General features: G+C 63.6%; 48 protein-coding genes (1 of these 48 running past the window's edge). 12 read left to right on the plus strand and 36 right to left on the minus strand.

All coding sequences use genetic code 11. From position 1 onward, the window contains the following. Positions 1-160 (minus strand): transposase (locus M3I54_RS23710; RefSeq protein WP_254338201.1); only part of this gene is annotated, 160 nt, incomplete at its 3' end. 325 nt (positions 161-485) lie between these two features. Here M3I54_RS23710 and M3I54_RS23715 point away from each other — a divergent pair. Further along, positions 486-1,157, plus strand: coding sequence for a hypothetical protein (locus tag M3I54_RS23715; RefSeq protein ID WP_254340415.1), 672 nt, complete (start codon positions 486-488; stop codon positions 1,155-1,157). A gap of 400 nt (positions 1,158-1,557) precedes the next feature. Here the strand turns inward: M3I54_RS23715 and M3I54_RS23720 are convergent, their stop codons facing one another. From M3I54_RS23720 to M3I54_RS23730, 3 genes are all read right to left on the minus strand, one after another. Continuing rightward, on the minus strand, positions 1,558-2,904 hold the full coding sequence (locus tag M3I54_RS23720) for a hypothetical protein (RefSeq protein WP_254340416.1): 1,347 nt from the start codon (positions 2,902-2,904) through the stop codon (positions 1,558-1,560). A 75-nt stretch (positions 2,905-2,979) separates the two neighbouring features. Then, positions 2,980-3,606 carry a hypothetical protein gene (locus tag M3I54_RS23725; RefSeq protein ID WP_254340418.1) on the minus strand — a complete coding sequence of 209 codons (627 nt, stop codon included), beginning with the start codon at positions 3,604-3,606 and terminating at the stop codon, positions 2,980-2,982. A 134-nt stretch (positions 3,607-3,740) separates the two neighbouring features. Further along, a complete protein-coding gene (locus M3I54_RS23730) occupies positions 3,741-5,063 on the minus strand; it encodes a site-specific integrase (protein ID WP_254340420.1) in 1,323 nt (440 codons plus the stop codon). Between the two features lie 125 nt (positions 5,064-5,188). On the opposite strand from M3I54_RS23730, the gene M3I54_RS23735 reads away from it, so the two are divergent. Beyond that, the gene (locus M3I54_RS23735) at positions 5,189-5,695 is read left to right on the plus strand and encodes a metal-dependent hydrolase (protein ID WP_309249633.1); all 507 of its coding nucleotides are present in this window, start codon (positions 5,189-5,191) and stop codon (positions 5,693-5,695) included. Between the two features lie 244 nt (positions 5,696-5,939). Here M3I54_RS23735 and M3I54_RS23740 read toward each other — a convergent pair whose 3' ends face one another. Further along, positions 5,940-6,143, minus strand: coding sequence for a DUF6900 domain-containing protein (locus M3I54_RS23740; RefSeq protein ID WP_254340422.1), 204 nt, complete (start codon positions 6,141-6,143; stop codon positions 5,940-5,942). A 344-nt stretch (positions 6,144-6,487) separates the two neighbouring features. Here M3I54_RS23740 and M3I54_RS23745 point away from each other — a divergent pair, with 344 nt between their 5' ends. Beyond that, positions 6,488-7,150 (plus strand): helix-turn-helix domain-containing protein, encoded by a 663-nt coding sequence (locus M3I54_RS23745; RefSeq protein WP_254340424.1) that lies wholly within the window; start codon positions 6,488-6,490, stop codon positions 7,148-7,150. A 39-nt stretch (positions 7,151-7,189) separates the two neighbouring features. On the opposite strand, the gene pcaQ is transcribed toward M3I54_RS23745, so the two are convergent. Continuing rightward, positions 7,190-8,206, minus strand: coding sequence for a pca operon transcription factor PcaQ (gene pcaQ, locus M3I54_RS23750; RefSeq protein WP_254340426.1), 1,017 nt, complete (start codon positions 8,204-8,206; stop codon positions 7,190-7,192). A gap of 141 nt (positions 8,207-8,347) precedes the next feature. On the opposite strand from pcaQ, the gene pcaH reads away from it, so the two are divergent. Both pcaH and pcaG read left to right on the plus strand, forming a co-directional pair. Beyond that, a complete protein-coding gene (pcaH, locus tag M3I54_RS23755) occupies positions 8,348-9,052 on the plus strand; it encodes a protocatechuate 3,4-dioxygenase subunit beta (RefSeq protein ID WP_254340428.1) in 705 nt (234 codons plus the stop codon). A gap of 3 nt (positions 9,053-9,055) precedes the next feature. Continuing rightward, positions 9,056-9,643, plus strand: a complete 588-nt coding sequence (gene pcaG / locus M3I54_RS23760) for a protocatechuate 3,4-dioxygenase subunit alpha (RefSeq protein ID WP_254340430.1) — start codon at positions 9,056-9,058, stop codon at positions 9,641-9,643. 169 nt (positions 9,644-9,812) lie between these two features. On the opposite strand, the gene M3I54_RS23765 is transcribed toward pcaG, so the two are convergent. The 4 genes from M3I54_RS23765 to M3I54_RS23780 form a co-directional block, all read right to left on the minus strand. Further along, positions 9,813-10,391: an NnrU family protein gene (locus M3I54_RS23765; RefSeq protein WP_254340433.1), complete on the minus strand. Its 579-nt coding sequence runs from the start codon at positions 10,389-10,391 to the stop codon at positions 9,813-9,815. Between the two features lie 318 nt (positions 10,392-10,709). Continuing rightward, positions 10,710-10,940 carry an H-NS histone family protein gene (locus M3I54_RS23770; protein WP_254340435.1) on the minus strand — a complete coding sequence of 77 codons (231 nt, stop codon included), beginning with the start codon at positions 10,938-10,940 and terminating at the stop codon, positions 10,710-10,712. Between the two features lie 303 nt (positions 10,941-11,243). Continuing rightward, complete coding sequence (gene uvrA / locus M3I54_RS23775; protein WP_302059105.1) at positions 11,244-17,153, minus strand: excinuclease ABC subunit UvrA; 5,910 nt, start codon at positions 17,151-17,153, stop codon at positions 11,244-11,246. Between the two features lie 212 nt (positions 17,154-17,365). After that, positions 17,366-19,720 carry a tetratricopeptide repeat protein gene (locus M3I54_RS23780; RefSeq protein WP_254340439.1) on the minus strand — a complete coding sequence of 785 codons (2,355 nt, stop codon included), beginning with the start codon at positions 19,718-19,720 and terminating at the stop codon, positions 17,366-17,368. 227 nt (positions 19,721-19,947) lie between these two features. Here M3I54_RS23780 and adhP point away from each other — a divergent pair, with 227 nt between their 5' ends. Continuing rightward, positions 19,948-20,976 (plus strand): alcohol dehydrogenase AdhP, encoded by a 1,029-nt coding sequence (adhP, locus tag M3I54_RS23785; protein ID WP_254340441.1) that lies wholly within the window; start codon positions 19,948-19,950, stop codon positions 20,974-20,976. A gap of 102 nt (positions 20,977-21,078) precedes the next feature. Here adhP and M3I54_RS23790 read toward each other — a convergent pair whose 3' ends face one another. From M3I54_RS23790 to M3I54_RS23805, 4 genes are all read right to left on the minus strand, one after another. Beyond that, entirely contained in the window at positions 21,079-21,378 is a 300-nt protein-coding gene (locus M3I54_RS23790) for a putative quinol monooxygenase (RefSeq protein WP_254340443.1), read from the minus strand. A gap of 42 nt (positions 21,379-21,420) precedes the next feature. Continuing rightward, positions 21,421-22,518, minus strand: coding sequence for an NADH:flavin oxidoreductase/NADH oxidase (locus tag M3I54_RS23795; RefSeq protein WP_254340445.1), 1,098 nt, complete (start codon positions 22,516-22,518; stop codon positions 21,421-21,423). Positions 22,519-22,699: 181 nt separating this feature from the next. Next, positions 22,700-23,383, minus strand: coding sequence for a type 1 glutamine amidotransferase domain-containing protein (locus tag M3I54_RS23800; protein WP_254340447.1), 684 nt, complete (start codon positions 23,381-23,383; stop codon positions 22,700-22,702). Between the two features lie 143 nt (positions 23,384-23,526). Further along, a complete protein-coding gene (locus M3I54_RS23805) occupies positions 23,527-24,129 on the minus strand; it encodes a TetR/AcrR family transcriptional regulator (RefSeq protein WP_254340449.1) in 603 nt (200 codons plus the stop codon). 115 nt (positions 24,130-24,244) lie between these two features. On the opposite strand from M3I54_RS23805, the gene M3I54_RS23810 reads away from it, so the two are divergent. Then, positions 24,245-24,895 (plus strand): SGNH/GDSL hydrolase family protein, encoded by a 651-nt coding sequence (locus M3I54_RS23810; RefSeq protein ID WP_254340451.1) that lies wholly within the window; start codon positions 24,245-24,247, stop codon positions 24,893-24,895. 103 nt (positions 24,896-24,998) lie between these two features. On the opposite strand, the gene cyoD is transcribed toward M3I54_RS23810, so the two are convergent. The 5 genes from cyoD to M3I54_RS23835 form a co-directional block, all read right to left on the minus strand. Then, the gene (gene cyoD, locus M3I54_RS23815) at positions 24,999-25,328 is read right to left on the minus strand and encodes a cytochrome o ubiquinol oxidase subunit IV (protein ID WP_028204961.1); all 330 of its coding nucleotides are present in this window, start codon (positions 25,326-25,328) and stop codon (positions 24,999-25,001) included. Beyond that, entirely contained in the window at positions 25,329-25,940 is a 612-nt protein-coding gene (gene cyoC, locus M3I54_RS23820; RefSeq protein WP_028204960.1) for a cytochrome o ubiquinol oxidase subunit III, read from the minus strand. It abuts the gene before it with no gap. Continuing rightward, entirely contained in the window at positions 25,940-27,973 is a 2,034-nt protein-coding gene (gene cyoB / locus M3I54_RS23825) for a cytochrome o ubiquinol oxidase subunit I (RefSeq protein WP_254340454.1), read from the minus strand. The genes cyoC and cyoB overlap by 1 nt, the downstream gene beginning before the upstream one ends. 7 nt (positions 27,974-27,980) lie before the next feature. Continuing rightward, complete coding sequence (cyoA, locus tag M3I54_RS23830; protein ID WP_254340456.1) at positions 27,981-28,868, minus strand: ubiquinol oxidase subunit II; 888 nt, start codon at positions 28,866-28,868, stop codon at positions 27,981-27,983. Positions 28,869-29,207: 339 nt separating this feature from the next. After that, positions 29,208-30,752, minus strand: a complete 1,545-nt coding sequence (locus M3I54_RS23835; protein WP_254340457.1) for an NADH-quinone oxidoreductase subunit M — start codon at positions 30,750-30,752, stop codon at positions 29,208-29,210. A 749-nt stretch (positions 30,753-31,501) separates the two neighbouring features. Between M3I54_RS23835 and M3I54_RS23840 the strand changes: the two genes are divergently transcribed. Beyond that, complete coding sequence (locus M3I54_RS23840) at positions 31,502-31,981, plus strand: hypothetical protein (RefSeq protein WP_254340460.1); 480 nt, start codon at positions 31,502-31,504, stop codon at positions 31,979-31,981. A gap of 110 nt (positions 31,982-32,091) precedes the next feature. Further along, positions 32,092-33,594: an MFS transporter gene (locus M3I54_RS23845; RefSeq protein ID WP_254340462.1), complete on the plus strand. Its 1,503-nt coding sequence runs from the start codon at positions 32,092-32,094 to the stop codon at positions 33,592-33,594. 84 nt (positions 33,595-33,678) lie between these two features. Here the strand turns inward: M3I54_RS23845 and M3I54_RS23850 are convergent, their stop codons facing one another. From M3I54_RS23850 to M3I54_RS23890, 9 genes are all read right to left on the minus strand, one after another. Then, positions 33,679-35,079 (minus strand): sugar efflux transporter, encoded by a 1,401-nt coding sequence (locus M3I54_RS23850; protein ID WP_254340464.1) that lies wholly within the window; start codon positions 35,077-35,079, stop codon positions 33,679-33,681. A gap of 584 nt (positions 35,080-35,663) precedes the next feature. Continuing rightward, complete coding sequence (locus tag M3I54_RS23855) at positions 35,664-37,361, minus strand: acid phosphatase (protein ID WP_254340465.1); 1,698 nt, start codon at positions 37,359-37,361, stop codon at positions 35,664-35,666. A gap of 130 nt (positions 37,362-37,491) precedes the next feature. Next, positions 37,492-38,373 carry a proteasome-type protease gene (locus M3I54_RS23860; RefSeq protein ID WP_254340467.1) on the minus strand — a complete coding sequence of 294 codons (882 nt, stop codon included), beginning with the start codon at positions 38,371-38,373 and terminating at the stop codon, positions 37,492-37,494. A 53-nt stretch (positions 38,374-38,426) separates the two neighbouring features. Continuing rightward, positions 38,427-39,227 (minus strand): transglutaminase family protein, encoded by an 801-nt coding sequence (locus tag M3I54_RS23865; RefSeq protein ID WP_254340469.1) that lies wholly within the window; start codon positions 39,225-39,227, stop codon positions 38,427-38,429. A 52-nt stretch (positions 39,228-39,279) separates the two neighbouring features. After that, positions 39,280-40,233, minus strand: a complete 954-nt coding sequence (locus M3I54_RS23870) for an alpha-E domain-containing protein (protein WP_254340472.1) — start codon at positions 40,231-40,233, stop codon at positions 39,280-39,282. Positions 40,234-40,273: 40 nt separating this feature from the next. Continuing rightward, the gene (locus tag M3I54_RS23875) at positions 40,274-41,680 is read right to left on the minus strand and encodes a circularly permuted type 2 ATP-grasp protein (protein WP_254340473.1); all 1,407 of its coding nucleotides are present in this window, start codon (positions 41,678-41,680) and stop codon (positions 40,274-40,276) included. Positions 41,681-42,176: 496 nt separating this feature from the next. Continuing rightward, positions 42,177-43,643, minus strand: a complete 1,467-nt coding sequence (locus M3I54_RS23880; protein ID WP_254340474.1) for a glycosyltransferase — start codon at positions 43,641-43,643, stop codon at positions 42,177-42,179. A 20-nt stretch (positions 43,644-43,663) separates the two neighbouring features. Continuing rightward, positions 43,664-44,281 (minus strand): cytochrome b, encoded by a 618-nt coding sequence (locus tag M3I54_RS23885; protein WP_254340476.1) that lies wholly within the window; start codon positions 44,279-44,281, stop codon positions 43,664-43,666. Between the two features lie 276 nt (positions 44,282-44,557). Next, the gene (locus tag M3I54_RS23890; RefSeq protein ID WP_254340478.1) at positions 44,558-46,021 is read right to left on the minus strand and encodes a catalase; all 1,464 of its coding nucleotides are present in this window, start codon (positions 46,019-46,021) and stop codon (positions 44,558-44,560) included. A 446-nt stretch (positions 46,022-46,467) separates the two neighbouring features. Between M3I54_RS23890 and M3I54_RS23895 the strand changes: the two genes are divergently transcribed. Next, the gene (locus M3I54_RS23895) at positions 46,468-47,031 is read left to right on the plus strand and encodes a phasin family protein (protein WP_254340480.1); all 564 of its coding nucleotides are present in this window, start codon (positions 46,468-46,470) and stop codon (positions 47,029-47,031) included. A gap of 134 nt (positions 47,032-47,165) precedes the next feature. On the opposite strand, the gene M3I54_RS23900 is transcribed toward M3I54_RS23895, so the two are convergent. From M3I54_RS23900 to M3I54_RS23920, 5 genes are all read right to left on the minus strand, one after another. Continuing rightward, positions 47,166-48,206 (minus strand): alpha/beta hydrolase, encoded by a 1,041-nt coding sequence (locus tag M3I54_RS23900; protein WP_254340482.1) that lies wholly within the window; start codon positions 48,204-48,206, stop codon positions 47,166-47,168. 25 nt (positions 48,207-48,231) lie between these two features. Beyond that, positions 48,232-48,921 (minus strand): FadR/GntR family transcriptional regulator, encoded by a 690-nt coding sequence (locus M3I54_RS23905; RefSeq protein ID WP_254340484.1) that lies wholly within the window; start codon positions 48,919-48,921, stop codon positions 48,232-48,234. 177 nt (positions 48,922-49,098) lie between these two features. After that, on the minus strand, positions 49,099-49,884 hold the full coding sequence (locus M3I54_RS23910; RefSeq protein WP_254340486.1) for an aldose epimerase: 786 nt from the start codon (positions 49,882-49,884) through the stop codon (positions 49,099-49,101). A 25-nt stretch (positions 49,885-49,909) separates the two neighbouring features. Next, entirely contained in the window at positions 49,910-50,848 is a 939-nt protein-coding gene (locus M3I54_RS23915; RefSeq protein WP_302059110.1) for an SMP-30/gluconolactonase/LRE family protein, read from the minus strand. A 20-nt stretch (positions 50,849-50,868) separates the two neighbouring features. Then, the gene (locus tag M3I54_RS23920; protein ID WP_254340488.1) at positions 50,869-51,603 is read right to left on the minus strand and encodes a ribonuclease activity regulator RraA; all 735 of its coding nucleotides are present in this window, start codon (positions 51,601-51,603) and stop codon (positions 50,869-50,871) included. Positions 51,604-52,079: 476 nt separating this feature from the next. Between M3I54_RS23920 and M3I54_RS23925 the strand changes: the two genes are divergently transcribed. Together M3I54_RS23925 and M3I54_RS23930 are read left to right on the plus strand one after the other, a co-directional pair. Continuing rightward, positions 52,080-53,336, plus strand: a complete 1,257-nt coding sequence (locus tag M3I54_RS23925) for an MFS transporter (protein WP_254340543.1) — start codon at positions 52,080-52,082, stop codon at positions 53,334-53,336. A gap of 69 nt (positions 53,337-53,405) precedes the next feature. Further along, complete coding sequence (locus M3I54_RS23930; RefSeq protein ID WP_254340489.1) at positions 53,406-54,230, plus strand: NAD(P)-dependent oxidoreductase; 825 nt, start codon at positions 53,406-53,408, stop codon at positions 54,228-54,230. Positions 54,231-54,345: 115 nt separating this feature from the next. Here M3I54_RS23930 and M3I54_RS23935 read toward each other — a convergent pair whose 3' ends face one another. The 3 genes from M3I54_RS23935 to araD all read right to left on the minus strand — a co-directional run. Further along, complete coding sequence (locus M3I54_RS23935; protein ID WP_254340545.1) at positions 54,346-55,536, minus strand: amidohydrolase family protein; 1,191 nt, start codon at positions 55,534-55,536, stop codon at positions 54,346-54,348. Between the two features lie 169 nt (positions 55,537-55,705). After that, on the minus strand, positions 55,706-56,914 hold the full coding sequence (locus M3I54_RS23940) for a porin (protein WP_254340490.1): 1,209 nt from the start codon (positions 56,912-56,914) through the stop codon (positions 55,706-55,708). Between the two features lie 119 nt (positions 56,915-57,033). Next, on the minus strand, positions 57,034-57,671 hold the 3' end of the coding sequence (araD, locus tag M3I54_RS23945) for an L-arabinonate dehydratase (RefSeq protein WP_254340491.1). Its footprint extends 1,114 nt past the window's final position; 638 of the gene's 1,752 nt are visible here — the last part of the coding sequence; its start codon lies beyond the right edge, outside the window; its stop codon occupies positions 57,034-57,036.

Consider the following 57,671-nt stretch of genomic DNA (forward strand, 5'->3'; position numbering starts at 1 on the left):
TGCGCCACGCAAACACCTGGTTCGCATTCACCTGATGACGTCGGGCTACCCCGGAGACGGTGGCTCCGGGTTCGAAGGTCTCACGCACAATCGCCAGTTTCTCTTCAACTGAGCGGCGTCGGCGTTGCTCCGGCTGCGTCAGAACCTCAACGGGTTCCATGTTGTTAGTTGTAGGCTTAAACATAGGCGGAAGACTACCTCATAGTTTAAGCGTTACCCAGTGTCCGGTTTTCGCGGGGGCCGGCCCAGCCTTATACGAAGCCGAGAGATAGACCGTATCGACTAGTCAAGGTTCGATCCTAATGATGGTCGCAAGGTCATTACCTCCATTCTGTACATGAAAGAATTCTGTAAATTGAGTCAGGGGCCGGTTACCCAAATCTTGTAACGGTGTTACAGGAATCGGCCGCAAAGCCTTATACCTTCGTCGAATTCAAACCTGTAACCCCGTTACAACATCGTGTTTTAAGGAGTGCATATCAGTAGTGAAAACATACACTAGTCAGCATGAGATGGCCGTAGGTATCGCCATGCGACAACAGGCCGAGCTATACGAAGTAGAAGCCGCCAAGGTTGGAACCTCGTTAAAGGTGGTGACTGCGGTCTATACCGATGACGGTACAGCAAGCTATGCAACCGCGCTTGCTCAATTCTTGGTTGATAACCCCGAGCATGCGGAAGGTACGCGCGATGATATGGCCGGTATCGTTACCCGTCAGCTTGGCCTAACCAAGCCTTTCCCACCTAGCCGGATGAGCCGCGATCTTACCCGGAAGCAACGCGACCTTGTACGCAAGCTATTAGAGCCGCATGGCTACCCTACAGGAGCAATTGTGACCGCATTACATATTCGCGATGCTGTGCGCCTTGGCAAGGCCAGCATTAGCGCGGTAGCCGTTACGATGGAAACCAAGTTCGAAGTCCACCAAGTTACTATGAACGGCAAGACGTACCCTTACACGCTGGTCGATAGCGCTACGGCGTTGCCTTGGTATCGGCTAGGCATCCGCTACGCTGGCCGGAACATTGCTTTGCATGAAGTGTTGGCAATCCGAAGCATTGGAATCGGCCAATTTCGAAACATGGATGAGCAAGCGTACCGCGCAGCAGGGGCCGAAGCGTTGGCAACCCGCACCGCGCTAATGGTGCAGGCATGAGCGAGCACCCGTTAGAGCACAACACGGCAGAGCGTGCATGGTTTGAGAAGTCGGGCGGGCACGCACAAGCGGGCTATAGGCGTGGTATTCAAGCGGCTACCGGAGCGCTACCGAGTTGGGCAGTAGACAAACGCAGGAGCAAGGCGCGCAAAGAGGAATCGGTAGGTGTGCATCCTGTACAACATGCACATAATGTACAGCATGTACAGAACGCGTCTGAGCAGCCGCCGACGTTGGCCGAAATGCTGGCGAAGCTGCAGCGCCCGAGACAGACAGACGAGCAACCTACGCCAAGTGTTGATCCGCTGACGCTGCTATAGGCGTATACGTCCACAGCGCTTAAGTCGGGTAGGGATGTATTGGCTTCTGCTGAAGTGGCTATTGCCCCGCGAACGGGGCCCTACATCCCGGCCTTTTGGGTCGATATCCAGTCTAGAAATTTCATGAAGTTGTCTTCGGGCTTTTCAGTCTTCTTGTAGCTATCGAGTTGCAATGTGAATCGGGCTAGGAGATCACTCGCCAATAGTTCGATCTCATGCCGGTGCTGACGCTCGTTCAAGGCTGGTTTTCGATAGTTCAATGTTGACCACGTTCCATGTAGTACGCGAGATCGGGCCGTTACAACCGAGTCGATAAAACTTAAAACCGTTCGGGAATCGTTATCTCTCAGCGGTTGGTTTTTGGTCAATCCATAAATTACCTCAAACACCTTAAGCAATCCATTCTTGCATCCACTAGTACTTTGTGCGAATAGCAACACCTCAATAGATGTTTCCATTTTGGCAATTGCCACGGTGTCCAGCTTCTCTGATATCCCCTCATGAAACCAGTAAGCCGCGTCGCACCACGCTTGATCTAGCCTCACCAAAGTTGACTGGCCCTTAACAAAAGCGTCTACTCTGTTTCCTACGGATTCAAGTATCGCTTTGTTCTTCCCGAGAATCATATCGAAATACGGCCCGGAATAGCTCATACACGGGTCTGCGCGCGTGAACCCGGCCCTCAAATGATCGCCGACCTTTTTAAAAGTATTGATATTCTTAGGAATTGTTCGCGCCGTTGATCTCGCGACTTCCTTTGAGATCGAAGGTGGAATAAATAGTTGTAGGGCGACTAGAGCAATGTCAACTGCGCTGTCGGCGTGCTCAGCGGATCTCTCATTATCGTAACCTTCCGTTTCTACCTGTGCAATCCAGCGCGCGCCTTGACCCGCCGCATACTCCAATATTTGATTATATCCAAATTTTTCGACTTCATCCTTCGATTCAACCTGATGAGCGGCAGCAAAGCCGTTCACAAACTGAAAAGTCACCGGCCCTACATGGAACGACCGCGAATCATTCGGAGAGACAGCACAAGGAATGAAGTGTGTCTTAGGCGCTGCCTCTTCGGCAAACCAACTGGCAATCCCCGTTTTGAATATGTCATAGTCTTCGTGAGGGGTGCCAATCCGCACCGCCTTTATCAATTCATCCGCCACTTTAGATAGTAGGCGTTCGAAACTTGTTCCCCTTGCATATTCAGGATGCTCTTTAAGAAGAGATTCTGTCAAGGCAATTGCTGCGTCCACGCCAGCCCTCTTAAAACCCAGCGCGTTGCCTTCTGGCGTGAACATTCGCGGATATACAATCTCGTGTCTCGCGAACCATGCGTCAGTAGCATCAAATCCGACCAATATTTCCTCGGGGCGCTCCGTGAATACAAAATTGTTGGCTGTGGATTTTAAGTATTCGGTCTTGTTTTTCATATATTCCAAGATTCTCATGAAAATCAGAGGTATCTTTTCGCTAACTTACCATAAGCAAGCGCATTGACAGATTTACTAGGCGCGATCAGGAAATGCTATCTTGTGGTCAGCGCCAATGGCTGCGGCGATAAGCTCAAAATACCTGTCAACGATCACGAGAATTTCAGAATTGTTATTTTTTATCTGCCTCGACCATTTGAGTTGCGCTCGTCTGTATTCAAATTCCAGATCATCCCCGAGCTTATGGGCAGTGCGACGGAATAACGCCATTGCCGCCACCCAATCAAGCCCCTCATCTGAGTAACGACGGGCGTGAACATGGCTACCGCGCGTACGGATGATCGCTTCTAGTGGTCCGTAAACAACCGTTTTGATTTTTGCTGGAAGATCGGCAATCCCGTATAGTCGAGAGATTTTAGTCGCGTATGCAGTCAGACGTTGCTCCAGCATATATACCTCCTGCAAGTGCGAGCCAATCAGGAATTTTATATAATCGTCCTTTTCGATTTTCTTGGATCGGGGTGGCGAAAGTTCGACCAATGTCGCGACCAAATTTACAGCGTCGAGCGTTGCCGTGATTTCTGTATATCCGGAGAAGATCTCACGAAATACGCCATCCGTTTTTCGCTTTAATTCTTCGCCTGCTTGCTTTGCCTCAACGACTGGATCGAGATATTCGGAAGCAAAGTTTGCCATCATCATCTGAAATTTCTCGAAACCCGTTTTCCCAAAATTACCTTGCATAATGATTTTCGCCGTTGCTCAACTGTTGTTATTTACAGCCGCCGCCCTGCTAACTAATTCGAAGGAATACTCCACCCGCTCGCTAGCCTCCACTACATAGCCGGTAGCTTGTCTATTGCCGCGCGTAGCGGCTTAACAGGATAGAACTGCGCGCCGTACCCGCGCGATATCCGATTCCCGCCAGCATGCCCCGTTAGTGCGTCTGAGACTTCCTCAGTAACGCCTTGCTCGCGCAATTGATCTTTAAACAGGTGGCGAAACGAATGGAACGCTTTCCGCTTGTCGGTGATGCCGAGCGTACGGAGCCATTTATTCCACTTGCCCGAGAACGTACCCGTACACCGCCCGTGTGCGTTTGCCTTCATTGGCCAGATACGGTCGCCGGTCGCCTGCCTCGCTATCTCGACCAAGGGCAATAGCTCAGGATGCAACGGAATGCGGCGCACTGAGCCTGCCGTTTTCACATGCTGGCCGTCGCCTTCGTCCGTAACGTACACAAGCGCGCAGCCCTGCTCTACGCGGATATCACCGGGTGCAAGCTGACCGATTTCCTCTAGCCGCATTCCTGTATAGATCGCGATGCGCGGAGCCCAATACTTGAAGCCGGTAAAGCCCGCGCTGGCCTTCAAGACCGTCTGCACTTCGTCCACCGTGAAAGGCAACCGCGCTGCCCTTTGGTCAGATGCCGGGGGCGTAGCGATCTTGAGCGCCTGGTTCGAATCGATGTAGCCAGCGTCAACCGCAGCACTCAGCAACGCCTTAACGAACGTCACGTAATGGCGAACCGTCCCCGGTGCCATGCCGGACTCCGCCAGCTTACGAACGAACTGCGCGACGTGGGCGCGTGTGACCTCGACGGGCAATAGCCGCTTGCCGGATATCTCCCAAAACTTGGACAGGCTGCGATGCGCTTGCGCCACTGCTGCACCACCCGGCTTGCGCGTGGTTTTCCAGTGCACCAGAGCGTCCATAAAAGTATGATTATTCGCTTCTGCTGCCTTGGCGTTGCGCGGACGAGGAAGCGACGCGCGGGCGTTCTGCGTTGCTGCTGCGAATGCAATTGCGGCCGGATCATTTGGCCCCACAGGAGTTGGCTTATCGTCCAGCAGCGCCTCTATCCGGTCTGCTTCGGTGTACGGCTCTAGCTCGTGGTCGTCTTGCCCGTGCTCGTGATCTAGCATGGTGTCTAAGTCCACAGTCCCGCTCGTGCGCACCCTCTCTAGGCTCGCCGCCGCTTGCTCGAATAGCTCATCTACTTGCACGCCATACTTACGGGCTGCTTTCTCCGCTTCCCGCCTATCCTTCGTGTTCAGGCTCTTAGTTATTTCACGTTTGCCAATGATGTTACGAATTGCTTCAGGGACCACGCGGCGGTAGTGATAAGCCGCCCCGCGCCTGATAATATGTTGACCCATTTGTAGCACCCAAATGTAGCGCAAGCCCTTTACTGGCTTGGATTGTAGCCCACACAAGGCGCGGTGATTGGTTTTCGCAGTCCTGCGAAGATTGCGCCCCCTTCAACTTCGCAACACACCGCTTCATGGCATCAGGCACCGCACATCACGCCACGGGTTGGGCCGCTGGCGTCATCGCCGCCGCAATCGTCACGCATCAGGGCGCCGATAGCGCCTGGCATCTCTACGCCGCGCTCGCGTTCGCGGCGGGTGTCGCGGGCGGATCGGCGCCCGACTGGCTGGAGGTCGCATGGTGGCGCAAGAAGCGGCGCCTCTGGATCACGCATCGCACGCTCACGCACTGGGGCATCGGCTGGATCGCTTTGCTCGTGTGGTCGTATCACAAACTCGGGCACGTGCCGATCGCGGCGCCCGCGTTCGGCTTCGCTTGCGGAGGCATGGTCCACTTGTTCGCCGACTGGCCCAATCCGCTCGGTGTGCCGTGGATCTTTCAGCGGCACTCGCTGAACTGGTGGCGCAGCGGACGTTGCGACCTGATCGTCGTCGCCGCGTCATGGGTTGCCGCGTGGTTTTTCGCCGTGCATGGCGTGCCGCACGACTGGTCGCTCGCCCCGTTGCGTCGGCTCGTCTGACTGATCTGTGACGACGCGTCTTTCTCAAGGACGACCGGTAATTGAAAATAGGCGGGAAAGCTTTCGCCCGCGGCATGCCGGGCGTTCACCCAATCCGCGCAAAGCGTCGATTAACAATCGTCGGGACTGATCAGGCGCCACATCGCCATTAATCAGGGAAAACGTTTATTTTCATGTCAATCAAAATCGAAATAAAAACGGCGCCCTTTAAAGGGCGCCGCTCCTAAATCGCGTCATGCGAGATTCAGGCGTTCTGCTCGCACTCCGCGCGGCCCATGCGGTAGCCGACGATCAGCCCGGCGTCATACGCCGACTCCAGCGCGCGGCCAATATCCTCTGCGCTCACGAGATGCACGTCGGCGGTCGGCTTCCCGGTCAGTTCGAAGCTCTCGATCCCGAGCGTTCTTCGCGAGATTGCCAGCAATAATTCGAGTCGTTCGTCATGCATTTTGCTCTCTCCACTTGATCTACATCATCTGATTACAATGATAAATATCAAAATCCGTGTGGGCCGCGACGCATGGACGCATATTGAAGCGCTACTCTAATATCGAACTCGAGAAATCTTTAAATATTGTTAAATCAACAACCGATTAACCTTGAAAATCCTTGAATAGAGTCGTTTTAATCCGAGATTAAACAGGGCCTCAATGCATGATGGCTTGCCCCATGCGGCCGAGCCGACGTCGCGGCCAGGCGAGGCGAGGGTTTCGCGCGAGCAACCGTTTGATATGATCGGTAACACATTCGCGCGGCCCAACCAGGGCTTTTCGTCAGTCTTCGAACGTAGCCATGGACTCCACGCTCATCCCATCCGCCAGCACGGCGACCACCGACCTCGGACGCCGCGTGCGCGCCGCGCGCGTCGCCCAGGACCTGACGCTGGATACGGCCAGCCGCCTGTGCGGCGTCTCGCGCTCGACCCTGTCGAAAGTTGAAAACGGGCTCATGTCGCCAACCTTCGACGTGCTGCAAAAGATCGTCGGCGGGCTGAGAATCGACCTGGCCGAGCTGTTCGGCACCCCGCCCAAGCTCAATGCCGGCGGCCGCCGCGCGCTCACGCGCAACGGCGCGGGTCAGCGCCACGCCTATCGCGGCTATCAAATGGAGTTGCTCGCCACCGATCTCGCGCACAAGGCAATGCTGCCGTTTCGCATCCGCATCACCGCGCATTCGCTCGACGCGTTCGACGACTGGGGCCGCCACGAAGGCGAAGAGTTTCTCTACGTGATCAGCGGCAGCGTGTGCCTGTATTCGGAGCTTTACGCGCCCACCTGTCTGGAAACCGGCGACAGCCTCTACTTCGACAGCCGCACCGGCCACGCAGCCATTTCGACGAGCGAGGAAGACGCCGAAGTGCTGTGGATGGCCACGAGCGCGCGCCTGCCCGGCGTCGCGCCGGAAGCGCCGGCAACGTCGAAGTCGCGGGCCAAGGCGAAGCTCACGGCCGGCTGAATATAGCGCGCGGCTTTGGGTCTGCAGGACCGTGAAGCCTCAACCCTTGGCGCCGGGCGAACGCTTGCCAGCGGAAGTGTTTGCAGCACGCGCGCGCCGCGTCCGGGGCGCGGCGGAGCCATCCGGTCGCACTTCGCGCTCGCGCGCCGCACGCCTCACGGCCTCGATCAGCGCGCGACCGGCCAGCGTGGGCTGCGTATCGGTACGCTGAATCACCCCCACCGGCTCTTCGCCGCCCGCGGAAGGCAGTGGCAACCGCACTAGCGTCCCTCGCCGAAGGTCGTACTCAACGGCACCGGCGGGCACGAACCACACCGCGTCATTCTGGAGCGCCAGCGCGCGCCCCACCGAAACCGAGAGCAACTCGACGAACGCCGACAGCGGCGCTGCGCCCCAGGCGGCGAGCAGACTGTCCGCCGCCTGGCGGATCAACGTGCCGAACGGCGGCAGCACAAGCGGAAACGATGCGAGTTGCGCTGGCAGCCCCGCCCCCTGCGCGAGCGGATGCCCCGCGCGCACCACCACGGCAAGCGGCTCGTTGTACAACTGCTCGAAGCTCAGGCCCACCATGCGTTCGGGGTCGGCCAGACGGCCCACCGCAAAGCTGACCGCCCCTGTCTTGAGCCGCTCGAGCAGCTCGGTGTTGGCCCCCGTCACCAGCCGCACGCTCACGCGCGGCCATTCCTCGCGGAAGTGACGCAACGCGCCGGGCAGCAACGCCGTCGCCACCGTGGGCAGCACGCCGATATCGAGCGTCGCGGTCACCGCGCCTTCGTCGCGCGCGAGCAAAGCCACGCCCTGGCGCAGCGCGCTCACGCAGGCGCTCGCGTGCGGCATGAAAAGCTGCCCCTCGCGCGTAGGCACCGCGCCGTGCCGCCCGCGCTCGAACAGCTTCACGCCCAGCACCAGCTCCAGCTCGGCGATCGTCTTCGACACTGCGGGCTGCGTGACCGACAGACTCTGGGCGGCCTGCTGCACGCTGCCCATCTGCGCCACGGCAAGAAAACACTGTAGATGGCGGAATTTGACGCGTCCGTCCGCGAGCCGGTTTTGCATAACGATTCGTTATACGAGATGCGAAAAAACATCATTTTGCATAACTTTTCGCTTTGGATAAAGTGGCTGCATCGGCACGCACTGCCAACCGCTGCCGGCGACGAGCCCATTCCCCCAATAATCCACCCCAGGAGACACCCCATGGACGAGTCCATCCTGTCGCCGCGCGACTTCGACTCGCACCCCGCGTACGTTCATCCGTCGTACCGTTCGTCGGTCAAACGCGGCCCCACACTCCCGCTCATCCCTCTGAAGGAAAAGCTGCGCAACCAGCACGCGCCCGTGTACGGCACCGACGACCTCGGCGCGCTCGATCATGACCTCACGCGCAACGCCGCCAAAAACGGCGCGCCGCTCGGCGAGCGCATCATCGTGACGGGCCATGTGCTCGACGAAGGCGGCAAGCCGGTGCGCAACACGCTCGTGGAAATCTGGCAGGCCAACGCCGCCGGCCGCTATGTCCACAAGCAGGACCAGCACGACGCGCCGCTCGATCCCAACTTCCTCGGCGCGGGACGCGCGATCACCGATAACAACGGCCGCTATCGTTTCCTCACGATCAAGCCGGGCGCGTATCCCTGGGGCAATCACCCGAACGCGTGGCGTCCGAATCACATCCACTTCTCGCTGTTCGGCGACTACTTCGGCTCGCGTCTCGTCACGCAAATGTATTTCCCCGGCGACCCGCTGCTCGCGTTCGACCCGATCTACCAGGGCACGCCCGAAGACGCGCGCGAGCGCATGATTTCGCGCTTCTCGCTCGACACCACCGAAGAAGGCTTCGCACTCGGCTACGAATTCGACATCGTGCTGCGCGGCCCGAACCAAACCCCCACGGAGCGTTGAACCATGGCACTCAAGGAAACGCCTTCGCAAACGGTCGGCCCGTACTTCGCTTACGGCCTGTGTCCGCAGCAATACGACTTCGATTTCAGGAGCCTCTTCACGGCCGACGTGGTCGGGCCTGAAACGCCGGGCGAGCACATCACGCTGATCGGCCGCGTGATCGACGGCGACGGCAACGCCGTGTTCGACGCGATGCTCGAGTTTTCGCAGGTCGACGCAAACGGCCGTTATCCGGCTTCGCGCGAGGAAATCGCCGAAGACGGCTTCCGCGGTTTTGCACGCGTCGGCACGGGCACGGATGCGCAGCACCGCTTCATCGTGCACACCGTGAAGCCGGGCGTCGAGAACGCCGGCGAAGCGCCGCATCTGAACGTGATCGTGATGATGCGGGGGATGCTCACGCACACCTTCACGCGCATCTACTTCGAAGACGAAGCCGCCGCCAACGCCGCGGACCCCGTGCTCTCGGCCGTGCCCGCAGCGCGCCGCGACACGCTTGTCGCGCGCCGTAGCGAGCAGGCCGGCAGCATCGTCTACACGTTCGACATCCGCATGCAGGGCGAACGGGAAACGGTGTTCTTCGATCTTTAATGCATCGACGGATACGCGAGCCGAATCGCGTGGACTTTCACGCGGCTTTCATGAACTGGCCCTATGATCGTGCCGCTGCGATCTGATCGCGGAACTCCGAGCTGTACCTTGTGAAGCCTGCCATGCGCAGGCTTCTTTTTTTGCAGTGCGCTTGCGGCCTGCAGCGCGCTCAGCCAAGCGGCCGCACGCCGATCAGCACGCCATGCAGCCAGAAGGCGAACACGGCCCAGGCCACGAGTCCGACCACGACGACGATCGCATCGCGCGAAACCTGCCCCGGCGGATAGACCACCCCGGCGTCGCGATCGCGCCGGTTCTCGCCGCGCAGCTCGAACAACGCCCAGACGAGGAAAACCGCGAAGAGAATGATGTCGTTGAGCGTACCGTTCGCGAGCAGATGCGCGAACGCCCAAAGCGCGACGCCGCTCACAAACGGCTGACCGAGCGCACGCTTGAAGTGATTGCCCGGCACATAGGCCGCGACGATCAAGATGAAGGCAATGGCGGTGAGGAGCGCCGTGACATGCGCCATCCAGAACGGCGGCAGCCAGATCGGCACGGGATAGCGGCGTGACAGACCATAGCCGTAGATGATCAGTACGAAGCCCAGAATCGAGAGCAACGCGAACGCGCCCCGCCAGGCACGCGGACCCAGACGCTCGATCTGCGCGGCGCGCCAGGGCGCCGCCACGATGCGGATCGAATGGACACCAATGAAAATCACGAGGCCCAGCACGAGTATCGCCATGACTACCTCCCTGCCGCAGCAAGAACGGAATGGGCGAGATTGTCGCGCAGCTTGATCGCGCAGCCAACCGGAGTTTTCAAAAAAGCTGACTAATTACACGCGCAAATGCCAACAAAAGAGAATGCGTAAATCATTGCGCGCCTAAACCGGCGCGGCACATTAGGAAGCGCAATTAAAACCCGGCTCGCGCCGAAAGGCATTTTAAAACTATGCTGAATAATACTGAGCGCCGCGCCATTGCGCAGGCTTTGCGGCATGCGCCGCGAACGGTCTGGCGGTCGAATGGCAACACCGGCGTGCATTCGCGCACCGTCATGGCTAGCAGCGAAAATGCTCGATATCCTGTCCCGCGTGCTTATAGCGCAACAGCCAGGCCGGCATATCGCCCTCGCCATTCCACGTATTCCCGTATGCGTCGCGGTACTTGGGTAGTTTTTCGCTTTCGGCAATAGACGCTTCAAGCTCTTCGAGCGTAATGCCGTACTCTTCCATGCGGCGTCGAATCCACACGATGAGCCGTTCGCGCGCCTCTCCATCGAGGTCGAACATCGATTAATTCCTCTCGCTTCGTCAAGGGCAAGGCACCGATACAACGATCGGCAAAGAATCGTCTTCCCTGAAAAGACAAAGGCTTCGCGAACAGACTGCGAAGCCTTGCTGCACTGATGAAGTGGCCTGGGTGGGAGCCCGCGACCGGTTCGGAGGGGATTGCAGTCCGCTGCTCCGCTCTCAGATGACGCCGCTACAGGTGAGCGAACGTTTGCTGCAAGCGGAGCCCATGATACCTTGCGCTCGCGGCGCAGATCAAGCGGTTTCAAGGCGGAGCGGGCCTCTGCGCCCCGCTCCGTTCTTTTAGCGCGAACCCGCCGCGCCCGTTGCGCGCCGCTCTGGTACGGGTTTCCTTTCGGCAACGTTCACGTCGCCCTGGCCACGCGCCAGCACGGGCGCGAGCGCCGCACCGGTATGGCTCGCCCGCACCTTCGCGAGCGCTTCGGGGTCGGCCGCGGCGACGATCGTGCCGCCGCCCACGCCACCTTCGGGCCCGAGATCGATGATCCAGTCGGCTTCGGCGATCACGTCGAGGTCGTGCTCGATCACGACGACGCTATGCCCCGCGTCCGCGAGCCGGTGCAGCACGCTGATGAGGCGCGCCACGTCGGCCATGTGCAGGCCCACCGTGGGCTCATCGAGCACGTAGAGCGTGTGCGGCGCCTTCTGGCCGCGGCGCGTGATGTCGTCGCGCACCTTCGAGAGCTCGGTCACGAGCTTGATGCGCTGCGCCTCGCCGCCCGAGAGCGTGGGCGAAGGCTGGCCGAGCGTGAGGTAGCCGAGACCCACGTCCTTCATGAGCTGCAGCGGGTGCGAAATACTCGTGATCGCCCCGAAGAACTCCACCGCCTCGTCGATTTCCATCGTCAGCACTTCGCCGATGTTCCGGCCGCGCCACGTCACGGCCAGCGTTTCCGGATTGAAGCGCTGGCCGTGGCACACGTCGCACGGCACCTTCACGTCGGGCAGGAAGCTCATGCCGATGGTGCGCACGCCCTGGCCTTCGCACGCGGGACAGCGTCCGTCGCCGGTATTGAACGAGAAACGCGACGCGCTATAGCCGCGGGCGCGCGCCTCGAGCGTATCGGCGAAAAGGCGGCGGATCGCGTCCCACACGCCGATATAGGTCGCTGGGCACGAGCGCGGCGTTTTTCCGATCGGCGTCTGGTCGACTTCGAGCACGCGGTCGATGCTTTCCCACCCGCTAATCGATTCGCAGCCCTGCCACGTATACGAAACCTCGAGTTTCGGCTTCGCGCTCGTGCGTGCGAGCACGCTCGAACGGCGCTCCGCTGCGCCCGGCGCTTTCTCCTTCACCGCCTTGCGCGCGCGGCGCTCGGCAGGCGAAGACAGCACCGAACGCCCGACGGCGTCGAGCAGATTGGAAAGCAGCACGTCGCGCGCGAGCGTGGACTTGCCGGAGCCGCTCACGCCCGTGATCGCCACGAGGCGTCCGAGCGGAATCTGCGCGGTGACGTTGCGCAGGTTGTGCAGCTTGCCGCCGTGCACGGTGAGCCATTGACCCGGCACCGCCTCGCGCCCCGCGCGCGCAGGACACACTTCGCGTCGAGGCTGCAGCGGGTGCCGGATCGGCTGCGCGAGATAGCGGCCCGTGAGCGAATCGGGCTGTGCCGCGAGATCGGCCACGCTGCCCTGCGCGACCACGCGGCCTCCGCGCTTGCCCGCACTCGGACCGATGTCGATGATGTGATCGGCGCGCCGGATCGTGTCCTCGTCGTGCTCGACCACGACGAGCGTGTTGCCCTTCTCGCCGAGGCTGCGCAGCGCGTCCAGCAGGATCCGGTTGTCGCGCGGATGCAGGCCGATGGTCGGTTCGTCGAGCACGTAGCACACGCCCTGCAAATTGCTGCCCAGTTGCGCGGCGAGACGAATGCGCTGCGCCTCGCCACCCGAAAGGCTCGGCGCGGCGCGATCGAGGCTCAGATAGCCGAGCCCCACTTCTTCCAGGAACTGCAGCCGGCTGCGGATTTCGCTGACCACGTCGCGCGCGATCTGCGCGTCGCGGCCATTGAGCTTCAGCGTATCGATCCAGCCGCGCGTCTCCGCCACGGTCCACTGCGCGACGTCGACGATGGGATGCGCGTCGAACGTCACGGCGCGCGCCACAGGATTCAGGCGCGTGCCGCCGCAATCGTGGCACGGCTCGTCGACCATGCCGTCGGGTTCCTGCTCTTCCGAAGGCAAGGTTTGCTCGCGGCCACGGCCGTCTTCGGCGACGATCGTGTCGTCGTAGGCGGCGCGCTGTTCGCGCGTGAGCGCGAGGCCCGTGCCCACGCAGGTCGTGCACCAGCCGTGCTTGCTGTTGTACGAAAACATGCGCGGATCGAGTTCGGGATAGCTCGTGCCGCACACCGGGCATGCGCGCCGCGTCGAAAGCACCTTCACCTCACCGATGCTCACCGTCGAACCGCCATTGCCAAGCACATGATCGAGGCCGTCGAGCGGCGCGAGCAAGTGCACGATGCCCTTGCCCGCTTCGAGCGTCGCGCCGAGCATCGTCCGCAATTGCGCCTCGTTTTCAGGCTCGATCACGAGGTCGCCCACGGGCAACTCGATCGTATGTTCGCGGAAGCGGTCGAGCTTGGGCCACGGCGCGACGGACACGAATTCGCCATCCACGCGCAGATGCGTATTGCCGCGCGCCTTCGCCCACTTCGCGAGATCGGTGTAGACGCCCTTGCGATTGACGACGAGCGGCGCGAGCAAACCGACATGCTGGCCGCGATGTTCGCGCAGCAGTTGCGCGACGATCGCATCGACGCTCTGCGACGTGACAGGTGTGCCGTCATGCACGCAGTGCTGCACGCCGAGCTTCACGTAAAGCAGACGCAGGAAGTGCCAAACCTCGGAGGTCGTGGCGACCGTGCTCTTGCGGCCGCCGCGCGAAAGGCGCTGCTCGATCGCGACGGTCGGCGGAATGCCGTACACGGCATCGACTTCGGGGCGGCCCGCAGGCTGCACGATCGAACGGGCATACGCATTGAGCGATTCAAGGTAGCGCCGCTGGCCTTCGTGAAAGAGGATGTCGAACGCGAGCGTGGACTTGCCCGAGCCCGACACGCCCGTAATGACGTTGAAGCGGCCGTGCGGAATATCGACGTCGAGCGCCTTGAGATTGTGCTCGCGTGCGTTCACGATGCGCACCACATCCTCGCCCTGCACGTCGCGGCGCGCCTGCGCGGCACGCAACGCGGTTTGCAGCGCGACGCCCTCCTCTTCAGCGAGCAGTTCGACACCGCTGCCCAGCGCGGCTTCGTAGCGCTCGAGTGCCGCGCCCGTATGCGAGCGCGGGCACGCGATCACGTCTTCGGGCGTGCCGACGCACACTACTTCGCCGCCCGCGTCGCCGCCTTCAGGGCCGAGATCGATCAGCCAGTCGGCGGTGCGGATCACGTCGAGGTTATGCTCGATCACGAGCAGCGAATGACCGCCCGCGAGCAGCTTGCCGAAGGCGCGCATCAGCTTGGCGATGTCGTCGAAATGCAGACCCGTGGTCGGTTCGTCGAACATGAAGAGGCGGCCGCCCGCCTCCTTGCCGCGCGACTGCGCGGTTTCCGCGAGATAACCCGCGAGCTTCAGGCGCTGCGCCTCGCCGCCCGAGAGCGTCGGCACCGGCTGGCCGAGCTTCACGTATTCGAGGCCCACATCCACGATAGGCTGCAGTACGCGCAATACTTCGGCATCCTCAGCGAAGCATTGCACCGCTTCGCTCACCGTGAGGTCGAGCACGTCTGCCACCGAAAGCGTGCGGCCTGCGCGCTCGATCTTCACTTCGAGCACTTCCGGGCGATAGCGGCTGCCGTCGCAATCGGGGCAACGCAGATACACATCGCTCAGGAACTGCATTTCGATGTGCTCGAAGCCCGAACCGCCGCAGGTCGGGCAGCGACCTTCGCCCGAGTTGAAGCTGAACATGCCCGCCGTGTAGCCGCGCTGCTTCGCGAGCGTCGCCTTGGCGAACAGCTTGCGGATCTCGTCGAACGCGCCGACATAGCTGGCCGGATTCGAGCGTGCCGTCTTGCCGATCGGCGACTGGTCGACGAACACGGCATCACTGATTTGCTCCGCGCCGCTCAGCTTGCGGAACGTGCCCGGCGCTTCCGTCGCTTTGCCCAGATGGCGCGCGAGCGCGGGATAGAGCACGTCCTGCACCAACGTAGATTTACCCGAGCCCGAAACGCCCGTCACGCAAACAAGCCGCTGCAGCGGAATCTGCACGGTCACGTCGCGCAGATTGTGTTCGCTCGCGCCTTCGAGCAGAAGGTTCGGCGTGGACGCGTCAACCGGGCGTCGCTCCCAGTGCGAAGCGTCGGCAACGGCGCGGTGGCCGCCGAGGTACTCTCCCGTCAGCGTGCCCGAGGAGCGGATATCGTTCGGCGTGCCGTCGTAGACGATCGTGCCGCCGCGCTCGCCGGGGCCGGGACCCATGTCGATGAGACGGTCGGCCGCGAGCATCACGGACGGATCATGCTCGACCACGACGAGCGTATTGCCCGCATCGCGCAGACGATGCATCGCTTCGACGATGCGGTTGAGGTCGCGCGGATGCAGGCCGATACTCGGCTCGTCGAGCACGAACAGCGTTTTCGTGAGCGACGTGCCGAGTGCCGTGGTCAGGTTGATACGCTGCACTTCGCCGCCCGAAAGCGTGCGGCTCTGGCGGTCGAGCGTGAGATAGCCAAGGCCCACGTCGCAGAGATACTTCAGGCGTGTGCGCACTTCCTCGAGCAGCAACTTCAGCGCGTCATCGAGCAATGATGAGGATAGCGAAAGATTGTCGAAGAAGCGGCGAATGCGCTCGATCGGCAGCAGCATCACGTCGTGCACGGTGAGGCCCGGCAGCGCTTCGAGCTGCGCGCGCGTCCAGTCCACGCCGTGCGGCAGGAAGCGCCCCGAAGGCGCGAGCACTTCGTCCGCGTTCTGCTGCGTGCCGAGGCGCCATTGCAAGGCCTCGGTCTTCAGGCGTGCGCCACCGCAGGTTTCGCACGGCGTGTAGCTGCGGTACTTCGACAGCAGCACGCGAATGTGCATCTTGTAGGCCTTCGACTCCAGATACTGGAAGAAGCGCTTCACGCCGTACCACTGCGTTTGCCAGCTTCCCTTCCAGTCCGGCGCGCCGTTGATGACCCAGTCGCGCTGCGCCTGCGTCAGCTCGGACCAAGCCGTATCGCGCGGAATGCCGGCCTTCGCGGCATAGCGCATCAGGTCGTCCTGGCATTCCTTCCACGCCGGCGTTTGCAGCGGCTTGATCGCGCCGCCGCGCAGCGTCTTGCGCTCGTCGGGGATCACGAGGCCCCAATCCACGCCGATCACGCGGCCAAAACCGCGGCATGCGTCGCAGGCGCCGTAGGCCGAGTTGAACGAGAACAGCGCGGGCTGCGGATCGGCGTAGCGCAGATCGCTGTCCGGGCAATGCAGCCCCGTAGAGAAACGCCAGATCTGCGGCTCAGCGGCGGCTTCGGCGTCGCCGCTCTCCAGCACGTAGATGTTGACGCGCCCGCTGCCGCGCTTGAGCGAGGCTTCGATCGCCTCGATCGCGCGGCTCTTCTCCACGTTCTGCATGCGGAAACGGTCGGCGACCACGTCGAGCAGCTTGCGCGTGCCTTCGGCGGTCTTTACCTCGCGCTGCGCCTGCACGCGCGTATAGCCGCTCGCGGAGAGCCATTGCGCGACTTCTTCCTCGGTGGTCGTATCGGGCAATTCGACCGGAAACGTGACCACGAGACGCGGGTCGCCCGCGGCCGTGCGCGCCATCAGTTCGGCGTAAATCGTCTCAGGCGTATCGTGCCGCACGGGCTGCGCCGTGACGCGGTCGAACAGATTCGCGGCGCGCGCGTAGAGCAGCTTCAGGTGGTCGTTCAGCTCCGTCATCGTGCCGACCGTGGAGCGCGAACTGCGCACGGGGTTGGTCTGGTCGATGGCGATGGCGGGCGGCACACCGTCCACGCGATCGACCTGTGGCCGGTCCATGCGGTCGAGGAACTGGCGCGCATAGGCGCTGAACGTTTCGACGTAACGGCGCTGGCCTTCCGCGTAAAGCGTGTCGAAGACGAGGCTCGACTTGCCCGAGCCCGAAGGCCCGGTGACGACTGTCATTTCGCCGGTGTGCAGGTCGAGGTCGAGGTTCTTGAGGTTGTGCTGGCGGGCACCACGGATTCGGATGGATCGGTTTTCGCTCACTTGCGCTGGCATTCCGGCTGGATCACACGCGTGGGGCCGGGCGGCGCGAAATGGTGCAAAAACGCGGCGCGGCCCGGCAACTTGCAGCGCGGCGCACGCGGGGAAATCGGCGCGCGGCCCTGGCTGTCAGGCTAGGATTCTACTGTATATTTATACAGCACGCTGGACGGCCGTCTGGATGACTCTCGGCCGCCAGCTGCCCCGTATTTGCGCGCCAGATCGCCCTATTGCGCCGCGGCGCGCCACATGCCTTCGTACGCCGCCTCGACCCCACGCGCAAAACGTTCGCCGTCCATGAGCGGCGAGTGCACCATGCGTTCGCGCAGCGTAGCGCGCAGATTCGCGAGACGAGGCAGATCGTTCGCGAGACTCACCGCCGCCTCCACGAATGCGTCGTCGGAATCGGCGGCCAACTCGGCAACGCCGAGGTTCGCGAGCTGGCTCAAGCCCGCGCGCCCCGCCACGGTCGGCCCGATGCGCGTGACGACGGGCACGCCCATCCACAGCGCGTCGAGCGATGTCGTATGGCCGTTGTACGGTAACGTGTCGAGCCCGAGATCCACCTCGTGATAGCTGCGCAGATAATCCGCGCGCGGCCGGAACGGCAAGAAGCGCACGCGCGCCGGGTCGATGCCGGCGCGCGCGAGCCGCTGTGCGAGGCGGCGCCTCGCTTCGCCCTCTGCGGCCATGAGCACGAGGCGCGCAGCAGGCAGGCGGCTGAATACACGGGCCCACAGATTCAGCGTCGTATCGGTGAGCTTGCAAGGGTTGTTCAAGGAGCCGAACGTGACGTATCCCACGCTCGACGCCGGCAGCGCATTCACCTCGGGCTCCGAAGCAAGCGGGTCATAACACCAGAACGTGTGCGGCAAACGCCACGACTTTTCGCTGTAGTGGCGGTCGTGCGCAGGCGGATCGAGCCATGGATCGGTGAGCCGCCAGTCCATCGCGCCGATTCCGGTCGTACCGGGATAAGCAAGCCACGCGACCTGCACCGGCGCCGGTTTGCGCGCGAACAGCAGAGACCGGCCATTGGACATGTGCATCGTAAGATCGACGAGGATATCGATGCCGTCCGCACGGATCTGGTCCGCCAGCGCCGCGTCGCTCAATGTGTGCACGTCGTGCCACTTGTCGACGTGCGCGGCGAGACGCGCGGTCGTCGCATCGGGCCTTACCACGCTCGAATACGCGTGAATCTCGAAGCGCGTGCGGTCGTGGTGGGCGAAGAGCGGCGCCATGAACAATGCCTGGCAATGCTCACGAAAATCGCCCGATACGTAGCCGATGCGCAAGCGCCTTCCCGCCGCGGCTTCGACAGGCGCGTGCGTGGGTTGCACGCCGAGCGGCGCTTCGTGCTGCACGGACCAGCGTCTCGCCTCGTTGAGAATCAACTGCGGATCTTCGGCCTGAAACGACAACGCGTACAGAAGGTTGCTGTGCGCGATGAGGTTGCGGGGCTCGCTCGCCACGGCCCGGCGAAAGCATTCGATGCCTTCGTCCAGGTCCCCGCAGTCCTTGAGCACGTTGCCGAGATTGTTGAGCGTGGCCGAACGCGATGGATCGAGGTCGAGGGCCTGGCGCAATAGCGCCTGCGCCTCGTCGAGGCTGCCGAGCGTGCGCATCAGGTTGGCGGCGTTGTTGAGCGCGTCGACAAAATCCGGCCTGGCGCGGACGGCCGTTTCGTACGCTTCGCGTGCAGCCTGATAATCCCCGAGATCGCGGCAGACATTCCCCAGGTTGTTGGCCGCTTCCGCATGAGCCGGGTCGAGCGCGAGCGCGCGGCGATATTGCGCTTCGGCGTCGCGCAGACGGCCGCGCGCCTGAAGCGCGACGCCGTAGTTGTAGGCCGCATGCGCGATATGAGGTGCAATGGCCACGGCGCGTTCGAGCAAGGGCAATGCCTCGTCCAGACGCTCCAGGCGGGTCAGCAGCACGCCGAGGTTGATCATCGCGACCGCGGTGTCCGGCGCGGCCGCGAGCGCGGCGCGCAAACTTTCGAGCGCTTCCTCGTCCCGCCCCGCTTCCTGCAGCAGCGAGCCGAGGTTAGTCAGCGCGTTGGCATCGCCCGGTTGCAAGGCGAGCGCGCGACGATACGCGGCCTGAGCCTCGCCGGCATCGCCAAGCAGACGCAGGCAATTGCCGAGGTTGTTCCAGGCGTCGGCGCGGCTCGCCTCGCGCTCCAGCGCCGCCCGCCACGCCTTCACCGCCTCCGCCAGCGCACCGTGCGCCTGCAATGCCGAGCCGAGCCCACACCAGAGATCGGCCGACGACGCGTCATCCGTCAGCAGACCGCGATAGATCTCCGCCGCTTCGGCATGGCGCGCGGCCATGGCATAGGCCTGTCCCAACGCTTCGCGGTAGCGCCGCTGACCGGGCTCGACGGCGAGCGCGCGCTGCAACCAGCCGATCGCATCGCCCGGCGCGCCCTCCTGCAAACCGATCACGCCGAGGCGAAACATCGCACCCGCGTGCGTTGCATCGGCTTCAAACAGTTGCGTGTACAACTGACGCGCGCGCGGCAGATCGCCGGCGAAATGGCTCTCACTGGCGTGCTCGTAGAGGGAGTCGTTCTGCATCGGGCTCACTGAATTCGTGCGACGGGGTCGTTACCAAACCTTGCCTAATATTAACGGCAGTTTCTTTCAAAAACTTCTCAGCGGTTTAATTACCAACTATTGAGCACGTTCATCGCACGCGAAAACCCTTTCCTTCAAACTTGAAAGCCAGGCGGACGCATGGCGACACCGCGATGTGCGACGCATCCGGCCGCGCGCCGCCACTCAGCTTCGACAGGAGCCCGACGATGAGCAAGACGATGCAAGCCGCGGTAGTCCGCGCATTTGGCAAACCCCTCGTGCTGGAGGAAGTGGCCGTCCCCACCCCGGGACCCGGCGAGCTGCTCGTGAAAATCGAAGCGTGCGGCGTGTGCCACACGGACCTGCACGCCGCGCACGGCGACTGGCCCGTGAAGCCGCAGCCGCCGTTCATTCCCGGTCACGAGGGCGTGGGCTATGTGGTGGGTGTGGGCGCGGGCGTCACGCACGTGAAGGAAGGCGATCGCGTAGGCATTCCGTGGCTCTACTCGGCCTGCGGCCATTGCGAACATTGCCTGGGCGGTTGGGAAACGCTTTGCGAGCAGCAGCAAAACACCGGCTATTCGGTCAATGGCGGGTTTGCTCAATACGCGAAAGCCGACGCGAATTACGTAGGTTTGCTGCCGAAAAATATCGACTTCATCGAAATTGCACCTGTGCTCTGCGCAGGCGTGACGGTCTACAAAGGCCTGAAAGTCACCGACACGCGGCCTGGCAACTGGGTCGTGATTTCCGGCGTGGGCGGCCTCGGCCACATGGCCGTGCAATACGCGCGCGCGATGGGGCTCAACGTCGCCGCCGTCGATGTCGACGATACGAAACTCGAACTTGCGAAACGCCTCGGCGCAACCGTGACGGTGAACGCGAAAACCACCGATCCCGCTGCCTTTCTGAAGAAGGAGATCGGCGGCGCGCACGGCGTGCTCGTTACCGCGGTCTCGCCCATTGCGTTTTCGCAGGCGCTCGGCATGGTGCGCCGGGGCGGCACGGTGTCGCTGAACGGCCTGCCGCCCGGCGACTTCCCGCTGCCGATCTTCGACATGGTGCTAGGCGGCGTGACGGTGCGCGGCTCGATTGTCGGCACGCGCCTCGATCTCGAAGAGTCGCTGATGTTCGCGCAGGAAGGCAAGGTCAAGGCGACCGTCTCCACCGACAAGCTGGAGAACATCAACGACGTGTTCGCGCGCATGGAGCGCGGCGCGATCGAGGGCCGCGTCGTGCTCGATATGGCGGGCTAGGCAGCGCCCGGCCGCTCAAAAAAACGCGCCGGACACCGCTGCAAAGCGATGTCCGGCGCGTGAATGGATCGCCGCAACGATTGCGGCAAAAGAAAAACGGCCTCAGTCCGCGACGTCCACACCCTTCAGCAGCTTCACTTCGGGCGGCTCCGTCACCCACGCACCAATTTTCGCGCGATACGCCACGAAGTGCGCGCTGTCGCGATGCGCCTGCACCGCGGCCTCGTCCACATACGTTTCGTAAAGGTAAAAGCCCGGTGCGCCATCGGCGCGGCACAGCAGGTCGTAGCGCATATTGCCCGGTTCCTTGCGCGTGTGCGAAACCATGTCACGCATCAGCGCCTCCACTTCGGCGACGTGCTCGGGCTTGGGCGTAATGCTCGCAAATAGATAGACGGTCATCGGAATTCCCTCATCGTCAACGGATTTACCGGTCGGCAAATTTCAGCCGACCTTGTAGCGCTCGAGCCAGTGCGCGTACGGCGCGGGCAAGGTCCACGCGGCGCGCTCGACACCCAGCTCCTGGGCCGCGAAATACGGCCAGTGCGGATTCGCGAGATGCGCGCGTCCGACCATCACGACGTCGAGTTGCTCCTTCGCCACCGAGCGCTCGGCCAATTCCGGCGTGCCGATACCCCATGCCGACGACACCGGCAAACCGGTTGCGCGACGCACCTTTTGTGCGATCGGCGCGAGGAACGCGGGCGCCCACGGAATCTGCGCGGCGGGCGTCGAGAAACCGACGCTCACGCCGAGCATGTCGAGCCCTTCGCGCTTGAAACCCTTGGCCAGTTCGATCGATTCGGCGAGCGTTTCCTCGTCGCGGCCATCGTATTCGATCACGCCAAAGCGCGCCGTCAGCGGCAGATGCTCCGGCCAGACCTTGCGCACCGCAGCCAGCGTTTCCAGCAGGAAACGGCTGCGGTTCTCGAGGCTGCCGCCATAGGTATCGTCGCGCTGGTTCGAATGCGTCGAGAAAAAGCTCTGGGCGAGATAGCCGTGCGCAAAGTGCAGTTCGAGCCATTCGAAGCCGGCTTCGAGCGCACGCTTCGCCGCGGCCACGAAATCCTCGCGCACGCGCGCGATGTCGTCGATCGTCATCGCCTTCGGCACCTTCGGCAGATGCGCGCCAAACGCTGTTGCCGAGGGCGCGATGGTCTGCCAGCCGCGTGCGTCGCCTTCGGCGATGTGGTCGTCGCCTTCCCACGGGCGGTTCGCGCTCGCCTTGCGGCCCGCATGCGCAATCTGGATGCCGGGCACCGCGCCCGCCGCCTTGATCGCCGCGACGGTGGGCTTGAACGCCTCCATCTGCGCGTCGTTCCACAGGCCCGTGCAAGCCGGCGTGATGCGGCCTTCGGGCGAAACCGCCGTCGCCTCGACGATCACGAGGCCCGCGCCGCCGCGCGCGATCTGCGCGTAGTGGACGTGGTGCCAGTCGTTGATGACGCCATCGACAGCCATGTACTGGCACATCGGCGGCACGGCGATGCGGTTGCGCAGGGACACGCCCTTGAGCTTGAACGGTTCGAACAATGCGGACATCTACAGCTCCTTTCTTGGCACAGGTCGCGCGTCGCGCGGCGCCTGCGCCGGTTGGCAAAAACGGGATTTCCTTGCGGCAACGCGCAGCCGGACACGCGCTGCGAGCGCGCCTCGCAGCGTTGCCGAAAGGAAATAGAGGGAAGCGAACGCGCTCGCAAAAGACGAGCGCGTTCGCGAAGCATCAAGCGCGGCGCAGCGCCGCGAGCAAGGCTTCGGCAACCGGCTCCGACGAAGCCGGGTTCTGGCCCGTGATGAGCAGGCCGTCAGTTGCGACGTGCGGCTGCCAGTCGGCGGCCTTCGAGTACTGGCCGCCGTTGGCCCTCAGCATGTCCTCGACGAGGAACGGCACGACGTCGGTCAATTGCACGGCGGCTTCTTCGTCATTCGAAAAACCGGTGACCGACTTGCCGGCCACGAGCGGCTTGCCGTCCGCACCCTTCACGTGACGCAACACGCCCGGCGCATGGCACACGGCAGCGACAGGCTTGCCCGCGGCGATCGTCTTTTCGATCAGCGCGATCGAAACCGGATCTTCGGCCAGGTCCCAGAGCGGGCCGTGGCCGCCCGGGTAGAACACGGCGTCGAACGCGCTCGCGTCGATATCGGCGAGACGTTTCGTATTGGCAAGCGCCGTTTGCGCCTCGGTATCGGATGCAAAACGCCGTGTCGCATCGGTCTGCGCGGAGGGATCGCTGCTCTTCGGATCGAGCGGCGGCTGGCCGCCCCTGGGCGATGCGAGCGTGAGCGCGGCGCCAGCGTCGCGCAGCGCGTAGTACGGCGCGGCGAATTCCTCGAGCCAGAAACCCGTCTTCTTGCCCGTGTTGCCGAGGTCCTCGTGCGAGGTCAAAACGATCAGTACCTTCATCGGCGTTCCTTTTAGGTAGATTCGGGCGCTCGCACGCCCTTCGGAAACCGGTCTCTTTATGCCTATTAGACCGGTCGTCTAGTTCTTCCGCACAATGCGCGACAATCGCGCGCAGTTCACGCGCTGCCCTGCTTCGCGTTCGATTAGTTGCCCGCAGGCAGGTTCAACAGGGTGCGTGTGGTCGCCATGGCCGCGTCGAGCGGCTTGCGGTCGCGGTGTATCTTCTCGAGCAGCGTCGCGCCGAGCCATAGTTCGTAGAGCGTCACCGCCATGGTCGCGGCGTCGTTCACGCCCGCGAGCGAACCATCCGCACGCCCTGCCTCGAGACACGCGCTAATGCGCGAGATCGTCGCGTCGGTGCCGAGACGCAGCGCCTCGCGCATCGCCTCGGACAGGTCGCTCACCTCTGCGCCCAGCTTTACCGCGAGACATTTGCCTACAGGATCGTCGGCGCACTGGATCAGGCGCCAGTCGTCCCAGTAGCGCATCAACTTCTCGGCCGCCGTGCCCTGCGCACGCACCAGCAGATCGTCGAGACGCTCCGCATACTCGGCGAAATACGACGTGAGCAGCGCTTCGCCGAATGCTTCCTTCGAGCCGAAATAGTGATAGAACGACCCTTTGGGCACACCGGCGGCCGCGAGGATCTCATTGAGACCGACTGCGGAAAAGCCCTTGCCCAGCAGAATGGGCATGGCGGTATCGAGGATGTGTTGCCGCACTTCAACGGCTGCCGCTGCATTCATGAGGTGGCATATTACAGAGCAAATAGACCAGTCGTCTAGTAATCTCACATGATGAGTAGTGGCATTGCAGCGCAACCCGCAACCATGCAACCGGGCAACCAGGAAGAGGCAACCCATGACGTCACGCACCCTGCTCTGTTACGGCGATTCCAATACGCACGGCACGAAACCGCTGACCGTGCCCGGCGTCTCCGAGCGATTCGGCCCCGCCGACCGCTGGCCCGGCGTGCTGCGCGAGGCGCTCGGGCCGGGCTGGACGATCATCGAGGAAGGCCTGCCCGCGCGCACCACGGTTCACGACGATCCCATCGAAGGCCGGCACAAGAACGGGCACGCTTATCTGCGCCCATGCCTCGAAAGCCAGTTGCCGGTGGACGTGGTCGCGCTGATGGTCGGCACCAACGACCTCAAGACGCGCTTTTCCGTCACACCCACCGACATTGCGAACTCGGTGGACGTGCTGCTCGAAACGCTCGTCGCGTGCCGCGCGGGTCCGGGCGGCTCGACGCCTCACGTGCTGCTCATGTCGCCGGCGCCGATTGAAGAAATTGGTTTCCTCGGCGAGATCTTCACAGGCGGCGCTGTCAAGTCGCGCCTGCTCGCGCCGCTCTACGAGCGCGTGGCCGTGAAGTACGGCTCTGCGTTTCTCGACGCCGGCGAGTTCGCCACCGTCAGCCCCACCGACGGCATTCACTACGAAGCCTCCCAACACCACCGGCTCGGCAAGGCCGTCGCGGAAGTCATGCGTCAGCGCTTCGGCGCATAAAGCCGCAAAAAAAGAAAAACGCCGCCGGCCCGAAGGCCTGGCGGCGTTTCCATTTGCGCTTCACTCGAAAAGAGCGAAGCGCAAGTCCAGCAACGATGAGCGCTTAACGCGACATCATGTTCATGCTGACGTTGTGCATGACCCACAGCGTACCGACGACCACGATCAGGACCGTCAACACCGTGAAGCCAAATGCCGTCACGTTCCAGCGCTGACCCGACGACGTGTTCATGTGCAGGAAGAACACGAGGTGAACCACGATCTGCACCACAGCCAGCACGGCAAGGCCGAGCAGCGCGGTTTCGCGCGGGAAGCCGCCATGCAGCACGAGCCAGAACGAAGCGGCCGTGAGCACCACCGCCAGGACGAAACCAACCAGGTAGCTGCCTACGCTGCCGTGGCTTTCTTCTTCATGGATGGAATGAGCACTCATTTAGATCACGCTCGCAAGGTAAACAAAGGAGAACACGCAGATCCAGACGATGTCCAGAAAGTGCCAGAAAAGGCTAAGGCAGGTCAGGCGGCGAATTTCACGCTCGCCCAGTACCGGCGCCTTCACGGCCTGAACCATCAGGACGACCATCCAGATCATGCCCATCGTCACGTGGATACCGTGGGTGGCAACCAGCGTGAAGAACGACGAGAGGAACGCGCTGCGTTGCGGGCCGTTGCCCTCGGCGATCATGTTCGCGAATTCATGCAGTTCGAAATACAGGAACGTTGCGCCCAGCAGGAAGGTGATCGCCAGCCAGACCAGCACTTGACCCTTGCGCTGCTTGTGCGCGCCGATCATCGCGAAGCCGTACGTGATGGACGACAGCAGCAGCACTGCCGTTTCCATGGCCACGCCCTGAATGTCGAACAGGTCCTTGCCCGTCGGGCCGCCTGCGAACTGGTTCTGCATCACGGCGAACACTGCGAACAGCGAGCCGAACAGAATACAGTCCGTCATCAGGTACAGCCAGAAGCCGAACACCGAGTGTGACGGCGGGTGATCGTGGTGATCGTGCTCCGCGAGTGCGGCCGCACTAGTTTTCGTCAACATCAGTTGGCCTCCAGTGCTGCTTCAACCTTGCCACGGCGTTGCTTGTCTTCGAACGCCTTGACCAGTGCGCGGCTGCGCATTTCTTCGTCTGCCCGGACCTTGGCGGCCGGGATGTAATAGCCTTCGTTCTTCTGGAAGCTGTACGCGATGGCCGTGCCGACAATGCCGACGAAGCCAACGATCATGAGCCACCAGATGTGCCAGATGCCAGCGAAGCCGAGCACCAGGCTGAAGAAACCGATGAACACACCCGCGCTCGTGTTCGAGGGCATGTGGATGTCGGTGTACTTCGTGTTCGCGACGTCCACGGTTTCGCGGCCGGTTTCCTTCAGGTGTGCAAACTCGTCGAGTTCGCTCACGTGCGGAATGATCGCGAAGTTATACGACGGCGGCGGCGACGAGATCGCCCACTCCAGCGTACGGCCACCCCACGGATCGCCCGTCAGGTCACGGTTTTCCGGCAGGTTGCGGTCGCGGATCGACACGTACAGCTGCAGCAGCTGGTGCGCGATACCGATTGCCACGAGCACGGCGCCAACCCACGCGATGATCATCCACGGCTGCCATGCCGGATTGTCGTAGTGATTCAGACGGCGGGTTGCGCCCATGAAGCCCAGCACGTACAGCGGCGTAAAGGCAACGTAGAAGCCCGAGAGCCAGAACCAGAACGCGCGCTTGCCGAGCTTTTCGTTGAGCTTGAAGCCGAACGCCTTCGGGAACCAGTAGTTGAAGCCAGCGAGGTAGCCGAACAGCACGCCGCCGATGATCACGTTGTGGAAGTGAGCAATCAGGAACAGCGAGTTGTGCAGCACGAAGTCCGCGCCCGGGATCGCCATCATCACGCCGGTCATGCCGCCGATGGTGAAGGTGACCATGAAGCCGATCGTCCAGAGCACCGGCGAGGTGAACTCGAGGCGGCCGCGGTAGATCGTGAACAGCCAGTTGAAGATCTTCACGCCCGTCGGGATCGCGATGATCATCGTCATGATGCCGAAGAACGCGTTGACGTTCGCGCCCGAACCCATCGTGAAGAAGTGGTGCAGCCACACGAGGAACGAGAGCACCATGATCGAGCAGGTCGCGTAGACCATGGTCTTGTAGCCGAACAGCGGCTTCTTCGCGTAGGTCGCAACGACTTCCGAGAAAATACCGAACGCCGGCAGGATCAGGATGTACACCTCGGGGTGACCCCAGGCCCAGATCAGGTTCAGGTACAGCATGGCGTTGCCGCCGCCGTCATTCGTGAAGAAGTGCGTGCCGATGTAGCGGTCGAGACCGAGCAGCGCGAGCGTCACGGTCAGGATCGGGAACGCGGCCATGATCAGCACGTTCGTGCACAGCGCCGTCCACGTGAACACCGGCATCTTCATCATCGTCATGCCGGGGGCACGCATCTTGATGATGGTGACGAAGAAGTTCACGCCGGTCAGCAGCGTGCCGACACCCGAGATCTGCAGCGCCCACAGGTAGTAATCGACCCCTACCCCCGGACTGTACGCAAGCTCCGAAAGCGGCGGATACGCGAGCCAGCCGGTCTGCGCGAACTCACCCACGACGAGCGAGATCATCAGCAGGATGGCGCCGACTGCGGTCATCCAGAACGACAGCGAGTTCAGGAACGGGAACGCGACGTCGCGTGCGCCGATCTGCAGCGGCACGATGATGTTCATCAGGCCGACCATGAAGGCCATGGCCATGAAGAAGATCATGATCACGCCGTGCGCCGTGAAGATCTGGTCGTAGTGGTGCGGCGGCAGGTAGCCCGGCGCGTTGTAGGCGAGTGCGAGCTGGGTACGCATCATGATCGCGTCGGCGAAGCCGCGCAGCAGCATGATGAGGGCGAGAACGATGTACATCACGCCCAGACGCTTGTGGTCGACGCTCGTCAGCCACTCCGTCCACAGATATTTCCACTTACCGAGGTAAGTGACGGCGCCGAGCACCAATGCGCCGATGAGCGCCATGCCGACCATCGTGCCGACAATAATCGGCTCGTGATACGGAATGGCATCCAGTGTAAGTTTTCCGAACATGCTTGGCTTACCCCTTGGTCACGCACGACGGGTCACTGAAATTCGTGACGTGGCCGTTGTTGTACTTCGCGATGATGTTGTTGAAGAGCTTCGGGTCGACCGTCGAGAAGTACTCAACCGGAGCCTTCTCGCTCGGCTGTGCGACCGTTGCGTATTGATCCATGGAAAGCTGCGTCTGCGACGCCTTCACCTTCTGGACCCACGCGTCGAAGTCTTGCTGGCTCGAGGCGATCGTGCGGAACTTCATGTCCGAGAAGCCTTTGCCGCTGAAGTTTGCCGAGAGGCCGGCGTAGTCGCCAGCGTGGTCGGCGATCAGGTGCAGACGCGTCTGCATGCCAGCCATCGCATAAACCTGGGTGCCAAGCTGCGGGATGAAGAACGAGTTCATCACCGAATCCGACGTAATGCTGAAGTTCACCGGCGTGCCAACGGGCACGGCCAGCTGGTTCACCGTCGCGATACCGAGATCCGGGTAGATGAACAGCCACTTCCAGTCGAGCGCCACAACTTCGACGTTGATCGGCTTGACGTTCGATTCGAGCGGCTTGTAGGGGTCGAGCTCGTGCGTGGTGTTCCACGTGAGCACGCCGAGGAAGAGAATGATCAGCGTCGGGATGGTCCAGACGACGATTTCGATCGCCGTCGAGTGCGACCACTTCGGCGCGTAGGTGGCGCTACGGTTCGATGCGCGATAGCGGTACGCGAACCAGAGCGTCAGGATGATCACAGGGATCACAACAATCAGCATCGCCCATGTGGAGGTGGCGATCAGCTGCTTTTCCGCCACGCCCACACTTCCCTTGGGGTCGAGGAGCTCCATGTTGCATCCGGAAAGACACAAGGCCAATCCGGCGCTTACGGGAAGCAGTAACCTTTGAAAGGTCGTTCTTTTCATCACGTTTGCCTGAATTTCATTCATTGAATTGTTCCGGACGCGTCCCCTGACATCCGACAAAGGAAGCGCGCCCGCATCATACAGCCGCTTTGATATTTCGCAATCAATGAATGTGGAAAATGACCTTTGTCAAAAGAAGATTGAGACACTTTGTCGCATGTGTTCGCGAGGTTTGTCGCGCCTCGGAAACACACGCACGTCGCGCCCTGCTCTGCCCTTGACAGCGGCCCGCCGCGGCTACTTTTCGAATCTCAAGATTCGAAAACTCCTGGACGCAACAACGCGCCGCGCCGCCCGGAGGCGATGCGGCGCGTTGGTTGCGCAGTCAATCTTTAGTGATCACGTCGGCGAGTGCGCAGCACGAACGTCCGTGCCCGCACGCACTGCGTCAGCAGGCGCTGCATCGTCGACGGGTTGCTTGCTGCGACCGGCCTGGGTGACGAGGTTCGCCGCCGAAAGCTCGATCGCGTCGGTCATCGGCTTCGGGTAGAGGCCGATCGCGAGCACGAACGCTGCAAGCGAAGCGAAGATCAGCGTTTCGCGGCGGCCGATGTCGGCCAGCTTCGCAACGCCCTTGTTCGCCACAGCGCCAAAGATCACGCGCTTGTACATCCACAGGGTGTACGCAGCGCTCAGAATGACGGTCGTCGCGGCGATCGCGCCGACCCAGAAGTTCACGCGGATTGCGCCCATGATGACCATGAACTCGCCCACGAAGCCCGACGTGCCCGGCAGGCCGAGGTTGGCCATGCAGAACAGCATCATGAAGGTGGCGTAACGCGGCATCACGTTGACGACGCCGCCGTAAGCCGAGATCGAGCGCGTCTTCGTGCGGTCGAACAGCACGCCGATCGAGAGCAGCATAGCGCCCGAGACGAAGCCGTACGAGATCATCTGCACGATCGCGCCTTCGGTGCCGATCTGGTTGAAGAGGAACAGGCCGAGCGTGACGAGCCCCATGTGGGCGACCGTCGAGTACGCGAGCAGCTTGGTCATGTCGGTCTGCGCGAGCGCGAGCAGGCTCGAGTAGACCACGGCCACGAGCGAGAGCGTGATGATCGCCGGCGCGAAGAAGTGCGCGGCGTCAGGCGTGATCGGCAGCGTGAAGCGCAGGAAGCCGTAGCCGCCGAGCTTCAGCATGGCCAGCATCACGGTCGCGCCGGTCGGCGCTTCGAGGTGCACGTCGGGCAGCCAGGTGTGGAACGGCCACATCGGGACCTTCACCGCGAAGGCGGCGAAGAAGCCGATGAACACCAGGATCTGCGGGATGAAGCCGAGCGTGAGGTTGTGCCACGCGGCCATGTCGAAGGTGTGTGCCTGGCTGTAGAGGTACAGCATCGACACCAGCATCAGCAGCGAGCCGGCGAGCGAGAAGAAGAAGAACTTGACCGCGGCGTAGGTGCGGCGGGCATTGCCCCACGAGCCGATCAGCAGGTACAGCGGGATCAGCGTGGCTTCGAAGAACACGAAGAACAGCATGCCGTCGGTCGCCGCGAAGGTGCCGACCATCAGGCCCGAGAGAATCAGGAACGCGCCGAAGTACTGGGCGACGCGCACCGTGATCGATTCCCACGAGGCGATCACGATCACGAGCGTCGTGAACGCGGTGAGCACCACGAGCCACATCGAAATACCATCGATCCCGAGTCGCCACGCCACGCCGAACTCAGGCAGCCATTCGCGGAATTCGGCGAACTGCATGCCGGCCGCGTGGTTGTCGAAGCCGGAGATGAGCGGGAGGGTCAGCAGCAGACCGACGACGGCGCCAACGAGCGACAGCCAGCGGGCACGCTGCGGATGACGATCCGACCCGAGGCGCAGCACGGCCACGCCGAACAGGATGGGAATCCAGATCGCCAGACTCAGGAATGGAACGGATTGCATTTCAACAGGACCTCAAAAATGCGGAGCAAATAGCTTCCACGGCGCACGATCAGGCGCGCAAGCAACTTGAAAGATTGACGCGGGGTGAAAATCGAACCAGGCTGGCTGTAATGTATTTGTCAGCGACGAGGCGAAATGCAACACACGTTCAAGGGTTAACGAGGGTAAACGGAATACGGAAGTTTTGCAGCGCAACAACACGGGCCGGATCGATGGTTGACGCAAGTCATTGTTTTTATTCAGAAACGTACTAAGAGAAAAAACAACAAACAGGCTGTTACAGCCCATTTTTGATCGCGAAAGCAACGCTTTCGACCTCCTGGGCGCCATGACGCGCGGCAGGCTGTCACGCTGCGCGGCCCGAATAATACCTTACTTGTTTCTTTCGGTTCAATGACTTATGCATCGGAGTATGGCCCCCGGCAGCCACCAAAACGTGTGCCAGGGCCGCCCCGCGCGCCCTTGCGCGGTGCAAAAAAAAGCCCCGGCCTTCATGGGGCCGGGGCCAACTCTCACGTTGCGCCAGAACACTGGAACACGCATGGCGGCCACTTTAGCGACTTGTGTCCCCGTCATTAAGGGCGTTGGCTGGAACAGTCCCTTCCCGGTTGCGCCAGGTCATCTCCCTCCCGTCAGCCTCTTTTTCACAAATGAGAATCATTTGCATTTAGACGGAACCTGCCCCAGAATAGAGCCCAAGCCGGACGACCCGGCGCCACCCGCATGATTTGTGCGGGACCGGAGGCTCCATGAACTACACCACCCCTTTCGCGAGAAATGACACGCTGATCGACGACACCTTCGTCCATCACCCCGACACCGCCGAACAGACCGTCCTGCGCGCGGTGCGCACCTGGCTGCGCCCGCATTGCGACGCCTACGCCAAGGCCGAAAGCTGGCGCGGCGTGCTCACCGACGCGGGGCTCGGCGCGGAAGGCTTCGGCTATTTCGATCTGCTGATGGGCACCCTGTGCCGCGCCTCGTGCCGCCCGCTCGACACGCGCTGCCGCTGCGCCTCCGAACTCGCGAAGGACGAAGGATCGCTGCTGCAGGTGATCGCGCTCCTGCAGTCCACTCGCAGCGAGGCCGCCGTGCAACTCCTCAACGACTGGCTGCCGATGCCGAGCGTGAGCGGCATGCTCAAGACCGCGCGCTGGTTCGCCATCGCCCTGCTCGACGCGGGATTGCAGTTGAGCGATCGCTCGCGCCGCGTCACCTACATGCACTGACTGGTCCACACGGCATGAGCACATAACCAAAAACGATTTGGGCGCGCGCCGCGCGGACGGTAGCATCACGCGCTTTGTCGCTATTAGCGCGCCCGCTCGCGTCGCCTCGCATGTCCGCCTCAGCTTCCCCCTCTTCGTTCAGCACTTCCGGCCGCCCGGTGATCCGCAGCGCCGCCGACGTCTCGCAGCTCGTCAACGCGGGGGCCGCCACCGGCAGCAACGCGCGCATCGTCGTGGCGATCGCGCTGGGCGGTGTGTTCCTCGATGCCTACGACCTCGGAGCCCTCGCCTTCGGCCTCAAGGATGTGGCGCGCGAATTCTCGCTCTCGCCCGCGGGCACCGGCTTCGTCGCTTCGGCCATCACGTTCGGCGCCATCGTCGGCGCGTTTCTCGGTGGCTTCCTGACCGATCGCATCGGACGCTATCGCGTGTTCATGGCCGACATGTTCTTCTTCGTCGTGGCCGCGATTGCGTGCGCGCTCGCACCCAATGCCTGGGTGCTCGGCGGCGCGCGCTTCGTGATGGGGCTGGGCGTCGGCATCGACCTGCCTGTGGCCATGGCCTTTCTCGCCGAGTTCTCGCGGCTCAAGGGCCGCGGCAACAAGGCCGCGCGCGTGGCGATGTGGTGCCCCGTCTGGTACGCGGCGATCAGCGTGTCGTATCTGCTCGTGCTGGCGTTCTACGCAGGCTTGCCCGCCTCGCACTCGCATCTGCTCTGGCGCCTCACGCTCGGCTTCGGCGCCGTGCCGGCGCTCGTCATCATCGCGATTCGCAGCCGCTACATCAGCGAGTCGCCGGTGTGGGCCGCGAATCAGGGCGATCTCGCGGGCGCGGCGCGCATCCTCAAGCGCTCATACGGGATCGACGCGCAGGTCGCGCCCGAAGCCCCCGCCAGCGTCGCAGCCAGGCCGGCGCGCGTGGCGTCGTGGAAGAACTATGGCGCGCTGCTGCGCGGCGTCTACACGCGGCGCACGGTGCTCGCCACTGTCATCGGCGTGGCTTCTTCGTTCGCGTACAACGCGGTCGCGTTCGGCCTGCCCGTGATCATCTCGAGCTTCCTCGCGCAGTCCATGCTCACGACGATCCTCGCCTCGCTCGTGCTCAATCTCGGCTTCGCCTTCGTGGGCGGGCTGATCGCCGTGCGTATCGTGCCGCGCTTCGGCGCGTGGAAGCTCACCGTGTGGGGCTATGCGATCCAGTTCGTGGCGCTCGTCGGCCTCGCGATCGTCGGCAAACCGGCGACGGCACCCGAAGTCGTCAGCGCGGTCGCCCTGCTTGCCGCGTTCCTCTTCGGCCAGGGCGTCGGCCCCGGTTCGCACAGCATGACGTTCGCCTCGCTCGGCTACCCGACCTCGCTGCGCGGCGTGGGTGTCGGCTTCAACCAGACGCTCATGCGCACCAGCTCGACACTCTCGCTGTTCCTGTTCCCGGTGCTCGCCGCCGCGCTCGGCACACGCGTGTTCTGGATCATCGCGGTCGCGCCGCTCGCGGGGCTGGCGGCGTTGCTCTCGATTCGCTGGGAGCCTTCGGGCTATGACGTCGATGCGGAAGACTTCGACGCCGCAACGCCCGCGCGAGCGCTCGCGGCGCGGGACGCAGAAACGGTGCAGTAAATGTCGATGAAGGGCGGTGCGTTGCAGCAGCACCGCCCTTTTCTTCGAATGAAATTGCCTGGCAATCCAAAGTCATGCCGGGGATCAATCCCGCTTGCTTGAACGCTCACGCAGATAACGCCTCACAGCACGCGCCATCTTCGGATACTGCTCGCCGGGTACGGCGAACAACACGAGCGCACACAGCGCGAGCGCGCCGCAAAAAAGAAACGTGCCGCGATAACCGAACGCCTGCACGAGCATGCCGGAAAGCACGCCTGAAAGTATCGAGCCGAGCCGCGACGCGTTGAAAAACAGCGCCGTTGCCCGCCCCGGCGACGACGGCATCAAATCCTGCACGAAGGTCATGCCAAGACACGACGTAACGGCAACCACGAAGGCGTTGAGGATCTGCATCGGGATCAACGCGTGCACGCCCGGCGCCAGCGACATCGCGACGAAGTAGACGGCATGCACCGCAGCGCAGGCGGCCAGCCACCACGGCTTGTTCAGCACCGAGGCGCGTGCGCCGAGCGCGAGCATCATCGGTATCTCCATGAGCGCGCCGAGGCCGAGCATGATCGACACATCGATGCGCGTGCCCTGCAGGCCATGCACGATGTAGAGCGGCAGCACGATCATCGTCGCGTTGGCGGCCAGTCCGATGAGTGTGAGCGCAACGATCGCGCGCATGATGTCTTTCTGCGAACCCTCCGCGGCGAGCACCGGCGCGCGCGCTGCCCTGGCCTTCGCTTTCGCCGTTGCCGCCGCCGGGCGCGTCGCGGGGTCGCGAGGCGCACCCGGCTGCACTTCGGCTTGCGTGAGCGGCTGGCCCTCGTACTGCGCGCCGATCTCCTGCGCGACTTCGCCGGGGGTGGGACGCGCCATCAAGTGTTGCGTGGCGTGTTCGTCGTGCCGCGGCTCGCGCATGCGCCAGACGATCGTGCCGCACGCTGCGAAGCTCGCCGCCGCAAACAGGAAAAGCCCGTAGAAGTTCGTGGCGGCCAGCACGAGCGCGCCAACCGCGGGCCCGAACACCCACGCGGCGGAGAGAATCGTGCGCAGCGTCGCGCTCGCAAAGGTCCGCCCGGCGTCGTCGCTCGCGGGCAGCGCCGCGCGGCTGAACGAGAACACGAGCGAGAGCGCGCAACCGCCCGCGCCGATGAACGCAACGCCCACGAGCAGCAGAAGCCGGTAATCGCGCACGACGCACAGGCAGAGATAGCCGAGCGTGGCCGCGCACAGCGAGACGAGCAGCAGGGTTCGGTGCTTGCCGGTGGCGTCGCTCCAGCGACCCGCTGCGGTGCTCGCGATCACGCCGCTGGTGGCGATGGCGGTCATGAACACGCCGAGCCGGAACGGCGTCATGCCGGCGCGCTCGACGCCGAAAAGCGAGAGGTAAGGCGCGGTGAAGGACATCGCCACGCCGAGCATCAGGGTGGCGCCGGCGAGTGGCAGGAAACCAGGAATACGCAGAAGACCGGCAAAGCGCGAGTTGTTGAGCACGGCGCGGCGGGTAGTGGCGAGAAGAGAGTTGCCCGTGCACGCGCGTTCACGCGACGGCCATATCGACGGCGATTATCGGGCCGAACTCCCACACTGTGCAAGGTTGAGTCGGCAGCGATCAACATCTGGGTGCGCTATCCACAACTTTGGTGGACAGCCTTGTGCGTAACCCTGGGACGACTGCACCAAGTGCTTGATGCCATTCGGATTGTGCGCAGCGTCGCCGATTGTTGCAGCGGTGGCGTCTCGCGGAAAAACACCTGGGGGCTTTTCCACAGATTTTGTTGAGAGCCCTGTTAGTAACTTCTGGACATCCGCATCAAGTCCTTGAATGGAAACGGGAAGCTCGCAAACAACATAGAAAATGCATGTTTTTTGCGCAGCAAAGTTGTCCACAGTTTTTGGTGACAAACCTGTTGATAACCGCCTGGCGAGCGCGCCAACTCATTGATCGGATGGAGAGTTCGTCGCTTGTGTCGCGCTTGCATCAATTTGCGTTTCCGATGGGCAACCCGGGGCGGCGGCGCAAACGTTTCGCGACGGCCACCGCCCTCTCCCCTTCGATGCATCAATGCGCGCAGCACTCAGGCCAGATCGAGCGCCGCCGTGAGATCGCCGGGCGGCGTCTGTTCTCGCGAGAGGAATGTCTGGTCGCGCGCGGCCACGCCGTCGAGCGGCGCGAGCCCATGCACGCGGCTGATGAAGCGCAGGACCGAAACCGTGTCGTAGAACGTGTGATCGACGTAGCCCTTCTTCGCGAACGGCGCGATGACGAGCGCCGGGATGCGCGAGCCCGGACCCCAGCGGTCGCCCGTGGGCGGCGCGACCGGGTCCCACCAGCCGCCGTTCTCGTCGTGCGTCACCACGATCATCGTGTTCGCCCATTGCGGGCCGCGCTGGATGTGCTCGATCACGGCCGTGATGTGGCGGTCGCCCGATTCGACGTCCGCATAGCCGGCGTGCATGTTCAGGTTGCCCTGCGGCTTGTAGAACGTGACGGCAGGCAACCGCCCCGCGTCGATGTCCGCGAGCAGACGGTTGGTCGACGGATCGTCGCCCAGGCCCGCATCGCGCAGGTGACGCGCGCGCGCGGCCGTGCCCGGCGCGAAGTTGGCAAAGTAGTTGAACGGCTGGTGGTGATACTGGAAGTCTGGGACCGCGCCCGTGTCCTGATGGTCCAGCGCGAACTGCCAGGCGCCGCTGTACCAGGCCCAGTCGACGCCCTTCGCCGAGAGCCGGTCGCCGATCGTCGCGTAGGTCTGCGGGCGCAGCACGCGCGGATTGGAGGGATCGGCGAGCGCCGGGTTGCCGTCTTCCGACGGGCGCACGTTGCTCGGCTGATACGGCGGGGCCATCGTGTTGACGGCGTAGCCGTCGGGCGTGAAGAGGCCGTCGTTCACGAACTTCGGCGGCCCGTCGAGCGCCGAGGCCGGCGAGTTCGGCGCGACCTTCAGGCGCGTGCCGGTGGGATCGTCGCCCTCCACGACCGAGGCGAGATGCTTTGCGGCGCTCGTCTGGATATCGGCGTATTGCGGTACCTGCGCCGAGATCAGGAAGATGTGGTTGAGCCATGAGCCGCCAAACGCGGCCATGAAAAAGTTATCGCAGAGCGTGTACTGCTGCGCGATATTCCAGAGCCGCAGCGTCTGCGCGGAGTTCTCGTAGAAGCCCATGACGAGGCCGCCCGAGTCGCCCCACGCGGCGAACTGGTTGTTGCGGCCCGCGTTGATCTGCATCTGGTTCTGATAGAAGCGATGGATCAAGTCGCGCGTGATGATGCCGTTCGGCAACGGATTGCCATGCGCATCCACGATACGAAACGGGCGATTGGAGAGACCCGTGATCTGATGCTCCGCAATCATGTAGCGCTTGCCATCCAGCTCCTGCGCCTGGGGCACGAGGCCGCCCCAGATCTTCGGCAACTGCGGCAAGGGCGTCTTGCCGTCGCGATCGAACTGTGCGTAGCGCTCGGCGCTCACATTCGCGAGCGGCGTTTGCACGCCGGGATAATTGCCGTACAGATTCACGAAGCTGCGATTCTCCGCGTAGATCACGACGATCTGGCGCACCTGGTCGCGCAACGCGGCATCGACGCGCGCGTCGGCGGCGCTACGCGGCGCGCTCGCCGCGCTCTGGGCCTGCGTCTCGCAGCCGCCGAGCGCGAGGCCCACGCCAACCGCCGCCAGCCCGCCGAGCACACGGCGGCGTGCGGGGTCGTCCGGACCGGCGGGAATGGAAGGCTCTTCGGGGCGCCCGTTCTTGGGTTCGTCGTTCTGCTTCATCTGCCTGCCTCCGTTGTCGAGGGGACGCGCACGGCGCGCGGCGTACCGCGAATATTACGCAGCAGGATACCGGTTCCGCAGTTGGCGAGGCAGAAAGGAAGCTCGCAAGCGCCGCGCTGAAGCAGCCCTTTTAGCCGTCGCGCGGCATGCGCGGCGCGCTTGCGGCGCCGTGCGGCTGGGCTTGCGCGAGCGTTTGCGCGGGACGCGGCTCGCTCGCGTGCCCCTCATGCGTGGCGCGCGGGGCACTGGGCAACGTCGTGCGCACGTGGCGCGGCACATCGCCTTCGTCGGTCCAGAGCGGATCGGGAATCTCACCGAAGACCTGGCGCAGCCGCTCGCCCCACGTCGAATGAATCATCTGGAAATACGCATTCGACTGGTCGAGCGACGCGTATCGCGTGACACGCAGCGCGTCGCGCTCGTACACGAGCAGGTCGAGCGGCAGGCCAACGGAGAGGTTCGAGCGCAGCGTCGAGTCCATGGAGATGAGCGCGCACTTCGCGGCCTCGTCGAGCGGCGTCTGCGGGGTCAGCACGCGGTCGATGATCGGCTTGCCATACTTCGACTCGCCGATCTGGAAATACGGATTGACGCTCGACGTCTCGATGAAATTGCCGGCCGCGTAGATCTGGAAAAGCCGCATGGCATGGCCGCCGATCTGGCCGCCGAGAATGAAACTGCAGTTGAAGTCGATGTTGAAGGTCTTGAGCGCTTGCGCGTCGCGTCGATGCACCTCGCGCACGGCTTCGCCCAGCACGCGCGCGGCCTCGACCATGGTCGGCGCGTTCCAGAGCGTGGCGCGCCCCGCGTCCTGCGGCTCGGTCAGGACTTGCAGTGTGGCCTGCGTGATGGCCAGATTGCCCGCGACGAGCAGCACGAGCACACGCTCGCCGGGCTCTTCGAACACGGCCATCTTGCGCGACGTGCTGATGTGATCGACACCCGCATTCGTGCGCGTGTCCGAAAGAAACACGAGCCCCTCGTCCACTGCCATTGCCACACAGTACGTCATGCGCCTCCTTACCCGTCCCTGACTTCCCCGCTCTTTTTGTTATAGCGGGAAAACTACTGCTGCGACTGCTGCGCGCTCACGTGCACGCTGACATCGAGCGTTTCTCCGGCCCCGCCCACGCGGCGGCCGCGAACCGGCGCAGCCGCGTCGTAGTCACGTCCCACCGCGATCCGGCAATATTTTTCGCTTGCGAAACACGCGTGCGTGATGTCCACCGTCACCCAGCCGTTGTCGAGCCACACGTCGACCCATGCGTGGCTCGCCATCTCGGGCACGTCGCCGGGGTCGATATAGCCGCTCACATAACGCGCCGGCACGCCGCGCGCGCGGCACACCGCCAGCATCACATGCGCATGATCCTGACACACGCCACGGCCTAGCGCCAGCGCGTCCGCCGCGGTGTGCGTCACATCCGTGACACCGGATTCGTAGCGCACGCGCTCCGTGATGCGCGAAGCCGCGTGGAGGATGGCCACGGTGTCGTCCAGCGGCGGCAGGCTGAACGCGAATTCCGTGAGTGCCTCGTCGGCTTCGGTGAGGCGCGTTGGCGAAGTGAAATGGTGCATCGGCACCATGCCCTCGCCTTCGGGCAGCCGGCCGTCGGGCAGCGCCACGGTCTCGACTTCGCCGCGCACGCGCAGGCAAATTTCCCTATGCGGACGCGTGAGGACCAGCGTCATCAGCGCGTTGCCGTAGGCGTCGCGGCACGCGTCGAGCTTGCCCGGCGCCTCGACCTGCCATTGCTTGACGATCTGCGTGGGCGTGGTGAGCGGCGAAAGCCGCAACTGCTGGATCGAATAATGCACGGGCGCTTCGTAGCGGTACACCGTGTCGTGCCGGATCGCGAGTTGCATGACGTCAATCCTCCATCGAGACGATTGGGATATCGATGAGCGCGGGATCGCGCTAACCAACCGGCAACATCAGATAGGTGCGCGCAACCTGATTGCCCAGCTCGTAGACGCGCGCGAGAAACTGCGTGAGAAACGTATGCACGCCCATGGAAAAGATCTGTCGCAGGTCGGCATAGAGCAGCTCGGCGCGCAGCTTGCCTGCGGTGCGCTCGACTTCGCGCGAACTATCTGTACGCAGCATCGCGAGATTCGTGCAGACGCCGTCCAGCGATGCCAGCAGCGAGCGCGGCATTTGCTGGTTGAGTATCAGCAGCTCCACCACGCGCGCGGGCGTCACCACGTCGCGGTAAACCTTGCGATAGATTTCGAGCGCGGAAACCGAGCCGAGAATCGAGGTCCAATAGTAGAAGTCCTCGAGCTGACGCGCGGCCGAGCGCGAGTCGGCGTTTTCCACGTCGACGAAACGCACGTCGAGAATGCGCGCCGTGTTGTCCGCGCGTTCGAGGAACGTGCCGAGCTGCGTGAAGAAGAGCGCATCGTCCTGCAACGCCGTGCCAAGGCGCACGCCGCGCGACAGATGCGAGCGGAACTTCACCCACTCGAACAGCGCATCGGGACGCGCTTCCAGCTCGCTGCCGCGCAGAAGCTCGACGAATTGCAGCCACGTGTCGTTGATCGTTTCCCACCATTCCGTGGTGAGCGTGCCGCGCACCGCGCGCGCATTCTCGCGGGTCGCCTGCAGACACGAGTAGATGCTCGACGGGTTCGTTGGGTCCGCAACGAGAAACTTGAGTACGTTGCTGCTGGTCGTTTCCTCGTGGCGGGCATCGAAGGCGGGCTCCAGTTCGGAGATTCGCAGCATCGCGCGATGCGTGCGCGCCTCCGCGTCCGCGCTGCCGGGCAGCAGGAGCGCCTTCAGATTGATGTCCAGCATGCGCGCGGTATTCTCCGCGCGCTCCATGTAGCGGGCCATCCAGAACAGATGATCGGCGGTGCGGCTCAGCATGATCGAACCTCTTCGTGTGCGTATGGTACGGCCAGTGAAATCATTCGAGCACCCACGTGTCCTTGGTCCCCCCGCCCTGCGACGAGTTGACGACGAGCGAGCCTTCCTTCAGCGCCACGCGCGTGAGGCCGCCAGCCGCCATCTGGATCGTCTTGCCGGAGAGCACGAAGGGCCGCAAATCGATATGGCGTGGCGCGATGCCCGCTTCGACGAAGGTTGGGCAAGCCGAGAGCGACAGCGTGGGCTGCGCGATGTAATTGCCTGGCCGCGCGAGCAGTCGCGCGCGAAACGCCTCGATTTCCTCGCGCGTGGAAGCGGGTCCAACGAGCATGCCGTAGCCGCCCGCGCCGTGCACCTCTTTCACGACGAGGTCCGGCAGATGTTCGAGCGTCCAGGCGAGATCGTCGGGACGACGGCATTGCCACGTCGGCACGTTCTTCAGGATCGGCTTTTCGCCGAGATAGAACTCGATCATGTCGGGCACATACGGATAGATCGACTTGTCGTCGGCCACGCCCGTGCCCATTGCATTCGCGAGTACGACGCGGCCCGCGCGGTACGCCGTGAGCAGCCCCGGCACACCGAGCGCGGAGTCGGGGCGAAACGCCAGCGGATCGAGAAAATCGTCGTCCACACGCCGGTAGATCACGTCCACGCGACGCGGCCCCTGCGTCGTCCGCATGAATACGTAGTTATCCTCTACGAAGAGATCCTTGCCCTCCACCAGCTCGACGCCCATTTGCTGCGCGAGGAACGTGTGCTCGAAATACGCGGAGTTGTACATGCCGGGCGTGAGCAGCACGACGGTCGGATCGTCCACGCCTTCGGGCGCCACCGAGCGCAGTGTATCGAGCAGCAGATCGGGATAATGCGCGACCGGCGCCACCTTGTGCTGAACGAACAACTCGGGAAAGAGCCGCATCATCATCTTGCGGTTTTCGAGCATGTACGAAACGCCGGAGGGCACGCGCAAATTGTCTTCGAGCACGTAGAATGCGCCGTCACGCCCATCGCGCACGATGTCGATGCCCGCGATATGCGCATACACACCCAGCGGCAGATCGATGCCCTGCATCTCAGGCCGGTACTGCGCATTGGTGTAGACCTGGTCGGCGGGAATCACGCCGGCACGCACGATGTTGCGCTCGTGATAGACGTCGTGCAGGAACAGATTGAGCGCCTGCACGCGCTGGCGCAGTCCGCGCGCGAGCAGCGCCCATTCGTCTGCGGGAATGATGCGTGGAATGAGGTCGAAGGGAATGAGCCGCTCGGTGCCGGAGAGATCGCCGTTCACCGCGAACGTGATGCCGACCCGTCTGAACAACAGGTCCGCCTCGGCGCGCTTGCGCGCCATCGTCTCGCCAGTCTGCCTCTCCAGCCACTGCTGGAAGCGTTCGTAGTGCGGGCGCACTGCGCCCTCGTCGCGCATTTCGTCATGGACTTGCATCGGTTCGTTCTCGCGCGTGAGTGCAACTGCGTAAGCGGCGCTGCCGCGTTTCGTCCCATGATTGGGGCGAGATGCGTTGCGCGCTGCAGTACAGGCTAAAAAGCAAGGCGTATGCCATCGGGCTTGAGCCTTGTTTCATGCGCTCGATTGGTGCAACGCGGGCAGGATCGGCAGTTTCGAAACGGGGCATGCCAATGTCGCGCCGCATTTGCGCTTCAAGATGGTGCAATACGCACGCGCGGCACGGAATATGCAGGAACAGCAGGCAACTGGATGGGCTTGAGTTCCAATGACCGAAGCGATCTGCGTGAACGAGCGTCCTGCAAAAATCGCTGCGTGGCAAGCGTGGAGTGCGGGACGCGCTAGTAGGACAAACGCCGAACGGCGCGACGCCCAGCGCTGCCGCAAGTGAGTGAATCGATGAGCAAGCCGCACCCGGCGGAGGTGGCGACGCCTCGGCGTTCGGCTGCAGCAACACGACAACGGTCCGATCAGATCATCGAGACGCTGCGCTCTCGCGGTTGCGCGCCGCCGCCAGCCCGGTGCGGCTTTGCACGCCCCACTTGCGCCGCCCGAGCAGGAAATGCAGCCAGCCGAGCGCCGCGCCGCTGTGGCGCATCAACTGGAACGAAAACGGCTCGAAGATGGCCGCAAGGAACGCCATGCCGAAACTCGAGTGCGTGCGGTCGCCGCTCCAGCGCCGGTAAAGATGGACGGAGTACAAATGAAACGCGAGGTCGATCGCGATCTTGCCGACGATCACGCCCAGCACCGGCAGGACAATCGTGAAGCGGCCGTCGAACAAAAAGCCGATCAACAGCGCGAACGCCGTCAGTCCATAAATGGGCTGCACAGTGTCGAACGCCTTCACGGGCAGCATCATGAGGCCGAGCTTTCCGTACTTGCGGTTGCCCGTCATGTCGCGATACCAGTACTGCGTTTGCAGGAAGCCCGCGAACCAGCGGCGGCGCTGACGCAGGAACGTCGTGAGCGTACCGGGCGCGTCGGTGCGCGCGCGGGCGGTGCCGAGCACGCGCACGTCCCAGCCCAGCGCCTTGAGCGCCGAATAGCGGCGCAACCGGTGAATCAGTTCGTAGTCCTCGACGAGGCAGTCCGCATCGAAGCCGCCCACGGCCATCACGGCATCGCGCCGAAAGCCCGCAAACGCGCCAGAGATGAGCAACAGGCTGTCGGCGCGCATCCACGCGAAGCGCGAGATGAAATTGCGGATGTACTCGTAGGTTTGGAACCACTCGAAAAAGCGGCCACTCAACGTATGGTCGCAAACCGGCGTGAGCAGGCCCGCCGCCGCGACCAGTGCTGGCTCGCGGCCAAACGCACTCGCCATCGCGGCGCAAGCGTCCGGTTCGAGCAGCGTATCGGCGTCCACGGTCATGACCGTTTCCGTTGCGATCGCAAGCAACGCCGCGTTAAGCGCGCGCGCCTTGCCGCCGTGCGCGAGCTTGAGCCAACGCAGATTCGGATACTGCGGCGAAGGCGCGCTCATCTGCCCAACGCCTGGGTCGGCCAGGCCATAGCGCTGCGCGAGCAAGGCAGCCGTGCCGTCGGTCGAGCCGTCGTCGGCAATCACGATCTGCTGCGGCGCGCGGGTTTGCGCGAACAGCGCGTCGAGCGTGATCGGCAGCACGGCCGCTTCGTTGTGCGCGGCGACGATCACGCCGAGCGTCGGCAGCTTCGCCTCGACTGCGGCCGACGGCGTTGCCGCAGGCGCAAGCAACACGCGCGACTTCCAGGCGACGAACAGCAACAACACCGTGTCGTAGACGACATAGGCAATGCCAGTGGACCACGCGACCACGCCTTGCAGGAAGAACGCGCGCGCGAACAGCACGAACCAGAGCGCCATGACGCCCAGGTGGATGGCGATACTCGCGAACGGCGTGGGAGGCGGCACGAGGCGCGGCGACGTGCGGGCGAGCGCCTCTTCGAGCATATTTTTCAAGTCGTACCCTTACGTGTTGCTCACGGCATCATCCGGCGCAGCACCGAATGACGGTCGATCCATTGATGCTTGAGCGCACCCGCAATGTGCAGCGCGAGCACGCCATAAAGCGCATAGCTGCACGCCGTGTGCAGCGCGCCGAACTGGTTGTGCAACTGCTCCTTCGTGGCCGGATCGAGGCTCATGATGAAGCCGATGCGCGGCCATTGCACGAGGCCGAAGAGATACATGGGATGCGAGGCGGCGGCGACCCATGCGGAGTCGTGCAGCCAGCCGGAAAGCGGCATCGCGAAGATCAGCACGTAGAGCGCGACGTGCGCGGCGTGGGCCGACGCGCGCTCCCAGCCCGGAAATTCGGCGGGCAGCGCCGGCGGGCGATGCGTGAGACGCCACAGCACGCGCAGGATCGCAAGGCCGAGCACGGTAATGCCGATCGACTTGTGCGTGTCGATCACGAAGCGGATGGCGGTGTCCGAAAGTGCGCCGTCGGGCAGCAGCGCAGCAGTCAGGCCCAGCGCGACGTTCGTGAGGATCAGTAGCGCGATCAACCAGTGCAATAGCACTGCAACACGCGTGTACTTCTGCGCGCCTGCGGCGGCATCGACAAACGGAGATTCGGCGGAAAGGGAGGTTTTCACGTGGGCTTGGCCGTTGCGGATCAGTAGGGATAACGCCCGGCGCGGCAAATTTATTCCCGCCGCGCGTTGTCCGCCGGCGGGATTGCGCGATGCTGCCCACACAGCGACTCGCGCATTATGCCCCCTCGTCCCTGACGCTGCAGAATCCGCTAGATGGCGGTTCTGCCAGTTTGGCGGCGGCCAGCCGTCATGCAGCGCCTGTGCAACTGCCTCGCGCAAAAGAAAAACCGGAGCGGGTCGTGCAACCCGTTCCGGTTCTCTCGCGGCTTCGGCGGCTTACTTACCGCTGCCCGCCTGCTTTTCGATCTGACCGCCCACTTCGGCGTCGATCTTCTTCCAGTAGTCGAACACGCGCTCGCGCACGGGGCTGCCCACGCCGCTCAGGCTCGCCACGACCTGCTGGATCAGCGCCTCGCGCTGCTTGTCGTTGTAGACGTTGCGCACGAGATCGTGCGCCTGACCGAAATCGTCGTCTTCCGCATGCAGCGAGTAGGCGCTGCGCACCATGTCGCCGTCGGCTTCCCAGCCGTCGTCCGCCGCGCCCGTCGTATCCGCCCACGGACGGCCGAAGCTGTTCGGCACGTACGTCGGTGCGTTGCCGCTATGTTCGTAGGTCATGTTGCCGTCGAACATATAGGTCTGCACCGGCACCTTCGGACGATTCACCGGCAGCTGGTTGAAGTTCGTGCCGATACGCGCGCGCTGCGCGTCGTTATAGGCGAATGCGCGGCCCAGCAGCATCTTGTCCGGCGAGAGGCCGATGCCCGGCACCGTGTTGCCCGGCGAGAACGCGGCCTGCTCGATCTGCGCGAAGAAGTTCTCCGGGTTGCGGTTGAGCGTCATCGTGCCGACCTTGATGAGCGGATAGTCCTTGTGCGACCACGTCTTCGTGAGATCGAACGGATTGAAGCGGTACTTCTTGGCCTGCGCATACGGCATGACCTGCACGGAGAGCGTCCACGACGGATATTCGCCGCGCTTGATCGCATCGAACAGATCGCGCCGGTGGAAGTCGGCGTCCTCGCCCGCCATCGCCGCGGCTTCGGCGTTGGTGAAGAACTGCATGCCCTGGTTCGTGTGGAAGTGGTACTTGACCCAGAACTTCTCGCCCTTCGCGTTCACCCACATATAGGTGTGCGAGCCGTAGCCGTTCATGTGGCGCCACGTCTTCGGCAGGCCGCGCTCGCCCATCAGATAGGCGACCTGGTGCGCCGACTCGGGATTGTTGGTCCAGAAGTCCCATTGCATCTCGCCATTGCGCAGACCCGAGTCGGGCAGACGCTTCTGGCTGCGGATAAAGTGCGGGAACTTCATCGGGTCGCGCACGAAGAAAATCGGCGTGTTGTTGCCGACGAGGTCGTAGTTGCCCTCGCTCGTGTAGAACTTCAGCGAAAAGCCGCGCACGTCGCGCCAGGTGTCGGGGCTGCCCATTTCGCCCGCAACGGTCGAAAAGCGCGCCAGCATTTCCGTGGCCGCGCCCTTCTGGAACAAGGCGGCCTTCGTGTAGCGCGACACATCCTCGGTGGTCTTGAATTCGCCGAACGCGCCGGCGCCCTTCGCATGCGGCTGGCGCTCGGGCACCTTCTCCCGGTTGAAATGCGCCATCTGCTCGAGGAAATGCACGTCGTGCAGCACGATCGGGCCGTCGGGGCCGATCGTGAGCGAGTTACGGTCGCTGACAGCCGGCGCGCCCGTGCTCGTCGTGGAATGACCGTGAGACTTGTCGTTCGATGCACCCATTACCGCTCTCCTGATGGATTTGCGAATGGCGGCTGCGCGCACCGCGCCCGTTCGACTGCGAAAGCAGGTTCGAGCCGCAGTCGGGGCCGCCACCGCTAGATTGGGGGACCAACGCGGGCTGCGCGCATGTGCCAACTTTCGCCACCAGCGCTCGCCCGAGGAACGGCCATTTTGCGCGCAGACGCGAAGCGCTGCGCTCAAGCGGTTCACGCGCTTCGCAGCCCATCGCGACGTCTGTCGCCGTGTTGGAAATTCTCACCAAAAATCAGGCGTTTACATAATTGTTGCGACGCACAAAAACTGCTTGACACGATTTATGGATCGGTTACCATGAAATCGATTGCTGCATCGCACAAAACCTTCTCTGCGCGAACCGGTGATCGAACCGAAAGCTTGTTTTCGCAACCGAAACCGACGCGTAGCGTCCCCCCCAAAAGGAAAGAGACATGAACCTGCCGACCCCCGAACAGTTCGCCGCCAACCAGAAAGCCGGTCTCGAGGCCCTCTTCGGCCTGACGAGCAAGGCATTCGAAGGCGCGATCAAGCTCGCCGAACTCAACATCGAAACGGCTCGCGCGGCGTTCGCCGAAGGTCAGGAACAAGCCCAGCGCGCGTTCTCGGCCAAGGACCCGCAAGGCTTCTTCGCCGTGCAAGCCGGCTTCGCCCAGCCCGCCGCGGAAAAGGCGATGGCCTACGGCCGCAGCGTCTATGGCATCGTTTCGGCCGCGCAAGCCGAATTCGCCACCGCAGCCCAGTCGCAGTACGAAACGCAGCAGCGCGCGCTCGAAACGCTCGTGGACAACGCCGCGAAGAACGCCCCGGCCGGCTCGGAAGCCGCTGTCGCCGCGATCAAGTCGGCGCTGAACGCCGCCAACAGCGCGTACTCGTCGGTGAACAAGGCTGCGAAGCAGGCTGTGGAATTCGCGGAAAGCAACTTCGACGCCGCCGGCAAGGCCGCGACGAAGGCCGTCGCGCAAGCGTCGGCGCGCGCCGCCAAGCAGGCTGCGTAAGCTTTACGCTTCCCTTTCCGCTGGCGGAGGCAACACCTGCCGCCAGTCGGACTGAAGACGGGCGTGGATCTCGTGCAATGCGAGTTCCACGCCCGTTTGCCATTGGGCGGTCCGGCGCGACGCGGCGTTAGCGGTCAAGGCGCGCAGCCTGCCGTATCGAACATCGTCGCCAATGCGCAACTCGACGTGAGCATGCGCGCGCCGTCGTGTCCCACGCCCGGGACGATATGAAACGTCTGGATCAAGCCGTCGGGGTGACGGGTTTGCAGGTAGCGGTAGAAGCCTTGAGCGCGCGCCACGCGTTGCGCGCCCTGCGCCTGTGCAGCACAACTTTTGTCGAGTGATCCCGAGGCCGGGTCGTCGTCGTTGCCGCCCGCGAGGTAGACGATGCGCCGCTTCACGTAGTCCGCTTCGAGTTGTGCGGGCGTGCGGTCGGCGATGGCCGCCGGCCGGTTCTCCATACCGTATTTCCAGCGGTCGAAGTCCGCGCAGCGCGAGACGTCGAATGCCGCTGGCGCGCCGTTCGCGTCGGGCCGCAGCGCATCGAAATACGCGTACGACGACGGACTCGCCACCACGAAACGCACGTCGATTCCCTCGGCGGCAAGCGCATCCGCATGCGAGACGATCGCGTAGCGCTGCAGCACCTGGGCGCCGCCCGAATGCCCCGCGAACACGATCGTTTTCAGATTGGGAAACAGACGCCGGTCGGCGAGATGCCGCGCAATGGCGTCGAGCACGGCGTATGAACTCACCGGCACGCCGCTCGCGGCGCCCGCGCCGGCCATCCACGCGTTGCCGCGCCAGCTCAGAAGATCGCCCGGTTCGTGGTGCGCGCTCACGTCGGCGGTGGCGAGAAACTGCGGTGCGACAAGCAGCGTGCCCGCAGGATCGACGCCCGCCAGCTCGCGCGCATGCTGCGCGGTGCGAAAGTAGGTATCGGCGTTGCGCAGCCGTCCATGAACGATGACCACCGCGCGCTGGACGGCGGGCTGCGGCACGTTCCAGTCGGCGCTCACATAAAGCGGAAATTGTGCGTGGCCTTGCGCGGTATCGACGGGCATGCGCGCGTCGGCGATCACGCTGACGGGACGCGCCTGTGCGAGTGCAGGCGCTACGGCCAGCGCGATCGCCGCGATCGCAACCGCCAGCCGGCGCAGAACGTTTGAACCCATGAAGGCACTCGCCGCGAAGGGGTGCTCAGGAGCCGAACATCCGGTTCACCGCGCGCTCGAGATGCGCGCGCATGGCGGTAGCAGCGCGTTCGGCGTCGCGCGCCTGGATCGCTTCGAGCACTTCGAGGTGTTCCTGCTGCACGAGGCGCTGCCGCTCGATCGACTTCACAAGCGAGAGGTTGCGCGACAGGTTCATGCTGAACACCATCTGCTCCTGGATGCCCGAGAGCGCCGTGATGAAGAACTGGTTCTTCGAGGCGCGCGCCACGGCCATATGGAACGCGAAGTCGTCTTTCGCGCCGATGCCCGAGGTCTCGATGATGGTCTGCAGGTTGTCCCACTCGCGCTGGATCGCGGCGATGTCTTCGTCTTCGGCCTTTTGCGCGGCGAGCGAGGCCGCCCCGGCTTCGACCACCACGCGGTATTCGTAGCAGCGACGAATGTCCGACAGCGTTTCGAGCGGCGCGAAGCGGCGCACGTCCGGATCGGGACGCCGCATGACCGTCGTGCCCGAGCCGTGGCGCGTGGCGATGATGCCGTCCGCGCGCAGCTGGGCAAGCGCCTCGCGCACCGTGGGGCGCGAGGTCGCGAAGCGCTCCGCGAGCATGTGCTCGGTCGGCAGGCGCTCCCCTTCCTTGTACTCGCCCTCGATGATGCGATTGAGGATATCGCTGTAAATCCGCGCCGGCATATTCGGCGCTTTCTGCTCAGACATGATCGGACGGTGCACTTTGGGTTGTCAGGAGTGTCGTCAATTGTAAGTCATATGGCGGGCCGATAGCGTCCACCTGCCCCCGGCCAGCCCCGCTTTGCGGGTGTTTCCGCTCTTTCCGTCCCGCTTTACCAATTTGCGGCCAATTTACAGCCGCTTGCGCTTTCGCGTTGGCTCGCCCTACCTCAAGGCGCTCACCCGGATGCGCAGCTCCGCTTTCTGCGTCTCTCCCGGCTCCAGCCAGCGCAGGCCGAGGCCGGTGTGAATCGCGTCGGGCAGGCCGAGCCACGGCTCGACGCAGTAAAAGTCCGAATCGGGCGCGAGCGTCCAGGTCGTGACCGCATACCACGACGCCGTACCGGGCCGGCGCAGATCGATTTCGATCGCGCGCTGCTGCGACGGCAGCTCGATGCGCACGGGCGTGTCCGGTTCGCCGTCGAGGCAATGAAAGCGGTCGATGATCTGCGCGTCGTCGAAGCGGTAGTGCGTCTCGCCCGGCGCGGCTTCGGTCGTCGTGCCGTCCGGCAACTGACGGCGATGGACATGGCGCGGCAGCGCGATCGTCGCCTCGCCGCGCTGCGCGTGCGGCAGCGCGAAATAGAAGTGATGGCCCGCGTAGTACGGCATGCGCGCGTCGCCCGTGTTCGTCGTGGTCAGTTCCACGTCGAGCGTCGTGTCGTCGGCAAGGCGGTATTCCGCCTCGAAGCGAAACCCGAACGGGCACATCTCGCGCGTTGGCGCGCTGTCGGTGAGCGTCATGCGCACGCCGTCGCCTTGCGGCGCGATCTGCGCCGCAAACGGCAGATCGCGCGCGAAGCCGTGCAGCGGGATATCCCGCACCACGCCCTGTGCGTCACGCCACCGGCCAACGCACGACAGCAGACGCCCACCGGCTTGCGGCGCAACGAGCAGCCGCGCCGCGCCGCGCGCGAGTTCGATGACGTCCTGGTTTTGAAACTGCGGCATATCGGCAACGCGTAATGGGCAACGGTCAGTCAGTCGCGCGCAGCGAACCCGCGAAAGCGGGCTCGGGCAGGCCACGCACACCGGCGTCGATGGCGAACACCAGGCCGTCCTGCTCGCCGGCTTGCGGCGGGCAGATCGTCGTGACATAAAGCACGTCGAGGTTCGCACCGCCGAACGCGCACATCGAAGGCTTCGCAACCGGCACCGCCACGCTGCGCTCGAGCCGCCCTGCGGGCGTGAAGCGCAGCAACTGGCCCGCGTCATTCGCGCAGATCCAGTAGCAGCCGTCGGCGTCCACGGCCGCGCCGTCGGGGCGCCCCGTGTAGTCGTGCAGATCGGCGAACACGCGGCGATTCGTGGGCACGCCGTCGTCGATGTCGTAGTCGAAGGCCCAGATCAGGCGGCTCGACACATGCGAATCGGACAGATACGTCGTGCGGCCGTCCGGCGACCATGCGAGGCCGTTCTGCGTGCACAACCCCTCGACCACCGGCGCCGACAAGCCGTCTTGCGCGGTATAGCGATAGAGCTTGCCTGACGGGTCAGGCTCCGCCGCATCCTGCACCATCGTGCCGGACCAGAAACGGCCCTGACGATCGCAGCGGCCGTCGTTGAAACGCATGCGCGCGGCCTCGTGCGCCACGCTCGCGAGCGGCCGCACACTCACCTCGCCTGCCCGCACATTCGCAGCCGGCTCGTGCAGCGTCACGGCGAAAAGTCCGGTCTCCAACGCCGCGAGCACGCCGCCATCGCGCGCGAACGCGAAGCAGCCGATGCGCTCCGGCAGCGCCCATTCGGTGCGGCGCGCCGTGTCGACCCCATAGCGAACGAGCGTTTGAGCGGGGATATCGACCCAGTAAAGCGCGCTTTCCTCAGCGCGCCACACGGGGCACTCGCCGGCAGACGAGCGCCGCGCATCGTGCGCCTCGAGCGGCCTCACCGGCGGCGTCGACACAGCATCCAGCGTCACTTCGGGCTGCGTGCTCAACGCTGCTCCTTCTTCCATGCGTCGTACGCGGCAAGCGTTGCCTCGTTCGGCGGATAGGTGCCCGGCAGCGCCGCGCCCGCCTCGATGCGCTCGGTGATGAAGCGCTCGAGCGTTTCCTGCTCCGTGGCGTCGCGCGCGACTTCCTCGGCCAGATGACGAGGAATCACGACCACGCCGTCCGCATCGCCGACGATGATGTCGCCCGGAAACACGGCCACGCCGCCGCAGCCGATCGGCACGTTCAAGTCGACCGTATGGTGCTTGCAGAGGTTGAGCGGCGCCGAGGCACCCGCGCAGAACACCGGAATGCCGAGCGCGGCGATGGTTGCGCTGTCACGCACCGGACCGTCCGAGACCATGCCGGCCACGCCGCGCACCTTCATGCGCGTGGCGAGGATCGAGCCCATCGAGGCGGCGTCGGTCACGCCGCGGCAGTCCTGCACGAGGACCGCACCCGCGGGCACGGTTTCGACGCCCTTGCGCTGCGGATGCTCGGGGTTCTGGAACGCGCTCAGCTGGTCGAGGTCCTCGCGCGCCGGAATGTTGCGCATCGTGAAGGCCGGACCGACCAGGTTGGGGGCGCCCGGCGCCGGTGGGGCGAGCGGCTTCACGCCATGCAGGAAGACGTTGCGCAGGCCGCGCTTGAAAAGTTGCGTGGTGAGCGTGGCGTTGGAAACGTGGCGCAGTTGTTCGAGCGCGGCATCGCTCACGGGAATGGCGGGGGAAGTCATCGTGTCTCGTCCGTTGTCGTGTGTCGTGGTGCGCGTGGCGCGGGCGGCGGCTCGAAAAACTGTCGAGCGGATGGGTCGCATTGTTGTAATACAACACGAAAATTGTCAACCCGCCACTGCGCTGCGGGGCACCCCGGGATGTCTGACGACTCATCTTCAGACTGGCGCGAAATACATCGCAAGATTCAGCGGCCACCGCACGTTAAAAAATGATCCAAGTCAACAAACGCCCGCCCAGAAGCAGCGTCGAGCGTCCGACCCCGATCTCCCGCTAGGGAAATCCCCAGCACTTCAAGATTTGCTTTACAACTTTGCTCCAAATAGAATGATGTCTTACATGAAGGGCCCGATGCGCACCGGCACCAGCCTTCATCCCGGCCAGGCACAGCTTCGCGCCAGAGCCCGCCAACAGCAGGAGACGAGCAGTGCAACGCAAGACAATCAAGGGGGTGCGGTGGTGGATCATCGGCCTCATCATGATCGGCACCATCTTCAACTACCTCGCGCGCAGCTCGCTCGCGGTGGCCGCACCCACGCTGACTGAAACGCTTCACATGACCACGCAGCAGTACTCGTACGTGGTCACGGCCTTCCAGGCCTGCTATGCCCTCGCGCAGCCTGTCGCCGGTTTCGTGCTCGACTCCGTGGGCATCAAGATCGGCTTCGCGATCTTCGCGTTCGGCTGGGCCATTGCCAACATGCTGCACGGCCTCGCCGGCAGCTGGCCCGCGCTCGCGGCCTTCCGCGGCATGCTCGGCCTGACCGAAGCCGCGATCTTCCCCGCCGGCATGAAGTCCATCAGCGCATGGTTCCCGGCCAAGGAGCGCTCGGTCGCGACCGGCTGGCTCAACACCGGCACCTCGATTGGCGCGATGCTCGCTCCGCCGCTCGTCGTGTGGTGCATTCTCAAGTTCAACTGGCAGTTCGCGTTCGTCATCACCGGCGGCGGCGCGCTGATCTGGGTGGCGCTGTGGCTCGTGTTCTTCAAGATGCCCGCGGAACACCCGAGGCTCTCGCAGGAAGAGGCCGACTACATCCGCGAAGGCCAGACCGAAGCGCAGAAGTCGACCCGAGGCCGCCGCGCCTCGTTCAAGGAAGTGCTCAAGACGCGCCGCTTCTGGGGCATCGGCATTCCGCGCATGCTCGCTGAACCGGCATGGCAAACCTTCGGCGCGTGGATTCCGCTGTACATGGTCACCGTGCGCCACATGAACCTCAAGGAAATCGCGCTGTTCGCGTGGTTGCCGTTCCTCGCCGCCGACCTGGGCTGCCTGGTGGGCGGATATCTCGCGCCGCTCTTCATCCGCTGGTTCGGCTGCTCGCTCATCACCTCGCGCAAGCTCGTCATCACGACCGGCGCGCTGCTGATGGTCGGTCCCGCCTGCGTGGGCCTCGTTGCGAGCCCCTACGCCGCCATCGCCCTCTTCTGCGTCGGCACGTTCGCACACCAGACAATTTCGGGCGCGCTGTTCACGCTGGCTTCGGACGTGTTCGGCCAGCACGAAGTCGCCACGGCCACGGGTCTCTCGGGTATGTTTGGCTACCTCGGCGCGACGGTGTTCTCGCTCATCGTCGGCGCAGTGGCCAGCACGATCGGTTATAACCCGTTGTTCGTGTGCCTCATGCTGTTCGACATCATCGGCGCCTGCGTGGCATGGCGACTGATCTCGAACGAGCAGAAGGACAACGCGGGTAACCCTGCGCTCCAGCCCTCGCATAAAGTGAAGGCCTGATCGACCTATTCGCCGGCCGGCGCCCGCGAGGGTGCCGGCTTTCGGCATTGCTACGTGAGGACAATCACAGTGAAGAAAGTTGCATTGACCGGCGCGGCCGGCCAGCTCGGCACCGTGTTGCGCAAGGGCCTGCTCGAACGCGGCGTGAACCTGCGTTCCGCGGCCGGCTCGAAGCCGCTTGAACCGCTCGTCGCGGGCGAAGACGTGATGCACGGCGACCTGCGCGACCCCGCCGTGGTCGACCGCCTGCTCGACGGCGTGGACGTGCTGATCCACATGGCCGGCACGAGCGTCGAGCGCCCCCTGCCCGAGATCATCGAGAACAACCTGCGCAGTCTCGTCGAAGTCTACGAAGGCATGCGCCGCCACGGTACGAAGCGCATGCTGTTCGCGAGCTCGAATCACGCGATCGGCATGTACCCCGTGGAAGAGAAGCTCACGCTGGACTGCGCGTTTCGCCCGGACGGTTTCTACGGTCTCTCCAAGGCATGGGGCGAATCGCTCGCGCGCCTGTACTGGGACAAACACGGCATCGAAACCGTGAACGTGCGCATCGGCAGTTGCCTGCCGAGGCCCACCGAGTTCCGTCAATTGAGCACGTGGTTCGGCCACGAGGACCTGTTTCATCTCGTCGATCGTGTGATCAATGTGGATGAGATCGGTTTTGCCGTGGTGTGGGGCGTGTCGAACAACACGCGCAGCTACTGGATTCAGGAAGGCGCGCACGACGACGCGAAGCGCCTCGGCTATGAGCCGAAGCAGAATTCGGAAGACTGGGCGGCTGAAATTCTGGCGCAGAAGAACCCGCTCGACGCCACGGCGCAGCGGTATCAGGGCGGCAGTTTCGCCAGCTTCGATTACACGCCGGTGGAGAAGCGCGGCAAGCGGTCGTGATGCGTCGCTTTCCGGTGTTTGCGTTTTAGCGCCCCTTGTGGGGCGCTTTTTTTTGCCTACGCACTTAGTTTCAGGCGTTCCAGCGCGGCGGCGTGCGGCATGTCCTGCTGATCATTCATACGGTCAACTCACCGTCACGCACGACGATGCGTCCGTTCGCGACGACAAGCTTGCGCTTCGGCCGCGCGACGACGGCATGCGCGACGCTCTCCGCCTCCACGACGACCAGGTCCGCACGCGCCCCGACGCGCAGGCCATAGTCGGCGAAACCGCAGCCGCGCGCGGCGGCATCGCTCACGCAGTCAAACGCGATCGCGATATCGTCGTCGCGCCGCAAGTCGTAGCGCAAGCCGATCAACATGGCGCGCTCGAGCATGTCGGGCGCGCCATACGGCGACCACGTGTCACGAATGCCGTCATTGCCGCCAAACATCGTCACGCCCTTCTCGCGGCAGACCTTGAGCGGCGGAACCGGGCACGAAGGCGGTGCGCTCGTCAGCAGCGCCACGCGCAGTTGCGCAATCCGTTCGATCAATGCATCGCGCGCGCGCTCCGGCAACGCGCCCAGACAAAACGCGTGACTCACGACAACCTGACCTTGCATGCCGAGCGCCTGCACGCGATCGAGCAGCAGTTTCAGCGTGAACGCCCCCACCTCGCCAGGTTCGTGCAGATGAATATCGATCGGCTTGCGATGGCGATCCGCCAGTTCGAACGTGGCATCGAGCGAGGCCACGGGATCGCCGTCGATCAGCGCCGGGTCGAGCGCACCGAGCACGTCGGCGCCGGCCGCCAGTGCGCTGTCGAGCAGTTCGACCGTACCCGGCCGGATCAGCATGCCCGACTGCGGAAACGCGACGATCTGCATGTCCAGTCCATCGCGCATCGTCTGCCGCGTGGCGAGCACGCCTTCGAGGTAACGCAGGCGCGCGTCGGTGTCGATATCGACATGCGTGCGCATGCGCGTCGTGCCAGCCTGCACGAAGGCGCGCGCGAGCGCGAGCGATTGCGCGGCGGCGTCGTGCCCGGACGTCTTGCGCCATTCGCGCTCGTTGCCGATGCGGTCGGTGAGCAGCGGCCCGACCTCGTTGCGATACCACGGGCGGCCCCAGTTGCTCTTGTCGAGGTGCGTGTGGCCTTCGACGAAACCGGGCAACAGCAACCCTGCGCCGCCGTCCACGACCGGCACGCCCGGTTGTGTCGGGACGTGGGGTCCGATTGCCTCGATGCGGCCATTGGCGAGCGCGACGCAAACGCGCTGGCCGTCGGCCAGCCGGACGTTGGAGAGATGAAGTGAGGAAGCCATGGACGTCATACCGATTCTCCTTGAAGCATCGCAGGATCTTATCGATTCGGCCAGATATTCAAAGATTAGATGTTCTACTACCTCTGCCCGCAAAAAAACGGCGGTGCCGGTTATCAACCCGGCACCGCCGAAGATACTGCTTTCGGAGCGTGAAGACTTCGATGTGTATTTAGAAGCGGTGAACGATACCGATCGCGCCCGCAACCTGGCTGCGCGACGAGGACGGCGCGCTGTTCTGGCCGTCGCCGATGTCGGCGGTTGCGTTGATGATGCTGCTCGCGCCGTTCGCGCCAGGCGTGCCCAGCGTCTGGCCGCCCGCGCGCTGGTACGCTTCGACGACGTAAATACCCGTGCGCTTCGACAGCGTGTAGTACTGCGAGAGGTTGTACTGTGCGTACGAAGCCGAGCTCTGGATGCCGTTGGCCTTGGTCGCGCGCGTGTAGGCGAAGCCAGCCGCGAGGTCGAGCACGGTGAGCGGCTTGTAGTGCAGCACGACGCCGCCCGTGTTCCAGATCTGCGTGTCGACGAAGCGCGAATTCACGCCCGGAATGTACTGGACGTTCGAGTAGGCCACCGAGATGTCCCACTGCGAGCTGAACTGGTAGCCTGCCGTCACGGCGAGGCGCTGCTGCGTCTGTGCCCACTGGAAGCCGTTGGTGAGCGCCGATACGCCCGGCTCGCCGGCGCTGTTCGCCGTCGAGTTCGCATCCCATGGGCCGCCGCCGCTCGCCGCGTTGCTCAGGCGCTCGAAGCCCACCGCGATGCCTGCCGGACCGTGCAGATATTGTGCGGCCACGCTCCACGTCTGGCCAGCGCCGGTGCTGCCCGGCACGCCGCCCAGCGCGTACATGCCGCTCACGGTCAGGCCCGCGATGTTCGGCGACGTATAGACCAGCGAGTTATTGATGCGATAGATCGTGTCCATCGAATCGATATCGCCCGGGTGCGCGCCGTATGCGCCGGTCAGCCACGTGGTCGGGCTGAACGGCGAGAGCAGCGTGTAGTACGGCGCGTACTGGCGGCCAGCCGTCAGCGTGCCATAGTTCGCATTCGCAACGCCAACCCATGCGGCACGGCTGAACATCAGGTTCGGAGTCGATTGCGCGCCGGTTGCCGAGTTATAGCCTTCTTCCAACTGGAAAATTGCGCGCGTGCCGCCGCCCAGATCTTCGCTGCCCTTCAAGCCGAAACGCGAGCCGGCCCACACGCCCTGCACCATCTTGACGACAGAAGCGCCGCCGGCATTGCTGCCGAGCTTGGCCGAACTGCTCTGATACCCAATACCGGCATCGACGATACCGTACAGCGTGACGCTGCTTTGCGCGTGTGCGCCCAGCGCGGCGAGTCCAAGCGCGGAAGCGAGGATAGTTTTTTTCATCGGTAGTCCTATCTTTAGTCGTTGTGGTTTGATACTCGTTAAAACCCTGGTTGCTACATTGCCTCCTGTCCGGCCAGGAGCGCATCACCCCTGAAGCGCTCCTGGCCGAATACGTCTCCTTAGTGAATCTCGGGTTCGCCGCCCGCGCTGGCGCACGAGCCGCCCGCGCCGTCACGCTGCATGAAGTCGAACTCGCAGCCGTTGTTGGCCTGCATGACGTGCATCTGGTACATCGCGCCGTAGCCGCGCTTGAAGCGCGGTTCCGGTGCGACCCACGCGGCCTTGCGGCGCGCCATTTCCTCGTCCGAAATCAGTACGTTCAGGCGACGCTCCGGCACGTTCAGCTCGATCAGATCGCCGTCCTGCACGAGTGCGAGCGGACCGCCAATGAACGATTCCGGCGCCACGTGCAGCACGCACGCGCCATAGCTCGTCCCGCTCATGCGCGCGTCGGAAATACGCAACATATCGCGCACGCCCTTCTGGAGAATTTTTTGCGGAATCGGCAGTTGGCCCCACTCGGGCATGCCAGGCGCGCCAACCGGACCTGCGTTCTGGAGCACGATCACGCTGTTTTCGTCGCACTCGAGGTCTTCGCTGTCGATGCGCGCGGCCATGTCGTTGTAGTCCTTGAAGACCACAGCCTTGCCCGTGTGCACGTGCAGACGCTTTTCCGCCGCGCCCGGTTTGATCACGGCGCCGTCCGGCGCGAGATTGCCGCGCAGCACGGCGAGGCCCGTATCCGGCATGAGCGGCT

Origin of the sequence: Paraburkholderia sp. CNPSo 3274 (genome assembly GCF_024206475.1) — a bacterium.
Lineage (GTDB): Bacteria > Pseudomonadota > Gammaproteobacteria > Burkholderiales > Burkholderiaceae > Paraburkholderia.

Coding starts and splice junctions, on each gene's coding strand:
- M3I54_RS23845 (WP_254340462.1), top strand. CDS start 32,092: ATGTCCGCCTCAGCTTCCCCCTCTTCGTTCAGCACTTCCGGCCGCCCG.
- uvrA (WP_302059105.1), bottom strand. CDS start 17,153: ATGCCAGCGCAAGTGAGCGAAAACCGATCCATCCGAATCCGTGGTGCC.
- M3I54_RS23730 (WP_254340420.1), bottom strand. CDS start 5,063: ATGGGTCAACATATTATCAGGCGCGGGGCGGCTTATCACTACCGCCGC.
- M3I54_RS23910 (WP_254340486.1), bottom strand. CDS start 49,884: ATGCCGCAGTTTCAAAACCAGGACGTCATCGAACTCGCGCGCGGCGCG.
- M3I54_RS23780 (WP_254340439.1), bottom strand. CDS start 19,720: ATGCAGAACGACTCCCTCTACGAGCACGCCAGTGAGAGCCATTTCGCC.
- cyoC (WP_028204960.1), bottom strand. CDS start 25,940: ATGTTGACGAAAACTAGTGCGGCCGCACTCGCGGAGCACGATCACCAC.
- M3I54_RS23735 (WP_309249633.1), top strand. CDS start 5,189: ATGGCATCAGGCACCGCACATCACGCCACGGGTTGGGCCGCTGGCGTC.
- M3I54_RS23840 (WP_254340460.1), top strand. CDS start 31,502: ATGAACTACACCACCCCTTTCGCGAGAAATGACACGCTGATCGACGAC.
- M3I54_RS23745 (WP_254340424.1), top strand. CDS start 6,488: ATGGACTCCACGCTCATCCCATCCGCCAGCACGGCGACCACCGACCTC.
- cyoA (WP_254340456.1), bottom strand. CDS start 28,868: ATGAAAAGAACGACCTTTCAAAGGTTACTGCTTCCCGTAAGCGCCGGA.
- M3I54_RS23725 (WP_254340418.1), bottom strand. CDS start 3,606: ATGATGATGGCAAACTTTGCTTCCGAATATCTCGATCCAGTCGTTGAG.
- M3I54_RS23765 (WP_254340433.1), bottom strand. CDS start 10,391: ATGGCGATACTCGTGCTGGGCCTCGTGATTTTCATTGGTGTCCATTCG.
- cyoD (WP_028204961.1), bottom strand. CDS start 25,328: ATGAGTGCTCATTCCATCCATGAAGAAGAAAGCCACGGCAGCGTAGGC.
- M3I54_RS23900 (WP_254340482.1), bottom strand. CDS start 48,206: ATGGGTTCAAACGTTCTGCGCCGGCTGGCGGTTGCGATCGCGGCGATC.
- M3I54_RS23810 (WP_254340451.1), top strand. CDS start 24,245: ATGACGTCACGCACCCTGCTCTGTTACGGCGATTCCAATACGCACGGC.
- M3I54_RS23720 (WP_254340416.1), bottom strand. CDS start 2,904: ATGAAAAACAAGACCGAATACTTAAAATCCACAGCCAACAATTTTGTA.
- pcaQ (WP_254340426.1), bottom strand. CDS start 8,206: ATGCAAAACCGGCTCGCGGACGGACGCGTCAAATTCCGCCATCTACAG.
- M3I54_RS23800 (WP_254340447.1), bottom strand. CDS start 23,383: ATGAAGGTACTGATCGTTTTGACCTCGCACGAGGACCTCGGCAACACG.
- M3I54_RS23790 (WP_254340443.1), bottom strand. CDS start 21,378: ATGACCGTCTATCTATTTGCGAGCATTACGCCCAAGCCCGAGCACGTC.
- M3I54_RS23740 (WP_254340422.1), bottom strand. CDS start 6,143: ATGCATGACGAACGACTCGAATTATTGCTGGCAATCTCGCGAAGAACG.
- M3I54_RS23890 (WP_254340478.1), bottom strand. CDS start 46,021: ATGGGTGCATCGAACGACAAGTCTCACGGTCATTCCACGACGAGCACG.
- M3I54_RS23935 (WP_254340545.1), bottom strand. CDS start 55,536: ATGGCTTCCTCACTTCATCTCTCCAACGTCCGGCTGGCCGACGGCCAG.
- M3I54_RS23870 (WP_254340472.1), bottom strand. CDS start 40,233: ATGCTGAGCCGCACCGCCGATCATCTGTTCTGGATGGCCCGCTACATG.
- M3I54_RS23925 (WP_254340543.1), top strand. CDS start 52,080: ATGATCGGCACCATCTTCAACTACCTCGCGCGCAGCTCGCTCGCGGTG.
- M3I54_RS23795 (WP_254340445.1), bottom strand. CDS start 22,518: ATGTCCGCATTGTTCGAACCGTTCAAGCTCAAGGGCGTGTCCCTGCGC.
- M3I54_RS23905 (WP_254340484.1), bottom strand. CDS start 48,921: ATGTCTGAGCAGAAAGCGCCGAATATGCCGGCGCGGATTTACAGCGAT.
- M3I54_RS23860 (WP_254340467.1), bottom strand. CDS start 38,373: ATGACGTACTGTGTGGCAATGGCAGTGGACGAGGGGCTCGTGTTTCTT.
- cyoB (WP_254340454.1), bottom strand. CDS start 27,973: ATGTTCGGAAAACTTACACTGGATGCCATTCCGTATCACGAGCCGATT.
- M3I54_RS23805 (WP_254340449.1), bottom strand. CDS start 24,129: ATGAATGCAGCGGCAGCCGTTGAAGTGCGGCAACACATCCTCGATACC.
- M3I54_RS23835 (WP_254340457.1), bottom strand. CDS start 30,752: ATGCAATCCGTTCCATTCCTGAGTCTGGCGATCTGGATTCCCATCCTG.
- M3I54_RS23940 (WP_254340490.1), bottom strand. CDS start 56,914: ATGAAAAAAACTATCCTCGCTTCCGCGCTTGGACTCGCCGCGCTGGGC.
- M3I54_RS23895 (WP_254340480.1), top strand. CDS start 46,468: ATGAACCTGCCGACCCCCGAACAGTTCGCCGCCAACCAGAAAGCCGGT.
- M3I54_RS23855 (WP_254340465.1), bottom strand. CDS start 37,361: ATGAAGCAGAACGACGAACCCAAGAACGGGCGCCCCGAAGAGCCTTCC.
- M3I54_RS23920 (WP_254340488.1), bottom strand. CDS start 51,603: ATGACTTCCCCCGCCATTCCCGTGAGCGATGCCGCGCTCGAACAACTG.
- M3I54_RS23865 (WP_254340469.1), bottom strand. CDS start 39,227: ATGCAACTCGCGATCCGGCACGACACGGTGTACCGCTACGAAGCGCCC.
- M3I54_RS23770 (WP_254340435.1), bottom strand. CDS start 10,940: ATGTTCGACCTCGATGGAGAGGCGCGCGAACGGCTCATCGTGTGGATT.
- pcaH (WP_254340428.1), top strand. CDS start 8,348: ATGGACGAGTCCATCCTGTCGCCGCGCGACTTCGACTCGCACCCCGCG.
- pcaG (WP_254340430.1), top strand. CDS start 9,056: ATGGCACTCAAGGAAACGCCTTCGCAAACGGTCGGCCCGTACTTCGCT.
- M3I54_RS23875 (WP_254340473.1), bottom strand. CDS start 41,680: ATGCAAGTCCATGACGAAATGCGCGACGAGGGCGCAGTGCGCCCGCAC.
- adhP (WP_254340441.1), top strand. CDS start 19,948: ATGAGCAAGACGATGCAAGCCGCGGTAGTCCGCGCATTTGGCAAACCC.